This window comes from Acinetobacter sp. BY419, from assembly GCF_019038395.1.
Classification (GTDB): domain Bacteria; phylum Pseudomonadota; class Gammaproteobacteria; order Pseudomonadales; family Moraxellaceae; genus Acinetobacter.
On sequence record NZ_JAGFXZ010000012.1, the window covers coordinates 1 to 57671 of the forward strand.

The 57671-nt window shown below is 43.4% G+C and carries 53 protein-coding genes, 6 tRNA genes and 1 pseudogene (1 of these 60 running past the window's edge); 24 read left to right on the top strand and 36 right to left on the bottom strand.

The genetic code is table 11. The features are described 5' to 3' along the window. Positions 1-210 precede the first annotated feature (210 nt). The 4 genes from KUG37_RS06305 to KUG37_RS06320 all read left to right on the top strand — a co-directional run bounded on the left by KUG37_RS06305 (position 211) and on the right by KUG37_RS06320 (position 4266). A complete protein-coding gene (locus KUG37_RS06305; RefSeq protein ID WP_216936607.1) occupies positions 211-1014 on the top strand; it encodes a glycosyltransferase family 32 protein in 804 nt (267 codons plus the stop codon). Between the two features lie 370 nt (positions 1015-1384). Then, positions 1385-2593 (top strand): FAD-dependent monooxygenase, encoded by a 1209-nt coding sequence (locus tag KUG37_RS06310; RefSeq protein WP_216940316.1) that lies wholly within the window; start codon positions 1385-1387, stop codon positions 2591-2593. Next, positions 2590-3837 (top strand): FAD-dependent monooxygenase, encoded by a 1248-nt coding sequence (locus KUG37_RS06315; RefSeq protein WP_216936605.1) that lies wholly within the window; start codon positions 2590-2592, stop codon positions 3835-3837. The genes KUG37_RS06310 and KUG37_RS06315 overlap by 4 nt, the downstream gene beginning before the upstream one ends. 174 nt (positions 3838-4011) lie before the next feature. Then, positions 4012-4266 carry a hypothetical protein gene (locus KUG37_RS06320; protein WP_216936604.1) on the top strand — a complete coding sequence of 85 codons (255 nt, stop codon included), beginning with the start codon at positions 4012-4014 and terminating at the stop codon, positions 4264-4266. Positions 4267-4357: 91 nt separating this feature from the next. Here KUG37_RS06320 and rsmI read toward each other — a convergent pair whose 3' ends face one another. Then, on the bottom strand, positions 4358-5200 hold the full coding sequence (gene rsmI / locus KUG37_RS06325) for a 16S rRNA (cytidine(1402)-2'-O)-methyltransferase (protein WP_216936603.1): 843 nt from the start codon (positions 5198-5200) through the stop codon (positions 4358-4360). 10 nt (positions 5201-5210) lie between these two features. On the opposite strand from rsmI, the gene KUG37_RS06330 reads away from it, so the two are divergent. From KUG37_RS06330 to KUG37_RS06345, 4 genes are all read left to right on the top strand, one after another. Next, positions 5211-6170: a penicillin-binding protein activator gene (locus KUG37_RS06330; RefSeq protein ID WP_216936602.1), complete on the top strand. Its 960-nt coding sequence runs from the start codon at positions 5211-5213 to the stop codon at positions 6168-6170. A gap of 14 nt (positions 6171-6184) precedes the next feature. Next, the gene (locus KUG37_RS06335) at positions 6185-6598 is read left to right on the top strand and encodes a YraN family protein (protein WP_216936601.1); all 414 of its coding nucleotides are present in this window, start codon (positions 6185-6187) and stop codon (positions 6596-6598) included. Positions 6599-6731: 133 nt separating this feature from the next. Continuing rightward, complete coding sequence (locus tag KUG37_RS06340) at positions 6732-7418, top strand: BON domain-containing protein (RefSeq protein WP_216936600.1); 687 nt, start codon at positions 6732-6734, stop codon at positions 7416-7418. Then, complete coding sequence (locus tag KUG37_RS06345) at positions 7408-8295, top strand: alpha/beta hydrolase (RefSeq protein WP_216936599.1); 888 nt, start codon at positions 7408-7410, stop codon at positions 8293-8295. The genes KUG37_RS06340 and KUG37_RS06345 overlap by 11 nt, the downstream gene beginning before the upstream one ends. A 104-nt stretch (positions 8296-8399) precedes the next feature. Here KUG37_RS06345 and nudC read toward each other — a convergent pair whose 3' ends face one another. From nudC to dnaQ, 3 genes are all read right to left on the bottom strand, one after another. Further along, positions 8400-9176 carry an NAD(+) diphosphatase gene (gene nudC / locus KUG37_RS06350; protein WP_216936598.1) on the bottom strand — a complete coding sequence of 259 codons (777 nt, stop codon included), beginning with the start codon at positions 9174-9176 and terminating at the stop codon, positions 8400-8402. After that, on the bottom strand, positions 9176-10819 hold the full coding sequence (locus tag KUG37_RS06355; protein ID WP_216936597.1) for a chemotaxis protein: 1644 nt from the start codon (positions 10817-10819) through the stop codon (positions 9176-9178). The genes nudC and KUG37_RS06355 overlap by 1 nt, the downstream gene beginning before the upstream one ends. Positions 10820-10945: 126 nt before the next feature. Next, the gene (gene dnaQ, locus KUG37_RS06360; RefSeq protein ID WP_216940317.1) at positions 10946-12316 is read right to left on the bottom strand and encodes a DNA polymerase III subunit epsilon; all 1371 of its coding nucleotides are present in this window, start codon (positions 12314-12316) and stop codon (positions 10946-10948) included. A 207-nt stretch (positions 12317-12523) separates the two neighbouring features. Here dnaQ and KUG37_RS06365 point away from each other — a divergent pair, with 207 nt between their 5' ends. The 5 genes from KUG37_RS06365 (at position 12524) to KUG37_RS06385 (ending at position 21113) form a co-directional block, all read left to right on the top strand. Next, positions 12524-15820, top strand: coding sequence for a LysM peptidoglycan-binding domain-containing protein (locus tag KUG37_RS06365; RefSeq protein WP_216936595.1), 3297 nt, complete (start codon positions 12524-12526; stop codon positions 15818-15820). Between the two features lie 36 nt (positions 15821-15856). Continuing rightward, complete coding sequence (locus tag KUG37_RS06370) at positions 15857-17659, top strand: extracellular solute-binding protein (protein WP_216936594.1); 1803 nt, start codon at positions 15857-15859, stop codon at positions 17657-17659. Between the two features lie 24 nt (positions 17660-17683). Then, positions 17684-18730, top strand: a complete 1047-nt coding sequence (gene yejB, locus KUG37_RS06375) for a microcin C ABC transporter permease YejB (protein ID WP_216936593.1) — start codon at positions 17684-17686, stop codon at positions 18728-18730. After that, the gene (locus tag KUG37_RS06380) at positions 18730-19740 is read left to right on the top strand and encodes an ABC transporter permease (RefSeq protein WP_216936592.1); all 1011 of its coding nucleotides are present in this window, start codon (positions 18730-18732) and stop codon (positions 19738-19740) included. The genes yejB and KUG37_RS06380 overlap by 1 nt, the downstream gene beginning before the upstream one ends. A gap of 128 nt (positions 19741-19868) precedes the next feature. Beyond that, positions 19869-21113: an NADH:flavin oxidoreductase/NADH oxidase family protein gene (locus KUG37_RS06385; protein WP_216936591.1), complete on the top strand. Its 1245-nt coding sequence runs from the start codon at positions 19869-19871 to the stop codon at positions 21111-21113. 58 nt (positions 21114-21171) lie between these two features. On the opposite strand, the gene KUG37_RS06390 is transcribed toward KUG37_RS06385, so the two are convergent. From KUG37_RS06390 to pyrC, 12 genes are all read right to left on the bottom strand, one after another. Further along, positions 21172-22593 carry an iron-containing redox enzyme family protein gene (locus tag KUG37_RS06390; protein WP_216936590.1) on the bottom strand — a complete coding sequence of 474 codons (1422 nt, stop codon included), beginning with the start codon at positions 22591-22593 and terminating at the stop codon, positions 21172-21174. Positions 22594-22887: 294 nt separating this feature from the next. Continuing rightward, positions 22888-22963: transfer RNA gene (locus tag KUG37_RS06395), tRNA-Glu, on the bottom strand. A 46-nt stretch (positions 22964-23009) separates the two neighbouring features. After that, positions 23010-23085, bottom strand: a tRNA-Glu gene (locus KUG37_RS06400). 23 nt (positions 23086-23108) lie between these two features. Beyond that, positions 23109-23184 (bottom strand) — tRNA-Glu (locus KUG37_RS06405). Between the two features lie 131 nt (positions 23185-23315). Beyond that, the gene (locus KUG37_RS06410; RefSeq protein ID WP_216936589.1) at positions 23316-24221 is read right to left on the bottom strand and encodes an alpha/beta hydrolase; all 906 of its coding nucleotides are present in this window, start codon (positions 24219-24221) and stop codon (positions 23316-23318) included. Between the two features lie 81 nt (positions 24222-24302). Beyond that, positions 24303-25715 carry an amino acid permease gene (locus KUG37_RS06415; RefSeq protein WP_216936588.1) on the bottom strand — a complete coding sequence of 471 codons (1413 nt, stop codon included), beginning with the start codon at positions 25713-25715 and terminating at the stop codon, positions 24303-24305. 114 nt (positions 25716-25829) lie between these two features. After that, positions 25830-25905, bottom strand: a tRNA-Glu gene (locus KUG37_RS06420). Between the two features lie 211 nt (positions 25906-26116). Then, positions 26117-26266: a hypothetical protein gene (locus KUG37_RS06425; RefSeq protein ID WP_216936587.1), complete on the bottom strand. Its 150-nt coding sequence runs from the start codon at positions 26264-26266 to the stop codon at positions 26117-26119. 81 nt (positions 26267-26347) lie between these two features. After that, a complete protein-coding gene (locus KUG37_RS06430) occupies positions 26348-28867 on the bottom strand; it encodes a TonB-dependent siderophore receptor (RefSeq protein WP_216936586.1) in 2520 nt (839 codons plus the stop codon). A gap of 163 nt (positions 28868-29030) precedes the next feature. Beyond that, positions 29031-29106, bottom strand: a tRNA-Glu gene (locus KUG37_RS06435). Positions 29107-29126: 20 nt separating this feature from the next. Then, complete coding sequence (gene rnt / locus KUG37_RS06440) at positions 29127-29786, bottom strand: ribonuclease T (RefSeq protein WP_216936585.1); 660 nt, start codon at positions 29784-29786, stop codon at positions 29127-29129. After that, the gene (gene pyrC / locus KUG37_RS06445; RefSeq protein ID WP_216936584.1) at positions 29771-30805 is read right to left on the bottom strand and encodes a dihydroorotase; all 1035 of its coding nucleotides are present in this window, start codon (positions 30803-30805) and stop codon (positions 29771-29773) included. Before pyrC ends, rnt begins: the two co-directional genes overlap by 16 nt. A gap of 152 nt (positions 30806-30957) precedes the next feature. Here pyrC and KUG37_RS06450 point away from each other — a divergent pair, with 152 nt between their 5' ends. Further along, positions 30958-32229 (top strand): GGDEF domain-containing protein, encoded by a 1272-nt coding sequence (locus tag KUG37_RS06450; protein WP_216936583.1) that lies wholly within the window; start codon positions 30958-30960, stop codon positions 32227-32229. 70 nt (positions 32230-32299) lie between these two features. Here the strand turns inward: KUG37_RS06450 and argG are convergent, their stop codons facing one another. After that, positions 32300-33640, bottom strand: a complete 1341-nt coding sequence (gene argG, locus KUG37_RS06455) for an argininosuccinate synthase (RefSeq protein ID WP_216936582.1) — start codon at positions 33638-33640, stop codon at positions 32300-32302. A gap of 248 nt (positions 33641-33888) precedes the next feature. Between argG and KUG37_RS06460 the strand changes: the two genes are divergently transcribed. The 3 genes from KUG37_RS06460 to KUG37_RS06470 all read left to right on the top strand — a co-directional run bounded on the left by KUG37_RS06460 (position 33889) and on the right by KUG37_RS06470 (position 36597). Continuing rightward, complete coding sequence (locus KUG37_RS06460; RefSeq protein ID WP_216936581.1) at positions 33889-34242, top strand: hypothetical protein; 354 nt, start codon at positions 33889-33891, stop codon at positions 34240-34242. A gap of 140 nt (positions 34243-34382) precedes the next feature. Then, the gene (locus KUG37_RS06465) at positions 34383-36419 is read left to right on the top strand and encodes an NADPH-dependent 2,4-dienoyl-CoA reductase (protein ID WP_216936580.1); all 2037 of its coding nucleotides are present in this window, start codon (positions 34383-34385) and stop codon (positions 36417-36419) included. 87 nt (positions 36420-36506) lie between these two features. Further along, positions 36507-36597: transfer RNA gene (locus tag KUG37_RS06470), tRNA-Ser, on the top strand. Between the two features lie 128 nt (positions 36598-36725). Here the strand turns inward: KUG37_RS06470 and KUG37_RS06475 are convergent. The 3 genes from KUG37_RS06475 to KUG37_RS06485 form a co-directional block, all read right to left on the bottom strand. Then, on the bottom strand, positions 36726-37697 hold the full coding sequence (locus KUG37_RS06475; RefSeq protein WP_216936579.1) for a class I SAM-dependent methyltransferase: 972 nt from the start codon (positions 37695-37697) through the stop codon (positions 36726-36728). 330 nt (positions 37698-38027) lie between these two features. Then, positions 38028-38726 (bottom strand): pirin-like bicupin family protein, encoded by a 699-nt coding sequence (locus KUG37_RS06480; RefSeq protein WP_216936152.1) that lies wholly within the window; start codon positions 38724-38726, stop codon positions 38028-38030. Positions 38727-38906: 180 nt separating this feature from the next. Next, positions 38907-40121, bottom strand: coding sequence for a L,D-transpeptidase (locus KUG37_RS06485; protein ID WP_216936154.1), 1215 nt, complete (start codon positions 40119-40121; stop codon positions 38907-38909). Between the two features lie 204 nt (positions 40122-40325). On the opposite strand from KUG37_RS06485, the gene hemE reads away from it, so the two are divergent. From hemE to KUG37_RS06510, 5 genes are all read left to right on the top strand, one after another. Next, a complete protein-coding gene (gene hemE / locus KUG37_RS06490) occupies positions 40326-41396 on the top strand; it encodes a uroporphyrinogen decarboxylase (RefSeq protein WP_216936156.1) in 1071 nt (356 codons plus the stop codon). Between the two features lie 10 nt (positions 41397-41406). Then, positions 41407-42210, top strand: coding sequence for a DUF817 family protein (locus tag KUG37_RS06495; RefSeq protein ID WP_216936158.1), 804 nt, complete (start codon positions 41407-41409; stop codon positions 42208-42210). 143 nt (positions 42211-42353) lie between these two features. Further along, positions 42354-42824, top strand: coding sequence for a DUF3015 family protein (locus KUG37_RS06500; RefSeq protein ID WP_216936159.1), 471 nt, complete (start codon positions 42354-42356; stop codon positions 42822-42824). A gap of 77 nt (positions 42825-42901) precedes the next feature. Next, positions 42902-44788 carry a DUF4105 domain-containing protein gene (locus KUG37_RS06505; RefSeq protein WP_216936161.1) on the top strand — a complete coding sequence of 629 codons (1887 nt, stop codon included), beginning with the start codon at positions 42902-42904 and terminating at the stop codon, positions 44786-44788. 182 nt (positions 44789-44970) lie between these two features. Beyond that, a complete protein-coding gene (locus KUG37_RS06510; protein ID WP_216936163.1) occupies positions 44971-46368 on the top strand; it encodes a diguanylate cyclase in 1398 nt (465 codons plus the stop codon). 14 nt (positions 46369-46382) lie between these two features. Here the strand turns inward: KUG37_RS06510 and KUG37_RS06515 are convergent, their stop codons facing one another. The 4 genes from KUG37_RS06515 to KUG37_RS06530 form a co-directional block, all read right to left on the bottom strand. After that, complete coding sequence (locus tag KUG37_RS06515) at positions 46383-46940, bottom strand: DUF4385 domain-containing protein (RefSeq protein ID WP_216936166.1); 558 nt, start codon at positions 46938-46940, stop codon at positions 46383-46385. 116 nt (positions 46941-47056) lie between these two features. Beyond that, complete coding sequence (locus KUG37_RS06520) at positions 47057-47494, bottom strand: hypothetical protein (protein WP_216936168.1); 438 nt, start codon at positions 47492-47494, stop codon at positions 47057-47059. A 333-nt stretch (positions 47495-47827) separates the two neighbouring features. Then, positions 47828-48376 carry a GTP cyclohydrolase I FolE gene (gene folE, locus KUG37_RS06525; RefSeq protein ID WP_216936293.1) on the bottom strand — a complete coding sequence of 183 codons (549 nt, stop codon included), beginning with the start codon at positions 48374-48376 and terminating at the stop codon, positions 47828-47830. Between the two features lie 93 nt (positions 48377-48469). Then, positions 48470-49153 carry a Smr/MutS family protein gene (locus tag KUG37_RS06530; protein WP_216936170.1) on the bottom strand — a complete coding sequence of 228 codons (684 nt, stop codon included), beginning with the start codon at positions 49151-49153 and terminating at the stop codon, positions 48470-48472. Positions 49154-49406: 253 nt separating this feature from the next. On the opposite strand from KUG37_RS06530, the pseudogene KUG37_RS06535 reads away from it, so the two are divergent. Continuing rightward, positions 49407-49835: pseudogene (locus KUG37_RS06535) on the top strand (GFA family protein). Between the two features lie 269 nt (positions 49836-50104). On the opposite strand, the gene trpC reads toward KUG37_RS06535, so the two are convergent. The 11 genes from trpC to KUG37_RS06590 form a co-directional block, all read right to left on the bottom strand. Next, the gene (trpC, locus tag KUG37_RS06540; protein WP_216936173.1) at positions 50105-50911 is read right to left on the bottom strand and encodes an indole-3-glycerol phosphate synthase TrpC; all 807 of its coding nucleotides are present in this window, start codon (positions 50909-50911) and stop codon (positions 50105-50107) included. Between the two features lie 20 nt (positions 50912-50931). Beyond that, positions 50932-51978: an anthranilate phosphoribosyltransferase gene (gene trpD / locus KUG37_RS06545; RefSeq protein WP_216936175.1), complete on the bottom strand. Its 1047-nt coding sequence runs from the start codon at positions 51976-51978 to the stop codon at positions 50932-50934. Positions 51979-51987: 9 nt separating this feature from the next. Further along, positions 51988-52572 (bottom strand): aminodeoxychorismate/anthranilate synthase component II, encoded by a 585-nt coding sequence (locus KUG37_RS06550; protein ID WP_216936177.1) that lies wholly within the window; start codon positions 52570-52572, stop codon positions 51988-51990. 118 nt (positions 52573-52690) lie between these two features. After that, positions 52691-52960: a hypothetical protein gene (locus tag KUG37_RS06555; RefSeq protein ID WP_216936179.1), complete on the bottom strand. Its 270-nt coding sequence runs from the start codon at positions 52958-52960 to the stop codon at positions 52691-52693. Next, positions 52950-53462, bottom strand: coding sequence for a class I SAM-dependent methyltransferase (locus KUG37_RS06560; RefSeq protein ID WP_216936181.1), 513 nt, complete (start codon positions 53460-53462; stop codon positions 52950-52952). Before KUG37_RS06560 ends, KUG37_RS06555 begins: the two co-directional genes overlap by 11 nt. Beyond that, positions 53459-53746, bottom strand: a complete 288-nt coding sequence (locus KUG37_RS06565) for a hypothetical protein (RefSeq protein ID WP_216936183.1) — start codon at positions 53744-53746, stop codon at positions 53459-53461. Before KUG37_RS06565 ends, KUG37_RS06560 begins: the two co-directional genes overlap by 4 nt. Beyond that, positions 53746-53988: a hypothetical protein gene (locus KUG37_RS06570; protein ID WP_216936185.1), complete on the bottom strand. Its 243-nt coding sequence runs from the start codon at positions 53986-53988 to the stop codon at positions 53746-53748. Before KUG37_RS06570 ends, KUG37_RS06565 begins: the two co-directional genes overlap by 1 nt. Positions 53989-54118: 130 nt before the next feature. Then, a complete protein-coding gene (locus KUG37_RS06575; RefSeq protein WP_216936187.1) occupies positions 54119-55240 on the bottom strand; it encodes a hypothetical protein in 1122 nt (373 codons plus the stop codon). Further along, positions 55237-56358, bottom strand: a complete 1122-nt coding sequence (locus KUG37_RS06580) for an ATP-binding protein (RefSeq protein ID WP_216936189.1) — start codon at positions 56356-56358, stop codon at positions 55237-55239. The genes KUG37_RS06575 and KUG37_RS06580 overlap by 4 nt, the downstream gene beginning before the upstream one ends. A 1-nt stretch (position 56359) precedes the next feature. Continuing rightward, a complete protein-coding gene (locus KUG37_RS06585; RefSeq protein WP_216936191.1) occupies positions 56360-56896 on the bottom strand; it encodes a hypothetical protein in 537 nt (178 codons plus the stop codon). After that, positions 56893-57132 carry a hypothetical protein gene (locus KUG37_RS06590; protein ID WP_216936193.1) on the bottom strand — a complete coding sequence of 80 codons (240 nt, stop codon included), beginning with the start codon at positions 57130-57132 and terminating at the stop codon, positions 56893-56895. Before KUG37_RS06590 ends, KUG37_RS06585 begins: the two co-directional genes overlap by 4 nt. A gap of 201 nt (positions 57133-57333) precedes the next feature. On the opposite strand from KUG37_RS06590, the gene KUG37_RS06595 reads away from it, so the two are divergent. Next, positions 57334-57630 (top strand): hypothetical protein, encoded by a 297-nt coding sequence (locus KUG37_RS06595; protein ID WP_216936195.1) that lies wholly within the window; start codon positions 57334-57336, stop codon positions 57628-57630. Positions 57631-57653: 23 nt separating this feature from the next. Here KUG37_RS06595 and KUG37_RS06600 read toward each other — a convergent pair whose 3' ends face one another. Beyond that, positions 57654-57671, bottom strand: partial view of a hypothetical protein gene (locus tag KUG37_RS06600; RefSeq protein WP_180011278.1) — the final stretch only. 216 nt of this gene lie beyond the right edge of the window; the window shows 18 of its 234 coding nt (coding positions 217-234); its start codon lies beyond the right edge, outside the window; it ends in the stop codon at positions 57654-57656.

Below are 57671 nucleotides of genomic sequence, written 5' to 3' on the forward strand. Positions count from 1 at the left end.
TGAGGATCAGAAAGCTTGTTTGAATCGATGTATTTCATCCGCAGATTATGCACGAATGCTAAGAAATCTGGAGTGCAAATATTAACCAAAAGAAGATCGTTTTTTGATTTATGAAAGAGATCTATTAAACATATGGGTTAATTTTCGTATAGTCATTCAACTGATGGCTTTAATCCTCCTAAAATTTATAAAATTACAGGCTTTCCAAATATGAAAATACCAAAAATAATTCATCAAATTCATACAAAAGGAATACATTTCTTATCTGAAGAGGATAAAAAAGCAAGAGCCCTCCTTCAAAAAAATAATCCTGATTGGGAGTGCCGTTTTTATGATTATAATGACATGCTTAACTTTATTAAAAATCATTATTCTTCCAGATATTTAAATGCGTTTCTTAAAATAAATCCATTATATGGTGCTGCACAAACTGATTATTTTCGATATTTGTTGCTTTACAGATTAGGTGGGGCATATTTTGATTTAAAAAGTTTTACCATCTGTAGTTTAAATGACATTCTTTTAGAAGGTGATGAGCTGCTTGTCTTTGAATGGCAAGGAGGAGCAGTTGAATACGAGGAGTTCGGAAAGCATAAACAAATTAAAAGAGGTAAAGAATATCAACAATGGAATATTATTTCTTCGCCCAATAATCAATATTTGGCCAACGTGATTGAAAAAGTAACAGAAAATTTAGAAAACTATACTTTTATTAAATTCGGATATGGTTGGGATGGCGTACTCAACACCACCGGACCTATTCCCTATACGAATGCAATCGACGAAGTTACGGATAAGCATGGACTACGTTGTCTAGGGAGCAGTTGTCAAAATGGAATTATTTATAGGGATAATTCTGCACCAAGAAGATTAGATCGCACCCACTATTCAAGGCAAAATAAGCCAATTATTAATTCAGACAGCTTTTTTAAAAAAGTAGAAGTTGCATTATTATTAATCCTCTTTAAATGCCTTTCTTTTCTGAAAAGATATCTTAAGAAAATGATCTATTAAACATCAAAATTAAAACCATAAAATTATTCATGTGAAATGTTGGTTAATCTGTTGATTTAAAAGTATTTATATAAATTTAAAAATGATTCTAGTGTGTTTTTTATTCATTAAAAGTCACGGTTTCTAGCTGTAAGAAACAAATGCAAGAATAAAACTATGCGTAGATGAGAACCGGCCTGATTATTGTACTTCTAATCGTAGCGATGCTTGGTCTTTTACCGATTAGCCGAACAGTAGTGCATTGAGATCACAACAAGCCACAACAACAGCGCGCATCACAATGTCAAAATCCCGAGTCATGATGTAATATAAAATCCATCATGATTATAAGTATCTATCTACTTAGATACGACACTGAAAGGATTACAGCATGCAACAAGAAGTCATCATTGTCGGTGGTGGGATGGTGGGCTTAAGCCTCGCACTGATGTTGGTAAAAACCAATATTGCGGTCAAACTTTTAGAAGCCGTCAAATATCCAGATTATGATGATGAAAATCTTGCACCGTATCATTCCAGTTTTGATGCGCGTAACAGTGCCTTATCACGCCGTAGTGTGCAGATCTATCAGGAACTTGATCTTTGGGGTGCACTACAGGAACATGCCACGCCAATTCTGGAAGTCAATATTACCGAACAGGGCAGTTTTGGTAAGGCGCGTTTAGTTGCAGAACAGGAAAAAGTTGAAAGCTTTGGTCAGGTCATTGAAAATGCCTGGCTGGGTCGTGTGCTTTTAACCCAAGTTAAAAAAGAACCGCTGATTGAGCTGATTGATGGCGTACAGGTGACTTCACTGACTCAAGATGCAGATTTTGCTTATATCCAGGCGCAGCGCGGCGAATCTTTACTAAAATTACAGTCCAAACTGGTTATCGCAGCCGATGGGCGGGATTCTTTCTGTCGTAAAGCCTTGGGTATTGGTGCTTCAGAACATTATTATGATCAGGTCGCAATCGTGACCACCGTACAAACTTCGAAACCGCATCATCATGTCGGTTTTGAGCGTTTTAGTCATTTAGGGCCTTTGGCGCTACTGCCATTGCCGGGTGAATATCGCCGGTCAGTGGTCTGGCCAGTGAAAAAAGGCACAGAAAGTGAATGGTTAAGTGAAGAGAATGACCAGCATTTTCTGGATGCCTTGCAGGACACTTATGGTGACCGTGCCGGAAAGTTCCAGAAAACCGGTCGTCGTTTTAGCTTTCCACTCTCTCAAGTCTTGGCTGAAAAGCAGGCGGTGGGTCGTGTGGTACTTATGGGCAATGCTGCGCATACCATTCATCCGGTCGCCGGGCAGGGTTTTAACCTGTGTATGCGGGATGCGCATGTATTGGTACGTTACCTGAAAGAACAGCAGGCGCAAGCCGCAGACTTGGGGGATGCCGTGGTATTACAGGATTATGAAAAATCCCGTCTTAATGACCAGCAGCGTGTCATCAAGTTCTGTGATTCGGTAGTGCGTGGTTTCAGTAACCAGAATCCATTTTTAAAGCTGATGCGTAATACAGGTTTAGTCGCCTTTGATACTGTTCCTGGCATCAAGCCACTCGTTGCAAATTATGCCATGGGGTTGAAAGCATGAGCTTAAAGCAAAATAACGAAATACTAGATGTCGTCATTATTGGCGGTGGACTGGTCGGTGGACTCACGGCACTATTGCTGGCCCAAGGTGGCGTGCAGCCTACAGTTCTGGATGCAGCACCGATTCTGGATGCAGATAAAACCTTGAATGTGGCCAATCCACGTGTGCTGGCCTTAAGTCAGGCCACTATTCACCTGTTAAAAACGGTAGGTGTCTGGGACAAACTGGCACGTCAGCAGCCTTATACCGGCATGCAGGTCTGGAATAAAAATGGCTATGGTGAAATCAATTTCGGCCAGCCTTCAGAAAAAACACCATCAGTAGAACAGGCTTTAGGCTCAATGGTGGAGCCGAGTATTCTGAATCTCGCCATTCAGCAAAAGATGCTTGCAGATGTACAGGATTATCGTACCCAAGTCAAAGTCAGTCGCGTCGAACGTGGGGTAGGTGCGTGGATCATTCATCTGGCAGATGGCACTCAGCTCAAAACCAAACTGGTCATTGGTGCAGATGGTGCAAACTCCTTTGTCCGTGAGCAAGCCTTTATTGATATTGATGTGCTGGATTACAAACAGGCCGGGATCAGTTGTGCGATTAAAACGGCTCAGCCACATCAGCACATGGCGCGTCAGGTTTTTCTGGAAACCGGCCCCCTGGCTTTCTTGCCTATGGCAAGTCTTAAAGCAGAAGAGCAGGGACATTGGCAGTCGATTGTCTGGACTTTACCAGAGGATTATGCCGAAGAATATGCTGCGCTTTCAGGAGCCGAGTTTAGCCAACTGTTGACTCGTGAAAGTCATCATATGCTGGGTGAAGTCCTAGAGGCGACCCCACGTGCCACTTTCCCGCTAAAAGCCCGTGCGGCTCAACAATATGTTCAAGATGGCTTGGCCCTGATTGGGGATGCCGCACATGTAATTCATCCACTGGCAGGTCAAGGGGTGAATATTGGCTGTCTGGATGCAGCCATACTCTGTGATGTTTTGCTGCATGACCAAGCACGTGGCGTATGGGCACATGAGCAGACCTTGAAACGCTATGAACATCGCCGTAAAGGCCAGAACGATGCCATGATGCATAGCATGTCAGCGATTGGCTGGATGGAAACGACTGGATTCTTTCCGATCGTTTGGGCACGTAATTTCGGCCTGAAACAGGTGGAAAATCAGCCAATATTAAAAGAGGCATTTATGGCGCAGGCCAACGGTTTGAGTTTACTTAAAGACACACGTTACGCAGCTTAAGATAGAAATGTAAATTTTTTAAACAAACACCCATCAAGAGTAACGATTTTGTTTAAAAAAGATACGATTTTTTTATGTTTGGTACTAGGCGAAGCCCAAAGAGATTGCTAAATTTCACTTAATTCAACACCTGGCTTGGAATACCAAGCCAGCGCCATTTTTGGGGAGATGCAAATGACAGACATGAATGATTATGATGATGACGTTGAAGATTCAATTGTTGACGATGATGAAGCAAAAGCAGCTGAAAAAGGCGCGGTCGATAGCACAGAGGTCGTCAATGATACCGATCTTGTAGAAGCTGAAACCTTGACTGTCACTGCAAAGTTAAAGAAGCGTCAGGCACTTGAGGATGAAATTGCGGCTTTCCTTGCGAATGGTGGTCGTATTGTTGAAGTTCCAGCAGATGAATCAGTAGCTAAAGAGTAAGTCTTTGATTGATTTGGCTCTATAAAAAAACACCACATTAGTTGTGGTGTTTTTTTTTGCAAAGCAAAACCTAAAAGAAACATCTAGAACATTAATCGTTGGCCGAAGTTAGTTCTAAAGCACGCTGATAAGCGATTTTCTTTTTGATACCGGTTAGATCTGCTGCCAGTTGTGAAGCAGCTTTAACCGATAGATCCTGTAATAAGCGATTCAATAATTTATCCAGCTTTTCCTGATCCAGATCTTTTTCTACGGTGGCACCGCCAATCACCAAAACAATTTCACCTTTTTGCTGATTGTGATCATTGGCAATGAATTCAACCAACTCACCTAAGGTCATTTTCTTGATGGTTTCAAAGGTTTTGGTAATCTCACGCGCAAAACCGACAGGGCGATCTGCACCAAATACACTCACCATATCTTTAACGCACTCCAGAATTCGATGCGGTGCTTCATAGAAAATCAAGGTCTGGGTTTCATCTTTCAGTTTTTCCAGATTAAGCAGGCGCTGACTTTGTCTGGATGGCAGAAAACCTTCAAAACTGAAACGGTCACTCGGCAAGCCCACTGCACTTAAGGCCGCAATCGCAGCACAAGCACCGGGCACAGGAATAACACGGATATTATGTGCTTGAGCAGCCCGGACAAATTTAAAGCCAGGGTCGCTAATCAGGGGAGTACCCGCATCACTGATCAGGGCCATATCCTCGCCATTGAGCAGGCGCTGAATCAGCTGATCAATCTTGTTGCTTTCATTATGTTCATGACAGGCAGTCAAAGGTGTTTGAATATTAAAGTGTTTAAGCAACTGTGCTGAAGTTCGTGTATCCTCAGCAGCAATAAGACTCACCGACTTCAACACCTGAATTGCACGATAACTAATATCATCTAAGTGCCCGATTGGAGTCGCAACAACAAATAACTGAGCACTCATAGGTTTCTCCATGTGGAATAAATTGAATAATAAAAAATGGAAGATTAAAAATAAAATATTAGGCTTGTGTTTAGTCAGCTACATCAGCAGCGTACAAGCAGAAGTGTTGATTATTCTACCCGAATCCGGACCTTTGGCGCGAGCTGCATCGAGTATCAAACAGGGATTTCTCAGTGCCTATGCTACTCCAGGACAAAAAGTTCCACTGAAATGGGTCAATTCCAATCAGAAAAATATATCGCGGTTACTTAAGCAGCATGTCAATAAAAAGACCAAAATGGTGGTGGGTCCATTGGCACGTAGCGATGTGGAACAGTTGCTGAAAAGCAAACCGAAAGTACGCACACTCAGCCTGAATGATGTGGCCGAGTCATCGCCACAGGTCTGGCAATTCAGTTTATCCAAAAAAGAAGATGCCGCTGCCTTAAAAACCTTATTGCACAAAGACGGAATTCAACAGCTGCTGATTTTACGCCAGCCGGGCAGTGAAGCCGAGCATGAACTGTTGCTGATGTCTTTATTCAGTCAGAGTGATCTGAAATTTAAGATCCTCAACAAGGCGCCCATATTTTTAATGCCGAAGCAGGGGCTCCTATTTCTCGGCAATGCAGAGGGGCTGACTGCGATACCCGAATTAAACCACAAGCGGATGTATACCGTGGCCAATGCGATTAGCGAGCAGCATACGCCGCCGCAAGGGATCAAGTTCTGTGATGTTCCGGTGCTTTATCTGGCTGACTGGCCGGATGTTCTACAGGCCTATGCCAAAGAACCGGTCAATCTGTCCTATCAGCGACTGATTGCCTTCGGGGGCGATGCCTGGCAGATTACCCAGCAGTATTTGTCCCAGCCGCATTTGCAGAATATTGAATTTCAGGGCAGAACTGGCCGGATACAGATCACTGAGCACGGTATTCAGCGCATTCCACAATGTTTTCAGTATAGCGGCACCGGCGTCAAGCTGCTTTGAACGAGGGATGAGTGATGCGACAGCAATTAGGTAAATGGGCAGAGCAGCGAGCAGCTCAACTGATGCAACAACAGGGCTTTCAGTTGCTAACAGCCAATTATTACAGTCGTTATGGCGAGCTGGATCTGATTCTGGTGCGTGAACAGGAGCTGGTCTTTGTTGAGGTCAAAGCACGTGCACACACCCGATATGCACAAGCCATCGAGTCGGTTTCTACAGCAAAACAGGGCAAGATGCTCAAGACGGCCATGTGTTTTATCCAGAAAAATCCACAATTTGCACACTATTACTATCGTTTTGACGTGATTTGTTTTGATTTTAAACAGCAATTTGCAAAAACCCTACAGCATGACTTTTCGCAATACCCTTATGATCTGGAATGGATTGAAAATGCTTTTACTTTTGATCAGGAGTTTATTAATCTCTGAACAAAATAAGGTCTAAAGATGCTTATATTTACTTCAAGATCATTGTAAAGTTCAAGCAGAATTGACATGATCTGAGTGTGAAACAGATTATTAGATTGAAAAAAGACGTAATAAAATGAAGGAGTCTTGCTGAGTGGTTAAGCGTATTGCAATAACAATGCTGTGTGTCGCAAGTTTATCAGGTTGTGCCAGTTTTATTTCCAGTGGCACAGGTACGGCTCCTGTAGGAACTGAAAGTGGGGCGCGTACTTTGGGGCAGGTGTTTATTGATTCCTCGATTGTCCGTACCGCAAAAATAAATCTTTATAAACTGGATTCGCGCTTCAGGCAGGCTCGGGTCAATATTGAAAGTTTTCATGGTAATGTCTTGCTAACTGGTCAGGTACCGGATGCCCATCTGAAGCAACTGGCAGAAGACAATGTCAAATCCATGAGTGATGTTAAAGCAGTACATAATTTTATTACTGTCGGTAATCAGATCGGCTATAGCACCATCATGCAGGATACTGCGGTGACTGCAAATACCCGTGGCCTGATTATGAAAGCCACAATAGTTTCGGACAGTAAAGTACATGTGCATACGGAAGATGGTGTGCTGTATGTGATGGGACGCTTAAACAGTGCCGAGATTGCTGACCTGAATCAGGTATTACAACAAGTGGGTAATGTCACCAAAATTGTGACTCTGGTCGATAACGTTGAGCAATATTCAAGTCTGGCCAATCAGAACTTTGCTGCACCTGCGTATGCGCAGCCAGGGATTGAGCAGACGCCGGTTGCAATTGATCCCGATACAGTTGAACCGACCTATGAACCATAAGGTCGGTCAGTTTAAAACCCAACTTTCACATCGTATTCTTCAGTTTCAGCAACAGTATCAAGATTTCAGGTTATACGATTTTGGCAGTTATGCCCTAAATCGTTTAACTCCGAAACAGGGTTACACGCTCGAAACCCAATTGGCCTATGGTCTAAAATCCCGGCAACGTTTTGATCTGTTTCGTAGTCAGCAGCCTTTGCCGCATCGCCCCCTGATTGTTTTTGTGCATGGTGGCGCCTGGTTGCATGGCGATAAAAAGGACTACCAGTTTATTGGTGAGGCCTTTGCCAAAGAAGGCTACGATGTGGTGGTGATGAATTATCATCTGGCGCCACAACATATTTTCCCGGCCTATATTCATGATCTGCATTTGTTGCTGAATCATTTACAGCAGTCTGCCAACCAATTAGACATCCATACTGAAAATCTGGTCTTGATGGGACATTCTGCCGGGGCATTCAATGTCATGTCAGCCTTGTATCATCCACAATCTGCCAGTATTGATCACAGTCAAATTCGTGCGATGATTGGCCTGGCTGGCCCTTATCATTTTGATTATAAGAATGATCCAATTTGTGCCGGTGCTTTTGATCAGGCCGTGCCATATCAGCAGGTCATGCCATACTATTTTGTAGAAAATACCCCGATCCGGCATTATCTGTTTATTGCCGAGAAAGACAAGATCGTAGGGCATTTTAATAGCCAGGATTTGCACCGTGTGCTGAAAGAAAAGGGTAATCATAGCCATTTGATTCATATTCCGAAACTTGGCCATATTACGATTGTGGGTTCGCTCTCCAGTTTGTTTAGCCAGTTTTTCCAGACCAAGTCACAGGTGCTTTGGGCGCTTGAGGATGCATTTAAATCCCCAGACTGATGGCTGGATTAAACCCAGCCCAATACATAAAAAAGGATCCAGGGGGATTATCCACTGGATCCTTTTTTTGAGGCTTTTAGCTAAATGCACGTTCGAATACGAACTTATAGCCAGGTTTTGGTATCATCTGCGACTGCCGTACCTTGAGTCACATGCATGATCATGGCATGTGCAATACTGCCTTTAAACGGAATTTCCGGCAGCTGATCGAATTTAAAGAATTGCGCATCGCTGATTTCTTCTTGTTGTAACTCGATTTCACCCGCGGCATATTCAGCTTTGAAGGCAATCATCAGATTACTTGGAAATGGCCAGGGCTGGCTGGCCAGATACTGAATATTCTTAAGCTGCAGACCGACTTCTTCTAGCGTTTCACGACGTACTGCATCTTCCAGGGTTTCACCAACTTCGACAAAACCGGCAATCAGGCCATACATCTGGCTTTTGGTATTGCGCGCATTTTTGGCCAGCAGAATCTCGTCTTTGCCTTTGGTAATGACGGTAATGACACAAGGCTGTACCCGTGGATATTGACGATAGTTGCAGGATGGGCAGACCATTGCATATTCAACAGTATGCGCTTCAGTGGCTGTGCCACAATGACTGCAAAATTTGTGATTACGGCGCCATTCTAACAACTGTACTGCACGGCTGGCCTGTTCGAATTGCTCGGTATTCCAGAACTGTAACAGCTGACGGATTGGAATCAGCTGCAAGCCTGCAGGAATGGGCTCATCGGGAAGGAGGTCACGGGCGATCACCTGATCACCCGTGTGGAGTAGCAAATCACTTGCTAAGGCTTCAACCTGTGGAAGTTGAAAGTGTTGATCGACCAGCAGTTGCTGTTGTTGAAAAATATAAGCAAGTGATAATTTGGACATTAGGCAACTATTTTGAGCTTCTCACTACTGTCCAATGCTACCTGAAACATCGCCTGTAATACAGGCTGTTTGTTCTTTAAGTTATCAATCATCATGTCGGCACTGGCCAGCGTGTCTAAAGCACGATGAATCTCTTCCGGGGTTAATGCAATTGACAGATCAACACGGTTTTTGATGAATGCAGCTGTGGTGGTGAATGCCGTACGAACATGTTCTGCATTCAGGAACAGCATCGCCCCGCCAATTTCACAGAACTGTACCGACACTGGTTCGAGTGCAGTCAAGTCATGATCTTGCAGGTAATTGTTCAGAACCTGGCTGGAAAGCTCAATCAGGGCCTTGGTTTCAGTGAGTAAAGCAGCATGTGCTTCATCCAGGCGGTCCAGAGAAATATTCATGTTGTTGACGCGCAGCTGCAAACGGCTCGAGGTGTGATGACGTTCCAGTACCCCAATCGAGTTCATGGCAGACAGAATGACATTCATTAATTGCTGGGCAAAGTTGGCATCTTGCATCATCTCGGACTGGCTCAGCGTAGCGGCCTGACGGGTCAGATCATGATAGGCTTCATTCAGGTTCAATACCTTGAAAATATTCGCCAGATTATTCAGTTGTGCCTGCAATTCCTGGGTTTTTTCAGGCGTCATGTTCTGATAGTTGAACTCGATGTCATTACGAATTTGTGCCATTTCTGTGGTCAACAATTCGCTAATGGTATGCATCGTTTCAAAGTCTGGCCCGTACAGATGGCGACTGAAGACCTGTAACTGCATATCGGTCAGCAGGTCATCACCAATATTGAGCTGGCTACGGATATATTGCGCAGTGTCATCTTCCTGACTGATGCACAGACTCAGAACATTGGCTAAATCAGCCAGCGAAGCCTTGAAACCGTCTGCTGAACTAAAATATTGTGCCATGTTGCGTTCAATGCTCACCAGTGTGCGTAGACGTGGCTCATTAATCAGCAGATGATCAATATTGTTGAAGGCGACATAGACCAGATTCCAGTACTGTTTGCTGGCATGTTGTTCTGACAGTCCGGCCAGATAGGCACCCACCAGTTTGATGGTTTGCAGGTCCAGTTCACTTTCTTCCTGATGGATCAGCTTGTTCAGTGACAGTTTATACAGGCGGTGTACATATTCGGATTTTTCCAGACTTGGTGCTTGTGGTAGTGCAAAATCAGGGGTGATGCAATCTAGCAGCGATTCTATGTGCTGACCTTCAGTCGTCAGTGGTTTACCCAAAGCCAGTTCCAGACGGTTCAGGGTGTCTAGTAAAAACTGTGGAATCTTCACTTCACGCAGGCAGATAAATTCAATATAGCGTTTCAGCATGGTGGTGCCTTCACTCAAGGCGATGACATCCTGAGTATTGACTCGCGCCGGATTCCCCATAATCTTGCGCATCAGTTCGGCTGAATATTGAGCAACTTTTGCCAGGCTGGACATGTCAATGAGTGCCAGAACCTGGGCGCATTGTTCAAACTGATTTAATGCATCATCAATGCCAAAAGGTAAAATCTGGTCTTCTACCAAGGTGCTTACTGCTGATTCGACTAACTTGATCGAGTTATCAACCTCATTTTTTATTATCAGTAAGGCTGTTGGATCAAAATGTATAGAGGTTTGGTAAGACATGATCTGCACCTTTCCTGGAGTGTTATCTGTATATGAGCCCCGCTTTAAAATGCGGGGCCTCTTTGTATTTAACTATAACTGAAGAACGATAGTTTTAAACCTAAACTATCTCCGGAAATGTAGATTTTATTTCGCGAAAAGGCAAGCAGTTCCATGTTTTTCTTCAAATTGTTTGACCCATTTCTCATGTTCCTGCAATTCTTGTTCTGACGGAAGAATCACAGGCAGTTCAATTTCAACTCTGGCCATCCCTGAGCGGCTGTTCTGGTCTTCAGAATGCGACAGGGCATCGATATCAAACGATACCTGGCCACCGGTCATCGCCAAATAGACATCGGACAAGATTTCTGCATCGAGTAAGGCGCCGTGGAAAGTACGGTCGCGTTTTGGAATCTCGTAACGGCGTACCAGGGCATCTAGCGAGTTTTTCTGCCCAGGATACTTGGATTTGGCCAGCGCCAAGGTATCTGTGACTTCACAGACTTCTGATAGGGCTTTAAAACCAGCACGTTTGAATTCCATATCTAGGAAGTTCATATCGAAGCTGGCATTATGAGCGATGATTTCTGCACCTTTTAAATAATCAAACAACACTTGAGAAATTTCTTCAAAGAGTGGTTTGTCTTGCAGGAACTCATCGGTAATCCCGTGGACATTGACCGAGTCGCCCACGGGCGTTTTTGGATTGGTATAGATATGAATCGAGCTTCCAGTCAGTTTGCGGTTGATCATCTCTAGCGCACCGACTTCGATGATGCGGTCACCATCCTGATAATAAAAACCGGTGGTTTCAGTATCCAGAATCAGTTGACGTGGGCCGTGCGCATGTAAGGTTGCCGGTGTAATCACAATCTGGGGATGTAGCTCGCTACGGGCACTGGCTCCCTCTACAGCTTGCAGTTCGGAATCGCTTTGCTCAGTGCCGGTAACTTCTTCCACGTCATTGATTTCTTCTGGCAGATCTTCCGGATCTCCTTCGCTTTCGGCCAGGTCCAGACCAAAAGGATCGTCTAATAACCAGTCAGGTTCAGATTTTTTTTTATCTTCAGAAATTGAAGAAGCTTTTTTGGATTTTTTCAGGGTTTCATCGGCGCCCTGGTTGGCCAGCTGATCGGCCATTTCATTGCCCGGATGTCCAGAATGACCTTTGACCCAGTGCCATTCGATCTCGCGTCCTTGGCAGACTGCATCCAGTTTTTGCCACAGGTCCGGGTTTTTGACATCTTTCCAGTTTTTCTTTTTCCAGCCGTGAATCCATTCAGTAATGCCTTGTTTGACATAATTTGAATCGGTATAGATCACCAGTTTGTCTTGTTTGTCACAGAACAGAATGCCTTCAATCGCAGCGGTCAGTTCCATACGGTTGTTGGTGGTATGGTCTTCACCACCACAGAGTTTGTGTTCTTGCTGTTCATTAACAATGTACGCACCCCAACCGCCTAAACCCGGGTTGCCGCGACAAGCGCCATCAACATAAAGTGTGATAGTGTGTGACATAGATTAAATCCGATCAAAATAGAACAAACTGGAAGGGTTATTGTATAGCGCAAATGCAGTCGATCAATCTATATGTTCCGGATTTTTTAATTTCTTGTAACATTTAACGTGAATTCGCGGTAAATTATTGCCTTGTGTCTTCAATATGCTTCACTACAATGGCATATCTAAAAAATAAATTTATATACGAGTTGTTTGGATTTCTTTATGTATAAACCAACCGCAATCTTGTGGCAGCCGACATTACCTACATTTCTAAAATTTTCTGTACTGGGAACTGCACTTGCTTCCCTGGGACTGACGGGCTGTTCATCTACACAAAATGCGTCCCAAACAGCGAAAAGCAAGCAGATTGGATCACAATATCTGGATGGAAGCAGTCTGGACGGACTGGAAGATTTACTCTCTGCAACGGATATGCGCGCAGTCGAAGGCGATCGTTTACAGATTCTGAAACATGGTGATGTGTGGAAACGTATGACCGTAGGTTTCAAGATGGATTTAGGTGTCTGGAATCCGCGGATTGATGCGCAGCGCGGCTGGTTTATTTCGCGGCAGCCTTATCTGGACCGTTTAAGTGCGCGTGCATCACGTTATTTATATTATACGGTAAAAGAAGCAGAACGCCGTGGCATGCCAACCGAGCTGGCGCTATTACCGATTATTGAAAGTTCTTATGACCCGGCAGCGACCAGTAGTGCGGCAGCGGCAGGTTTATGGCAGTTTATTCCAAGCACAGGCCGTATTTATGGTTTAAAGCAGACGCCCTTATACGATGGTCGTCGTGATGTAGTGGAATCGACCCGTGCAGCCTATGAATTTCTAGGCAGTCTGTATAACCAGTTTGGTTCTTGGGAATTGGCGCTCGCTTCTTATAATGCTGGCCCAGGACGGATTCAGCAGGCGATTAACCGCAACAAGGCCGCAGGTTTACCTACCGATTATTGGTCATTGAAACTGCCACAAGAAACCATGAGCTATGTGCCACGTTTCCTGGCGGTTGCACAAATTATTAAAACTCCAGGTAGTTATGGCGTGAGCCTGCCACCGATTGCCAACCGTCCGCATTTCCGTGAAGTCCCTGTGGGCGTTGCCAGTTTAAATGAAATTGCAGCTATCACCGGATTGAGCCGTGCAGAACTGTATCAATTAAACCCGGGGCATCGTGGCGATCATATTGATCCTGCAAGTCCGCGCCGTATTCTGATTCCTGCTGACTTAAGTCCTTCAGTCGATGAAAAGCTGAAAAAATTATCCGGTTCAGGTGGGTTGTGGGCAGGTAGCGTGAACAGCTTGCCGAAAAACACGACGACAGTGGTACCGAGCAAAGCTGCGCCTCCAGAATTAAATGTGAAAACGATTACGCCTTCAAAACAGACCCCACCAGTTGTTGCAGGTACTCGGCCTGTAACGACAGTTGCCAAAACAACGGCTCCAGCAAAAACAGCCACTACTGCACCTGTGGTGACCGCAGCTGTGAGTACGGCGACGACGGCAAATACTGTTACACAGACTACGAAAAAGCTTTCGACGCCTCTAGGCTCATCTGCCTTAGCCAGTTTTGCTGCACAAAGTGATCTGCCGATTCCAAGTGCGCCACGTATTCCAGTAGCAGTGACGCCTGCAACGCCTGTGAAACAGATTCAGGTCGAACCACCGATTTCTGCCGCTGAGCGTCAGCAAATTCAGCAGGTGGCCACCGCACAGGATATTCAGAAAACTGTGGATGAAATCCTGCAGCCTGTTGCAACACCAGCGGAACAGGCTCAGGTGGTTGAAGAGCTGAAAGCATTGGCGCCAGCAGGCACAGAAATTGTTGATCCTTATGATGGCAAAATCAAACTGACGGCTATTCAAACCAGCCTGTCTGTGGCTGAGCAGCAAGGCAAGGAGCTCACCAAAGGCTTCTCTTATCCGAAAGAAGTTGCCGACAATACCACTGCGACTTCGGTTGAAGCCCGGTTGAATCAGGGTAAAAATTACGTCAAGACCGATTCTGAAGTGGTGGTAGTCGCACCTAAGGGCAAACGCAGTACCTATAAAGTCTTACCGGGTGATAATCTGGCCCTAATTGCGGCGAAAAATGGGGTGAACTGGCGTGATGTAGCGAAATGGAACCAGATCGATCCAAACTCTACGCTTTATGTGGGAACCACGATTTATCTGTATGATGCCAAACCTGTACAGGAATCCAGCAAAGCCAAAGAAAAGCCGGAAACTTATGTGGTTCAGGCCAATGATTCTCTGACCAGTGTAGCGGCCCAGTTTGGTTTTAGCGTGAAACAATTGGCTGACTTTAATGGCCTGAATACAAATAGCGGCCTGTTCGTTGGTCAGAAGCTGTCACTCAAAGAACCGGCTGCATCCAAAGTTAGAGTAGAAGACACTAAAAAAGCTGAAACTACCAAAGTTCAGACCAAATCCTATACGGTGAAACGCGGTGAGTATCTGAAACTGATTGCCGATCGTTATGGGCTTTCAAATGCCGAGCTGGCATCCTTAACATCGGGGCTGACTGCGGGTAGCAGTTTGATGGTGGGGCAGAAAATCAATGTGCCACTTCAGGAAGTTGAAGAACTGACGGCATTGACCCAGAAGACTGAACAGAAGTTTGAAAATGTTAAAGTCGATCAGACTGCAACTGAAAACTATCAGGTCAAAAGTGGTGAAACCCTGTATAGCATTGCCAATCAAAGCAAGCTCAGTGTATCTGAACTGGCAGCTTTAAATGGTTTTGCGGCCAATAGCGGTTTACGTATGGGCCAGACGGTCAAGATTCCAGCCGGCAGTCAGGTGCCTGAAACTTACACGGTACAATCGGGTGATACGCTGACCGGCATTGCAGCAAAATACAATCTTTCGATGGACCAAGTGGCGAGCCTGAATAGCATGTCACGTAATGCCGGCTTACGCGTGGGGCAACGCCTGAAACTGAGTGGTGAAGTTGCTGAACCAGTAGTACGTGAAGTGGTCGCTGAAACTGCAGCGAAGAATGTAAAATCAGATTCGCATGTGGTGAAATCAGGTGACACTTTAAGCTCTATTGCGCGTCAGTATCATCTTCAGGTTAAATATCTAGCCGATTTAAATGGTCTGAATGCCAATAGCAACGTACGTATTGGTCAGCGTCTAAAAATTGAGGGTGATGTTCCGGCGGATAAAAAGGCTGAAGAGACTAAGGTTGTGGTCAAGAGCACTAGCACAAAAGCAACTGAATCCTATACCGTCAAGTCAGGTGAATCCCTGAATGCAATTGCCAGCCGCTTAGGCATGAGCGTGACTGAGCTGGCTGAGTTAAATGATCTGAGCCCGCGTGCCGGATTACGTGTCGGTCAAACGCTGCAAATTCCAAAATTGGTGAGTGAATATAAGGTCAAACGGGGCGATACCTTGATCGGTTTGGCCTCACGTTATGGTCTGAACAGCAATCAGTTGGCGGAAATGAATGAGCTAAAACCGAGTGCACAATTACGTATTGGTGATGTGATTAAAGTACCAAATTAATTCATCGTGAGATTTTTTAGTTTATTTGTTTTAAGCATGGTTGTCCCGCTGGTCATGACTACCAGTTGGGCAGCCGTGATCACCACGCCTTATATTGCGCTACATAGCCATCCGAAATATGCTCAGGCCAAATCTCTGCCTTATGCCAACCCGCAAGCCTCGAAGGGTGGTGTGCTTATTCTGGCTGCTGATGGTAGTTTTGATAATTTAAACAGCATGAATGGCAAGGGGAATGTCACTGAAGGCATCAACTATATTTTTGACAGCTTGCTGTCTAAATCACTGGATGAGCCTGGGGTGTATTATCCCTTGCTGGCGGAAAAAGTCAGTTTTGATCCCCAAAAAACCGCGTTTATTATTTTCCATTTAAATCCGAAAGCACGTTTTAGTAATGGGCGGCCCCTAACTGCAGCAGATGTCAAATACAGTTTTGACTTGTTTCAGACCCAGTCCAATTTTGGCCTGCAAATGTATCTGGCCGACATCAAAAAAACAGAGGTTCTATCCCCTTTACAAGTCAAAATGCATTTTAAATCCGGACATAATCCGGAAATGGCCATGATTGTCGCGCAGATGCCAATTTATTCTAAACGGGAATGGCAAGGGCGTAATTTTAAAGACCTGACTCTGAAACCGATCCTGGGTTCAGGGCCCTATGTGATTGAACGTATAGATGCCGGACGTAGTATTGTCTACAAGCGTAATCCCCGCTATTGGGCGAAAGACTTGATGGTCAATCGCGGGCGTTATAATTTTGACCGGATTCAGTATCGTTATTATCGTAGCCCGGAAATTAAATTCGAAGCCTTTAAGTCGGGCCAATTTACCTTGCATGAGGAAAAACAGGTCAATCGCTGGGTAAGAGATTATCAATTTCCTGCAGTTCAGCAAGGCCAAGTAAAACGTTACCGCTTCCGGCATCAAAACCCGATTCCGACCCAGAGTCTGGTCTTTAATACCCGACGTCAACCCTTTGACGATATCCGTTTCCGGCAGGCCTTAAGTTTCGCCTATGATTTTGAATGGCTGAATAAAGCCATGTTTTATGGTGAATATCAGCGCCTGAACAGCTTTTTTTCCAACAGTGACCTGGCTTCGCGTGGACGGTCAAGTGCCCAAGAGCTGCACATTTTAAAGCCACATTTAAAACATCTTGATCCGGTTCAACGTCAGGCGGTACTTCAGGACGGGCAATATCCTCGGTCGGATGCCTCCGGTTTTAACCGGAACAATCTGTTAAAAGCCCGGCAATTGCTGTTAAAGGCCGGTTATCGTTATCAACAGGGTCGGTTGGTCGACGTTTCGGGTCAACCGGTACAGATTGAGTTCCTGCTGCATCAGGTGGAACAGCAGCGTTATCTGATGCCTTATCTGCGTCATCTAAAACGTTTGGGCATTCAGGCACAGGTCCGAATGGTAGAAACTGCGCAATATTATGAACGTCTGCGAAATTATCAGTTTGATATGATTGTCGATACCATGCCTCAATCGCTGACACCGGGGCAGGAGCAAAAACAGTTCTGGGGCAGCCAGGCTGCAACGCAGGCGGGAAATTACAATTATGCCGGGATTCGAAATCCTGCTATTGATGCCGTGATTCAACAGGCGATTCAGGCACAAAACCGTGAACAGCTGGTAAATAGCACGCGAGCCTTGGATCGTTTGCTGAGGGCAGGTTATTATCATGTTCTGACCTATGGTACTGGCGAATACTGGTATGCTTACTGGAACATGTATCAGCAGCCCCAGCTGAAACCTAAACTTTCTGCCGGCATTGATTACTGGTGGGTCGATGCAGCAAAGGCCAGACAGGTGGCCGATTATTTCAAACAGCATTAAGCTCCAAGCCTATCAGGGAGTGCCATGAGCACTTATATTCTCAAGCGTCTGTTGCTGATGATTCCAACCTTGCTGATCATTTTACTGATCAATTTCATGGTGATCCAGCTGGCACCAGGGGGGCCAGTGGAGCAAGCGATTTATCAGGCACAACAGGTCAATGGTTTAGCACATACCGGATTGCAGTATCAGGGACAGCAAGGCCTTAGGCCTGAGATGATTGAGCAGATCAACATTCAGTATGGCTTTGATCAACCGCTGCATCTCCGCTTTTGGGAAATGTTGAAGCGCTACGCACAATTCGATTTAGGTACCAGTTTTTTTAAAGACAAGGCCGTGACTGAACTGATCTGGGAGAAATTACCGGTATCGCTCTCTTTGGGTTTGTGGAGTACCTTGTTGATCTATCTGGTCTCCATTCCTCTGGGCATCATAAAAGCCCGAAAGCATGGCAGCCTGTTTGATCAGACGACCTCTTTAATTCTGGCTGTGGGCTATGCCATCCCAGCCTTTATTTTTGCCATTTTACTGATTGTGTTTTTTGCTGGCGGGTCTTATTTGCAATGGTTTCCTTTGCAGGGACTCAGCTCTGAAAATTTTGCTGAACTATCCTTCTTCGAAAAAATTCAGGATTATTTCTGGCATATGGCCTTGCCACTGTTGGCCATGGTGCTTGGCGGGTTTGCCAGTTTGACCTATCTGGTGAAATTTTCCTTTGTTGAAGAGCTGAGCAAGCAATATGTCCTGGCTGCGCGAGCCAAAGGTTTAAATGAAAATGCAGTCCTGTATCGGCATGTATTCCGTAACGCCATTTTAGTGCTCGTTGCAGGGTTGCCAGAAGTATTGATCGGGGTGTTTTTTGTTGGAAACCTGTTTATTGAGATTATCTTTAATCTGGATGGGTTGGGTGTTTTGGGTTTTGAGGCCATTATCCAGCGAGACTATCCGGTGATTTTCGGCACTTTGTTTGTTTTCACCTTACTTGGTCTGATACTGCGTTTACTCAGCGATTTGCTCTATCAACTGATTGATCCGCGGATTCATTTTAGTTCGCATCGAGGATTACAATAATGTCGTCCTTGATGCAATTGCGCTGGCAACGATTTAAGCAGCACAAACTGGGATTTGGCTGTTTTATTGTTTTTAGTATTATTTTTATTATTTCTCTGGGTGCAGAATTCATTGCCAATGATAAGCCCTTGCTGGTGAAATACGATCATGCTTTATATCTGCCTGTCTTAAAGTCTTATCCGGAAACGACTTTTGGCGGATTATTTGAAACGGAAGCGGAGTATAAAGATCCCGTCGTACAGCAACTGATTGCGGAAAAAGGCTGGGCCATCTGGCCCATCATTCCATTCTCTTATCAAACGCCAAATCTAGAATTGGCCGTACCGGTTCCATCGCCACCGAGTACCCAGAACTGGCTGGGGACAGATGATCAGGGCCGCGATGTTCTGGCGCGGATTCTATATGGCTTGCGGATTTCACTTTTATTTGGTTTTGCGCTGACCTTATTGTCTGCAGCGATCGGAATTTTGGTGGGGGCTGTGCAGGGCTATTATGGCGGCTGGATTGACCTGATCGGGCAACGCCTGCTCGAAGTCTGGAGCAGTTTACCCATGCTGTTTATGGTCATGGTGCTGGTCAGCCTGTTTACTCCCAATATTTACTGGTTATTTCTGATCATGCTGTTATTTGGCTGGACCACTCTGGTCGGCATGGTACGTGCTGAATTTCTACGCGCACGAAATCTGGAATATGTCTGGGCCGCCAGAAGTATTGGGGCCGGTGAGGGGCGAATCATGTTCAGGCATATATTACCGAATGTCATCGGTTCAAGTCTGTCGCAACTTCCCTTTATGCTGACTGCCAATATTACCGCACTGACAGCGCTGGATTTTTTAGGTTATGGTTTGCCACCCGATTCGGCATCCTTGGGAGAGCTTTTGCTTCAGGCCAAAAACAACTTAAATGCACCGTGGCTGGCTTTGTCCGGATTTTTTAGTTTAGCGATTGTGCTGAGTTTGCTGATGTATATGGGAGAAGCAATACGAGATGCTTTTGATCCAAGACACTAAATCGGGCCAACACTCTATCCGACAAAAATAAGCAGATGAAAATTGTGTAAATTTGACAAGACTGATTGTCAATTGTTCTGGCTTACGTTATAAACAAGTACAAAATAAAAGTAATATCAGGACAGAGCATGACCCAATTGGCCGATTCCATTCAAATTCGTAATAGCACTTTCAAAAACCGTATTATTAAAGGCGCCATGAGTGAAGCACTTGCCAATGATGCAGGTCAGCCCAATCAGGGGCATTTCAAGCTGTATGAATCTTGGGCCGAAGGTGGTTTGGGGTGTGCCATTACCGGAAATGTTATGGTGGACTTTCGTGCCAAGAATGAGCCGGGCGTTGTGGTGGTAGAAACCGAACGCGATCTGGATCAGCTTAAAATATGGGCGGAAGTGGGCAAGCAGCATGGCATGATACAACTGGTCCAGTTGTCACATCCGGGTCGTCAATGTCCCAAAGGCTTAAATAAAGAAACGGTCGCGCCGTCTGCAGTACCGTTTAGTCCGGCACTGGCGATGAGCTTCGGGACACCACGTGCCCTGACTGAAGAGGAAATTCTGGATATTATCCAGCGTTTTGCCACTTCAGCTCGCATATGTGAAAAAGCCGGTTTTGAAGGTATACAGTTACATGGCGCACATGGCTATCTGATTAGCCAGTTTTTATCTCCGCTAACCAACAAACGTCAGGACGAATGGGGTGGTAGTATCGAAAACCGCACCCGCTTTCTGTTGGAAACTTATCAAGCTGTCCGTGCTGCAACCTCGGAAAATTTTATTATTTCAGTCAAACTGAATTCAGCCGACTTCCAGCGCGGTGGTATCTCGGAAGAAGATGTCATCTATGTCTTTAAGGCGATGGATGCTGCGGGCATCGATATCATTGAGGTGTCAGGTGGTAGTTATGAAGCACCTGCCATGGCTGGCGTCAAAGCAGAAAAGCGTAAGGCCTCGACGGTTGCCCGTGAAGCCTATTTCCTCGATTTTGCCGAAAAAATCCGTCAGGAAGTCAATTGCCATATCATGGTTACTGGCGGGTTCAGAACAGTTGAAGGCATGAATGCTGCACTCGACAGTGGCGCCTGTGATTTTATTGGTATTGCACGTCCCTTTGCAGTAGAACCGGATCTGGGCGATCGTCTGATTGCAGGTCAGGATGTACGTTATGCGGTTGAAAAAATTAAAACCGGTATTCCTGTGGTCGATAAAATGGCCATTATGGAAATTATCTGGTATGCCGCGCAGTTTAAGGAAATTGCCAAAGGCAGGCAGCCTGATCCGAAACTGTCACCGTTAAAAGTCTTTTTGCAGTATCTCAAAGGCAATGTCAAAGCAGTGATTAAAGGACAGTTAAATTCGCGTAAATCAGCTTAAATTAAAATAAAAAAAAGGGCACCTTGAGGTGCCTTTTTTTATTTATTCAATAAATTATTTAGGAGTAATGCATTGCCTCGGTCTGGAAAGGGAGTAGTAACTGACTCAGTTGACGGGTCGCCCATAAGCCGATTTCAGTATGATGCATATGTGGTGAAGTATAGGGAATCAGCAAATCAATTTTCTGTTCCGCACCTTCGCAACGCATAAAACGACTTTTCAATTGATTTAAGCGTTGCTGATCTATACGGTTCATTGCAGACTCTACTTTCACCTGTAATGGCGCTGTGCTACGTGAAGACAGGCGAGTTGCTAAAGTCGCACCCTGAATCCAGTCTTTAATGATCTGTTTTTCGGTCGCATTGAATACTCCAAACATTTTACCGTTGGGGTGATCAATCATTTTCCAGAAACGGCTTTGTTCCACTGGTGCATCTTTTACAATCCAGCCTTTTTCAGTCATTACATTCAAAAATTCGGCAATCTGGACAGGATCGGATAACCAGTCATTGATGGTCTTGCCACTAAACTGACATTTCTGATTATGAATATATTGGCCGATTAGCGCTTTGTTCTGGAACACTTTTAAAGCCATATGCTCAATATCCAGTTCCTTAATGATCTGAGAGGAGCTTTTACCGATGTCATTCAGTACATAGCCTTTTTTAATCAGATCAAGATAATGATCTGGGCTTTCGGCAAGCGCATAATGCTGTACAAAGGCTTGCAGGGATTTCTGCGCATGGCCATTATGGGCATTATCAATGGTAATGTGTACATTGAAGTAATGTGGATCAATGCCCAGTTCAGCCAGTTCATAATTGGTAATTAACAGATGTAGCGGTAACTGTTCATAGCCGAGATTAAAGCCAATGACCAAAGGTAAGTATCTGGCTGGGGCATAAGCCAGTGCCAATTGCACGGCAGCCTGCTCATAGTAACTGGCATCCAGCTGCTCCGCATAACTGTTCAGCTCATAGTGACTTAGCAAGTCCTGATACATGGTGACATGATTGGCACGCGGATGTCCTAAACCGAGCTCTTCCAGATAGATGTAAATCAAATCTTTCAGCTCAGGCTGATTATAGTTTTGTACGGTCGAATATAACCAGGCACCATCCACCCGTTTAACCGGTGCAACTTTCGCCAGAAATTCGAAAGCATGTGAAACCGTTGGAAAATATTCCCGAGCTTGTTGCTGTTTACGACGGTTTACATAGGCTTGAAAGGTGGTACAAATTTGATGATGCTGTGCTAAAAGATGCTGCTCAACCTGTGCCGGTTGATCTAGCCATCCTAATGTATCTATATTTAGATTTTTAATCAGATCGCTTAAATAAGATTCGGCTTGTTCAGTTTTAGTATGCGTCGAAATTTCAGTATCTTGAAAAAAGTCGACCCAATCCTTAAAGCTTTTAAATTGATAATTATGATTTTTATTTGGCGATAAAGGTAAACTTAGCTCTGTGCTGACGAACATAATCTGATCCTTGCAGATTTCTCTTGATTTACCTTAACGTGCCCTCTAAAACCAGGGTGTTGAATTTTTGTTCTAATTTATTGGTGTATTGCTTTAAATGAAAATGAACGGATATTTATATGCGTAGAAATGTTAAAAAAAATACAAGTTATAAAATGAAGAACAAGATAGCGTTCCAAAGAGTGAAAGTATAATTGGAAAGAAAGGTAAAACCTGGTTTAAATATTTGAGAAATAAAAAAAGCCCGAGTCACAATGCTCGGGCTTTTTTGTTGAGATGTTGCCATCTCGAATATGGCGTCCCTACGGGGATTCGAACCCCGGTTACCGCCGTGAAAGGGCGATGTCCTAGGCCTCTAGACGATAGGGACAGTACAGAAGATAAATTTTAAAACCCTTACTTTTAGCTTGAAGTAATGGCGTCCCTACGGGGATTCGAACCCCGGTTACCGCCGTGAAAGGGCGATGTCCTAGGCCTCTAGACGATAGGGACTTAATAAAATGTACTTCTGAAAATGGCGTCCCTACGGGGATTCGAACCCCGGTTACCGCCGTGAAAGGGCGATGTCCTAGGCCTCTAGACGATAGGGACGTTTCAGAGGTGGGCGTATAATAGGGTGAAAATAGGGGGGTGTCAAACGCATTTCCATAAAAAAAATGATTTTACGGGTTGAGTGTGTAAATTTAAAACAATCCTGTGGAAATGCGGGAAAATTGCATGAATTAAGCTGGATCTTTAAGCAATTCCAGCATGGCAGTCAATACTTCGGGATGCTGTAAATAGCCTTCAACATCGTGTGGGCGTTCCACAAAAGTGCGAATTTCCTGATTGATAATGGCAGGTTGAAAGTTAAAAGGGTTTTTTGAGAGTGGAAATGCGGTGAGAAAATCCTCATGTGAATAAAAATTTATCCAATCGCCTGAAATTGAAGCAGGTCGTATGATCGGTTGCTGGAGATGAGCTTGGATGACCCGAAATGCCAGCGGTGATCCGAGGGTAATAAAACGTTTAATATCCAGTTCCGGGTGCTCAATCAAATAATTATAGGCAATCACGGTTCCAAGCGAATGCGCCACCAGAATCTGTGGCTTGCTGCTATAAAGTTGATGATGAATGCGAAGGTGAACTTCCTGCATAAACTCTGGATTGGCCAAATAAAGATAAGTTTCCTGTAAGAATTTTTGCAACAAACTAGCATGTAAGCGGGGGAAATAATTGATGAGTACCGCAAAATCGCGTAAGGCAATATCTTTGCTTAATGCTGTGATGAACTTCAGTTTCTGGTTAAAATTGAGTGCATCATCAAGGTTTAATTGTGGGACGTCACAAATTTGATCGGTACGCTGATCTACAGGTGGTGCGGGTTGCCGCTGAACTGGATGCAGGAAGGGAAAATGCGGCCACTGCTGTGGCATTAAAATATTTGCACTGAGCAGATTATGCAAATGATGCTGAGAGAGTAAATCTCCATAAAAAGGGATGCGGATATGCCGTTTTAAATAAGTAAAACGAGCTTGCTGTTGCGGGTTTTTGCGTAGGCCTCTTTTGAGAAGGTGCAGCCAGTGTTGACGTAATGAAGTCGCCGTATACTGTTGCTTGTTCATGCCATGAATAAAAACAATTTTCATCGACGCCCCATGGAGGCTGATTAATATATAACCAGTATAGACAAAAAAGAGCGACTGGAGTCGCTCTTTTAAATCTGGTACTTAAGCTTTTTTGTGGTAAAACGCATAGTAACTGGCATAACACGCTGCAATAAACAGCAGACAGCCGAAGAAGCTAATGCGCATAGATGGGTCAAAGACCATACTGACACACGTAATAAAACAGAAAGTAAAGCCCAGGATTGGTACAATCGGGAATAAAGGTGCAGCAAAGCCTAGTTCTTTGACAGTACGGCCTTGTTTATACCACTGACGACGGAAGTTGAACTGGCTTAAGCAAATACTCATCCAGACCACCACCATGGTAAACGCCGCAACGCCCAACAGGTTGGTAAAGATAGTTTCTGGCGCAAACTGTTCAGACAGCAGGCCTGGCAATGCACCCAGCATAGTGACCATGACTGCAATATACGGTACACCGCGAGCATTGAGTCTTGAGAATATGGCAGGTAACTGTTTACTGTAGGACAATGACCACATCATGCGTGAAGCAGCAAACAAGCCAGAGTTGGCAGCAGACAACAGCGCAGTGATAATCACAAAACGAATGATGTCTTCAGCATATGGGATACCAATGTGTTGGAATACTGTCACGAATGGACTGCTACTCACACCTTCAGCGGCTAAGCCTGCTTCCTGATGCGGAAGTAAAGCCGTCACCACGACAATCGTACCCACAAAGAAAATTAATAAGCGGAAAATCGCAGTATTAATCGCTTTAGGGACATTTTTTGCAGGATCTTCAGTTTCGCCAGCAGCGACACCAATCAGTTCTGTGCCAGAAAAGGCAAAGTTCACGATCAGCATGGTAGCAAAAATCGGGAACAGACCTTCAGGGAACCAGCCCTGTGCAGTCAAATTGGTAAATAGAGGTGCAGCTTCATGGCCCTGATAGCCCAGAACGCCAAAGATGGCCAGTAAGCCCAAAAGAATAAAGGCAACGACAGTGACTACTTTCACCAGTGCTAGCCAGAATTCGGACTCGGCAAACCAGCGGGTAGAAATCATATTTAGACTAAATACGAATACACCAAAGATAATGGTCCATAACCACATGGAAATATCCGGGAACCATTCCTGCATCAGCAATGCGGCTGCAGTAAATTCAGTTCCAAGAGTGACTGACCACGTCAGCCAGTATAACCAGGTGATGGTATAGCCCGTGCCTGGTCCAATATAACGTTTGGCATAAGCACCAAATGAACCAGATTCCGGCATATGAACGGCAAGTTCGCCCAAACACAGCATAACCATGTATGCGATAATACCGCCCAGGAGATAAGCGAGAATGGCACCTACAGGCCCCGTTTGTGCAATGACTTCACCCGACCCTAAAAATAGGCCTGTCCCGATTGCGCCACCCAGCGAAATCATGACCAGATGTCGAGTACTCATAGCGCGTTTTAAAGGCGCAGAATTGCCCTGATGCGTAGCATCATTCGGAGATGAGTGCATAGGAAATAAGAAATACTTCAGAGGAATGAAGCGAGCTATTGTAGTGAAAAACTACAAATCTGCAATCGAATAATAGTAATTTCGAATAAGGTATGATCGTATGAGATCAATAGATGGCGTCCCTACGGGGATTCGAACCCCGGTTACCGCCGTGAAAGGGCGATGTCCTAGGCCTCTAGACGATAGGGACGTTGCGAGGTGATGCGTATATTAAGGATTAACCTGGGTTTTGTCAAAAGGGTTTTAGACAAAAATACGCTAAAAGTTCAAACATTAAACAAGAACAAAGCAATAGTTTTATTTTTGGATTAAATCAAGGGTGTAAATCAGTTTGCACGATCAAAAATCCACATCAAGGCATTAAACTTCTTCTACTTTACAGGACTTTAAGCAGCATTTATTTAATGGTCAGGTGTTTGGTATTCAGCCGGTTTGCTGGGTGGAACTGTCTTTTCCGCTGGAGCTTCTGTTTTATCTTCACGGTTAACGATATATAAATACAGCGCCGAAGGTGCCAAAATAAGTAAAACAAGCAGGATTTTCTTGAGCATGGGAATATATCAGTTCCTAAAATTAGTCTGATTATAGCCTAAGCAAATCTAAAAGAGCACCGGAATGCTCTAATCAAAGGTTTAGAATTTAAAAGTAACATCTGCGATAAATTGACGGCCGATTTCGGTCATAACTCGTGGTGTAGAGGATGATGTTGATGCGCCTGTAACATAAGTATTGACACGGTTGGTCACATTGTTAATTGTTAGACCGAAGATCGCATTCAGTTCCTTAGATACTTTCCAATCATATGTGGTACGCGTATCCCAAGTAAATTTGGGTCTGATTTCAGAGGCTTGGTAAACATCAATTTTTTGGTCATTGTACTCGGTTTTGCCATTTAGAATCATGTCATTGTAGCTATCTTTATAGCTAAAGAAATTTGATATCTTTAGAGGCGTTGAAGCAAAGCCGATGTCCCAGTTTATTCGGGCAGTCCAAGGCTGATTAAAGTTTGGGGCAGGGCGATCAGCCCAATGAATAATTTTACCACCATAGGAAACTAAGCGATCCTGATTGGCAGGATTATACTCATCACTATAATCTGTGTAGCTACGGAAAATGTCGCTATAATCGAAACCCAGTGCGATAAAATGATGACTATTTCCCAATTGTAATGGTTGGTGATTTTTCATCGTGAAAGTATAAATATCTGCTTCACCTTTACCAGCATTACTATATTCATAAGAATATTTAAAACCATCTCTCGGGATATCTGTGCGTGTACGAGAAATTTCGTCACGATACTTACGGTTAACCCATTTTAGCCCCAAATCCCAATTTTGAATTTGACCGTTAACTCCTAGAACGGTTTCATCGCTAAACGGTGTATCAAGTTCAGAACGGCGGGTACTGGAGGAGTTGAGACTTGGGGTTTCGATCCATGGCGCTTGAGGGTGTTGGCGGGTCATTTTATACATCAACTCGCCAATCCCATCATTCAGCTCTGTACCTAAGGTTTGTTGGCCATAATATCGATTCCACCCTGCTAAGAGTTGCAACTTTTCATTACTAAATGGTCGATAAGAGATCGAGCTTCTTGGTGCAATATTTAGGTTGCTACTTAAAGAATCATAATCAGCACGTAAACCTAAGCGTGCAGTCATGTTATTCCATTGTATTTTGTCTTCAGCAAAGAGATGGAAATTGTCCTGCTGAGCAGAAAAAGTGCCGCCTTTATATATTGAGGCATTTGCAAAATATTGACCTGTCCATCCTTGTAGAGTGGTTTTTTCATCACAGAAAGGGTCATCTACAAGACAGCTGGCACTACCCAAATTTTTTAAATTGGAGGCTGTAGAATTTGAGATATAAACATTTGAAGAACGGTTCCAGTCCACTTTAGCGTGATTGTAGCCAGTTCCTACAGTCACTTGATGCTGCGTAGTCCCAATATTAAAATGATCGAATATAGCAGTGAGACCATAAGTAACAGCAGCTTGATTTTGTTCTAAGTTACCCAGTGTGGTGCCTTCGCTGACTGTACTTGAATTAGTCCAATCTTTGCTGCCTTCAGCATGGTGCCAGATCAAGCCATAGTTTTTACTGCTTTCACGTGAGCTGTCTGAATTTTGGTAAGCTAACTTATGGATCAAAGTTGTAGAACCCACTCGGTGTTCAAGTTCTGAAAAAAGCGTTTTCGTTTTGGTTTGAATTATACTGTCAGAATGTTGGCGACCTTCTGTATAGCTAAGACTATCAAGTAATCCATAGTCAAAACCAAATTTTGCTTGAATAGTATCAGTTGGATTATAAAAGAAAGTAGATCCCAAATTTGTGTTATTACGCTCTTGGTCAATTTTCCTCGGACTTTCGAAACCACTTAAGACAGGAATAATAGAACTGCGTTGTGATGCGTAGCTATTAAATCCCCATTTTTCAGAGAGTTTTCCGTATATATTTGTGCTTAAGCCTTGCTTGGTATATTCCTTTTGATGAGCCTCACTAGGTTCCTCAAATAATTCTTCTTCTTTAGGGCTAATTGCATTATAACGAGCCCAATTGTTTTCAGTGTAGTCATAATTAATAGAGCCATGTAGTTTACCAATTTCAGTGTTTGGGGCACATGTTTTGGCATTAATGACTCCACCAGTAAATTGACCGTATGAAGCAGACACATTGCTATCTAAAACTTCAAGTTCACAAAGCAGGTCAGTATTGAGTGCCATAGCTTGTGAGCCTGTACCAAATCCTTGATACGTATTTGAATCTGAATCGGCAGGATTGATTAATAAATTATTGGATATTCCATTAATAATGAAATTATTTTGAAAAGTCTGTGCGCCATTAATTGAAATTTCTGCTGGTTTTATTTCTCCTTGTTTAGCTGCTGCAAACTGTGCCTGACTGAATTGCACATTCGGATTTATCTTTAAAAAGTCAGTTATATTTTTTGAGCTATTCGGCGTCTTTTGCAAGTCTTCTTTGTTGTAAACGGTTTTTCCAACTTCATTTTCTGCTTTAGCTTCAACCACAATGGTAGATAATTTGATTGAAGCTTCCGATTTAACTTGTTCTGGTTTATCAGGGTTTTCAGCAAAAACGGCTGAATTCAATGCAGTCAAAACCGCAATAGAAAGTGTTGAATAAGCAAAACGCATGAGAAGAGTTGAATCTGTAAAAGATAATGAAAGCGATTATCATTAACTTGAGTGTATCAATCAATAGTAATGAGAATTATTTCCATCAATTAATTTACAGGTGTACAAGAATTAAGCGGCTTAAACGATGAGAGAGAAAATATGAAGAAGAGGAGAAAAAAGATGGCGTCCCTACGGGGATTCGAACCCCGGTTACCGCCGTGAAAGGGCTATGTCCTAGGCCTCTAGACGATAGGGACGTTTAGAAGATGGCGGTATCTTATTGATCCGCCACCAGAGTGTCAAGCAGGTAAGGTGCGAGTTTGTTTAAAATATAGCAAAACAGTTCAGCTGTCTTCTGCGTATCATATAATGCAGAGTGGGCTTCTTTGCCATCAAACTCAATCCCAGCCTGGATACATGATTTTGCCAGTACTGTTTGACCAAACATCACCGCACTCAAAGTCACTGTATCGAAGACAGAAAAACTATGGAACGGGTTCTGGTTTTTGGTGCCAGTACGTGCAATCGCTGCCTGTAAAAAACCTAAATCGAAATGTGCATTGTGACCCACTAAAACCGCATGAGTACAGTTTTGCTGACGACGCACTTCATTGACCGATTTAAAAATACGCTTTAATGCCGTTTTTTCATCTTCAGCCATGGCGATCCGCATTGGATTCGAAGGATCAATTCCAATGAATTCCAGTGAGCGGCGATCGAGATTGGCACCTTCAAAAGGATTGATATGTGCATGGTAAGCTTGACCCGGCACAAACTGGCCATCTTCATTGTAAACAATCGGAATAGCCGCAATTTCCAGCAATGCATCAGTCTGCGCATTAAAACCTGCAGTCTCGACATCGACAACTACAGGTAAGAATCCACGAAAACGTTGACCAATGATTGGGAGCGTTTCATTTGTCACACTTTTCTCCATTGGATGGTTTTACCCGCATATAGCGGAATAATCTGTTCACCATCCAGATAGTCTAAACTTTCAGGAATTACTTGATCTTCTTTAACCAGGGTAATGGTACTGGTATTACGTGGCAGGCCATAGAAGTCTGCACCAAAGTGGCTGGCAAAACCTTCCAGGCGTTCAATTTTACTCACTTGATCAAATGCCTGAGCATACAGCTCAATGGCAGTCGGCGCACTATAACATCCTGCACAGCCACACGCATTTTCTTTTGCATTTTTTGAATGCGGTGCGCTGTCTGTCCCCAGGAAAAATTTAGGGTTGCCACTGGTCGCCACTTCTAGCAAGGTTTGCTGATGGGTTTGACGTTTTAAAATCGGCAAGCAGTAGAAATGTGGCTTGATGCCACCCACCAGCATGTCATTGCGGTTGAACAATAAATGTTGCGGAGTAATGGTGGCAGCGACATTACGGTCCTGCTCAAGCACAAAGTTTGCCGCTTCGCTGGTAGTAATGTGTTCTAGCACCAGCTTCAGCTTTGGAAACTGTCTGAGTAACGGTGCCAGTACTTCATCCAGAAAGCGCTTTTCACGGTCAAAAATATCGACATGATTATGCGTTACTTCACCATGTAGCAATAAAGGTACCTGATGTTCTTCCAGCTGTTCAATTACGCCATAAACTTTGCTCATGTCGCTCACACCACTGTCAGAGTTAGTGGTCGCACCCGCAGGATAGAGCTTGATGGCATTGACATGCGCAGATTCTTTGATTTTTTTGACTTCACTTGCCGGTGTGTTGTCTGTGAAATACAGTACCATACGCGGGTCGAAATTTATCCCTTCAGGCACATGCGCCATGATGCGTTCACGATAGGCATTGGCCTCTTCAACGGTTTTAACGGGTGGCACCAGATTCGGCATGCAAATTGCGCGAGAAAACTGTCTGGCTAAATCAGGAACGGTACGTTGAAGTGCTAAACCATCACGCAGGTGAACGTGCCAATCATCTGGCTGGAGAATCGTAATCGTATTCAAGGCAAATTCAGTCGAACAAATAAAACAAATGATAATCCATCTATGCCAAAAATGGTAACGAGAAAGGGCTACAAAATAAGGGATATCTATAAATTAATTTCAAAAAGTATGTTATTTTAAAATTACTAAAAAAATTACATAAATACTTGGCAATGGAATACAAGTACAGTCTAGCGAAATTGCAAGATAATAAAGAAGACATAGAAAAACTGATTACACGGCAAAGTCAACGTGTAGGCCCGGTCTTCCCTCAAAATCTGGAACAAGAATTCTGGACAAAAAATCTGGAACGTGCCCGCAAACATGTTGAAAAATATGTTTGGGGTGGCGTATTAACTTATTTCATTTTTTTAGTGGTGATGATTCCTACAGATTACTGGATTATCAGTAAAGAATATTTTGTACACGATTTTGTGCTGTCTATGCTGGGGCTGATTAATGGCTGCGTGTCATTAACCATCTTTTATATGTTTTCCTGTGTACCCAAAATCAAACGGTTTTTCCCACAGGTATCAACACTGCTGGTTTTTTGGATGCTGGTTTCGATTTCATGTCTTACCATGTCGATTCAAACTCCAGCTTTACAGCATCAGTCGATGGCGATTGTCACCATTATTTATATTCTGGGTTATATTCTGACCGGCATCAAGCCTGTACAGATGCTGGTAACTGGAATGGTCGCTGCTGCAACCACCATTATTATATTGTCAATCATGTCGATAGAATTTAGCCCGCTAGTTTTTGGAAGAATCCTGATCGGGAGTTGCTTACTGGGTTATGTGATTAGTCATATGATTTTCGCGCGTGAACGTGTGATTTTTCTGTACAGCATACGCGCTAGAATCAGTGAGCAAATCCAGCGTATTCATACCACTGAATTATTACATTTAAGTCAGTATGATGAACTGACCAAGATTTCGAATCGAAGAACCTTTGATGAAACGCTGCAAGTCCATTTTGAACGTGCACGTCGTGAGGAAACGGCATTGTCCATTCTGTTTATCGATGTGGATTTCTTTAAAAATTACAATGATTTTTATGGACATCAGAAAGGTGATGATGTTATTTCAACCATTGCCGAAACCATCAAGAATGCCATCCGTCATATGGACTTTGTTGCGCGCTATGGCGGGGAAGAGTTTGTGGTGTTGCTGCCTGAAACAGATGCCCATGGTGCTTATGCCGTGGCTTCAAATATCTTTAAGGCGATTGAGCGTCTGGAAATTCCCCATGAAAAATCTTCAGTTGCGAAACACATCACCATCAGTTTAGGCATTACTGTCTATCGCGGTGAAACAGATATTGATAAGGATGCATTATTGGGAATTGCAGATCAGGCGCTCTATCGTGCCAAGCAGCTTGGACGCAATCAGATTTATTATCAAGCCCTTCGCTCAGTCAATTCAGATATTACAAATGGTTAAATGCCCCAAGCATCAATAAGAACTAAAAAAAACCGCTCATCAAGAGCGGTTTTTTGACTTAAAACAAAACTTAGTTTTTGTCTTTAAGTTGTGGCACGGCAGATGCTGTACCGACTGCAAGTAAACCGGTTTCTGTATAGATGCCGAGTTTCGCGCGAGTATCCGTGATGTCCAAGTTACGCATGGTCAACTGACCGATACGATCCATCGGAGAGAACATAGAATCACCTTTCTCCATGGTCAAACGCTCAGCTTCATACGTGAGGTTAGGAGATTCAGTGTTCATGATCGTATAATCATTACCACGACGAAGTTCTAAAGTTACAGTACCGGTGACTGCTTTAGCAACCCAGCGCTGTGCTGTTTCACGAAGCATAAGCGCTTGAGAATCGAACCAGCGACCTTGGTAAAGCAGACGACCTAAACGTAAACCGTTGATACGATATTGTTCGATGGTGTCTTCGTTATGAATACCCGTCACAAGACGTTCGTAAGCAATATGAAGAAGAGCCATACCCGGAGCTTCGTAAATACCACGAGATTTTGCTTCGATGATGCGGTTTTCAATTTGATCCGACATACCTAGACCATGACGGCCACCGATACGGTTTGCTTCAAGAATGAATTCAACTGGATCTTCGATACGTTGACCGTTGATGGCAACAGGGAAACCTTCTTCAAAAGTAATCGATACTTCTTCAGCTTTAACTTCTACGTCATCTTTCCAGAAAGCCACGCCCATGATTGGGTCAACGATTTTGATGCCTGCATTCAGGTATTCAAGATCCTTGGCTTCGTGAGTCGCACCTAACATGTTTGAATCTGTTGAGTAGGCTTTCTCTTTTGACATTTTATAGTCAAAACCGTTGTCGATCAGGAACTGTGACATTTCTGCACGGCCACCAAGCTCATCGATAAAGGTTTGGTCTAACCAAGGCTTATAGATTTTAAGCGCGGGATTGGTCAACAAGCCATAACGGTAGAAACGTTCAATATCGTTCCCTTTATAGGTCGAGCCGTCACCCCAGATATTCACGTCATCTTCTTTCATGGCAGTGACAAGCATCGTACCTGTTACTGCACGACCAAGAGGAGTCGTATTGAAGTAAGGAACACCGCCAGTTGAAATGTGGAACGCGCCACATTGAATTGCAGCAATACCTTCTAATGCAAGCTGTAAACGGCAGTCGATTAAACGTGCTTTTACTGCGCCATAAGCTTCAGCTTTTTTTGGAATTGCATCGTAATCGTCTTCGTCTGGCTGACCCAAGTTCGCTGTGTAAGCATAAGGTTCAGCGCCTTTTTGTTTCATCCACAAAAGAGCAGCAGAAGTATCTAGACCACCAGAGAAGGCAATACCAACTTTTTTACCTACTGGGACATTCTGCAAGATAGTTGCATTATCAGACATTGTTCATCCTAATGATATGAAATAGGCACGCCAGAATTGGTGGCCTGAAAAAATACATATTGTATCAATTGTATCATTAATTTATTTAGGTTTGCTTTAGAAAAGAAAAACTCGTTTTAAAATCTGTATTCAATAGGCTTAAATAATCATAAATCGCACGATTTTGATCAGAATTCTGCTAAAAAAGTAAAAATTCTCTATATTCAGCCGAATAAAGTTAAAAAATCAGATAAAACAGGAATAAACCTATGGAAACGCATATCCCACCAATACCTAATTTAAATCCTAAAACCAAGAATGAAACGCTGGCACTGTTGCATGGGATTTATGCCGGCCTGATTGGTTTTAGTACAGTACTATTTTTATATCTTGAATATCAGCAATCCAGTGTTTCTATGCTGAGTTTAGGTGGGGTACTGCTGCTTTTAGGCCTACTGATGTTTTTTAATATACAGGCCAGTATCAAGGTCAAGCAGGGTAATGGTTCAGGAAGGACTTTATCCAGAATTATGGCAATCCTGATGCTACTGAGTTTTCCAATTGGTACAGTATTGGGCATGATTGCATTATGGAAATCCAGTGCCCGGCAATGGCAGAACTAATCCGTCACACATAAAGCGAACCGATTTTGAAGATTGATGTTTGTGCCTGAAAATGCTGAACTCCGGGTCATAAAAAGCCTCTGAAAATCAGTTAAAGTAAGGGAATGACTTGTTCAGCCAAATATAATCAGGGATTCGTTATGACTACGACGCGCTATGCCAACATTTTAAAGCCACTGCATTTGGGGTTTACCACCATTAAAAACCGGGTGGTGATGGGGTCGATGCATACTGGCCTGGAAGACCGGTTCTATAATTATCCCAAACTGGCTGCGTATTTTGGTGAACGTGCAAAGGGTGGTGTAGGTCTGCTGATTACCGGTGGAATATCGCCAAACCGTCAAGGCTGGTTGTTACCGGCGGGCGGTACCATGAATACATTGGGGGACATTGCGCCGCATCGATTAGTTACCCATGCAGTTCATAAACATGGTGCTAAAATTCTTTTACAAATTCTGCATGCCGGACGTTATGGCTATCAGCCTTTTGTAGTCTCGGCCAGTCCGATCAAATCGCCGATTTCTCCTTTTAAACCCCGTGAAATGTCAGATAAGCAGATTCTGAATACGATTCAGGATTATGTGAAAACTGCCAGCATTGCTAAAAAGGCCGGCTATGATGGCGTAGAAATCATGGGTTCTGAAGGCTATTTGCTAAATCAGTTTTTAAGCCGTCATGTCAATCAGCGTACCGACCGTTGGGGTGGCCCAATCGAAAACCGGATGCGTTTTGCCGTAGAAATTGTCAAAGCCATTCGCGAAGAAATTGGCGAAAAATTTATCATCTGTTTCCGTTTGTCGCTTCTCGATTTGGTACATGATGGTAATACCATGCAGGAAGTGATTACCGTGGCTAAAGCTTTGGAAAAGGCCGGGATCACTTTACTTAATACCGGTATTGGCTGGCATGAAGCGCGTATTCCTACCATTGTGACTTCTGTACCGCGTGCAGCTTTTGTCGATTATACCGCTGAAGTCAAAAAACATGTTTCGGTGCCGGTGATTGCGTCCAACCGGATCAATATGCCAGACACCGCTGAAGAAATTCTGGCTTCCGGTCAGGCAGATATGGTGCAAATGGCACGTCCATTCTTGGCAGATGCTTTCTGGGTCAATAAAACTGCGACCAATCGTGTGGATGAAATCAATACCTGTATCGCCTGTAATCAGGCTTGCCTGGATCATACCTTTAAAAACCAGCGGGCAACTTGTCTGGTCAATCCGCGTGCCGGTTATGAAACCGAACTGGTCTATGTCAAAACCAAAAAACCAAAAAGTATTGCAGTAGTCGGTGGTGGCGTTGCAGGTCTGTCTGCTGCCACAGTCGCAGCCAGTCGCGGGCACGATGTAACGCTATTTGAGGCCAGTCATGAAGTGGGTGGACAGTTCAATCTGGCTAGGGTCATTCCAGGGAAAGAGGAATTTCACGAAACTATTCGTTATTTTAAGGTTCAGCTGGAAAAAACCGGAGTTGATCTGCGTCTAAATACCCGAGTCAATCATGAGCAGTTGGAGCGTGAAGGTTTTGATGAGGTGATTGTGGCCACAGGGGTTGTGCCACGTGCCCTGAATATCGAGGGCAGTCAGGCACCACAAGTCTTGTCTTATGCTGAAGTACTACGCGGTGCGCCAGTAGGTAATCGTGTTGCGGTCATTGGCGCAGGTGGTATTGGTTTCGATGTGTCCGAGTTTTTGTTAAAGCCGCCACATCAGGTACAGCCGCTACCTGTGGATGAGTGGAAGCGTGAATGGGGTGTGGATTCTCAACCGGATTATGTGACTGAAGGTGGGCTACAAGTCGCACAAATCGATCCGCCTGTACGTGAAATTTATTTATTACAACGTAAAACGACAGCAGTGGGGGCAGGCTTAGGCAAGACTTCAGGCTGGGTACATCGCGCGCAGTTGAAAAAACATGCAGTGCGTATGTTGCGCGGTGTGCAATATAAGTCTGTCACGGATGAAGGCTTATGGATTGAAGTAGATGGTCATGCTCAATTATTGCGTGTGGATACCATTGTGGTGTGCGCAGGCCAGGAGTCGGTAAAAGATTTGATGCCACTTGCCGGGGAAAATACCTTGGCGCAATATCATATTATTGGCGGTGCAAAACTGGCTGCTGAACTGGATGCCAAACGCGCTATTCGTGAAGGAGCTGAATTGGCAGCCAGATTGTAGAGATTTGATGAAACTATATGCAGTTGGTTGCATTCACTGTAATTTTCACTTGTCAGTTGGATAAAAGCTCCGTATTATTGCGCACATGGAAGCGTGGCAGAGCGGTTTAATGCACCGGTCTTGAAAACCGACGAGGGCTTATACCCCTCCGTGAGTTCGAATCTCACCGCTTCCGCCAAATTTTAAAAACCCCAGTTGAAAGATTGGGGTTTTTTATTGCTTATGATTTTAATAGAACAATTTAAAATAACGGGTGACGAAGAATGTCGACATTCAAAAAGTCGATAATTTATAGATAGATATTCTTCAATCGCATACTTCAATCTTGATCAGAGCCAAAGCAATTCTTTCCACGTGTTGGTAAGCAGGCTGTTCCAGTTCTTCACCAAAAATATCCGGGTCAATTTCCTCATAGGACCAGATTAGATTTGGATGCTGTTTCATCAAATTTCTAAGCTGCTGTAAAAACAGATTGCCATGCTCAGTCACGGTCACACCTGTATACAGAAATAAACGTCCACCAGAATTTAGCCGCTGTACACCTTCTTTGATAATCCTGAATGATAATTCACTACCATCCAGTTCATTGCCGCCATGCCGGTATTGACGTTGTTCGGGATCAATCAAATACGGCGGATTGGCAAAAATGAGGTCAAATTGGCCTTCAAGACTGGAAAATAAATTACTCTGAATTGGATGAAGATGGTTTAAGCCGGCAAAACTGATATTGATCTGGCTATAGAGCAAAGCTTTAGGATTCAGATCAGCAACCATGATTTCATTATTATCTGGAAACTGTCTGGCAATGCTGATGGCTGCTGCTGAAGTACCACAGCATATTTCCACCGCCCGTTTGAAAGGGCGAGGCTGAGCGGCTAGATATTGCTTGAGATGATAGACAAAACGATAAGTATCGGGGCCAAAAAATACTGCATCCTGCTGGGTGGTCGGAAAAGCAGAATGAATAAAGAGTTCACCATCGAGTGAAGAAACCCGGACTTGACTCCAGTATTGATCTTTCTGAATTCTTAGAAGTTGATGTTCTTGCAACAATGCAAAAAGAACAGGGTCAAGATCAGTTTTTTTGAAGCTTAAATTCCACCCAAATATATCCTGAAGAGTTTTTTCTTTATGAGCTTCGTTACTTTTTCGATCCAGAATTCGCTGGTGAGAAAGAGGGGTAATCGTTGTAAATTGATAATCTTGTCGTTTTAAAAAGGCTAATAAATAAAGCAAAGCTTGCTGCTGACTGCTTTGAATCTCTAAAATTTGGTTCATACAGATATACTCTTCTATTTATTTAACCGACATGACAAGGTCAATTCATCCTTGTATTTGCAAAAGATAACTCTCAGATAAGCCATGATTGATAAAAGTCTTACGGCGCTTGATTCTGTGGAAACATATCAACTTATATTCACCTAAAAAATGATGCAATTAAGTAAATATATGATGAGAATTGGTTAGATTTATATAGATGAAATGCATCATTTGATAATAATTAAAGTCTTATTTTTATTTAAAAAATATTTATTTCTATTAATTATATATAAAAATGGCTATTGGTCGAAGTGATCAATAGCCATCAGAGCTGAGAACTTTAAAAGCTTAGCTTGGTACTTCAGGTAAATCAAACCAGATTACTTGCGCATCTTCGCTTGCTTTAATTTCGGAATCATCCAGAAAAGCAATTGCACCACCCGCCTCAACTCTATGCTCTGCGATCTGGACAGTGCCAGAAACAACATGTACATAATTAATATGCTGGGTTGCTTTCACTTCCAGACTTTGACCTTGCTGAATCACCGCCGTTTTGACTTCGGCATTCTGACGAATATGCATCGGAGCATTATCATTCGGACCACAAATCAAATGCCACTGATTCGGCTGCTCATGGGGATCAAGATGAATTTGCTGATAGTTCGGCTTGGCATCGTGTTCATTAGGAATAATCCAGATTTGCAGTAAGTGAACCTGTTCATTGCTCTGGTTCATTTCACTGTGGCGAACCCCTGTTCCGGCGCTCATCAGCTGCCATTCACCCGCAGAGATTCCGCCATGATTGCCCATGCTGTCCTGATGGGTAATGGTTCCTTTCAGCACACAGGTCAGAATTTCCATATTGTCATGTGGGTGTGCTCCAAAACCCTGATGTCCATCGATTAAATCATCATTAATCACGCGTAAGGCACTGACACCCATGTACTTCGGGTTATACCAGTTACCAAATGAGAAGCTGTGTTTAGAGTCCAGCCAGCCCATTTTTACATGACCACGATTTTCGCTCGGATGTAGAAAAGCTTTCATGATTTAATCTCGATATTATTTTGAACTTGAGATCATCATACTGTCGTTTTAAAACTGAAAAAATCTCAAATAGGCGACAGATCATTGCATTTTTGCAACGACACAGCTTAAAGCAAAAAGTCAGGAATAAAAAAGCCCGCTCAAAAGCAGGCTATTTTATTTAAATCGGTAGACCGGTCATCATTCCAGGAAACGGACAGTTACACCAGATTTCACTTTACGGCCTAAATCATTGGCATCCCAGTTGGTTAGACGGATACAGCCATGCGATGCAGTTTTAGAAATTGCAGACGGGTTTGGCGTACCGTGAATACCAAAGGATTTTTTACTTAAACCAATCCAGATATTACCGACCGGACCATTTGGACCGGGTGGTAAAGATAACGGTTTCTTGTTATTGCCCTGAACAAAGTTGCTTGGGGAGTAGCTATACCATGGGTTTGGGGCTACTCCAGTCACTTTATAAGTACCAGTAGGAGATGGAGTATCCGAACTACCAATAGTGGCAGGGAAAGAGCCGATCATCTGGTTACGGTTATTAAATAAATACAACTGCTTGGCACCTTTATGCGCCACAATTAAATGGATGTCTTCAGGAACTTCGTTGCGGATATTGGCAACAATCAGTTTTTCCCCGACTTTTTTAAAAGTCGCTTTCGGATTTAACTTTTTCAAAAAGTCTTCATCCATATGGAACTTTTCGCCCAACATTTCAGATACACGGGTGTAATACAGGCCTTTCATCTTAGCCTGTAAGGCGTAATCACGCGGAATAGACTGGGCATACGGACCTTTAAGGTCATCCTCAGTAATGGTGTACTCAATAAAGGCAGGCTTGGAACCTTGTTTTGCTACTAAGGCATCCCAAGTTTCTTTAGTCAGTGTTCCAGTAGGCTTGATGCCATTCATTTGCTGGAAAGACGCAATCGCTTTAAGGGTATTTTTACCGCTCGTACCATCAATTGCACCTGGAGAAGCATGGGCATTATTCAGCATGACATGCGCACGTGCATATACAGGAAATTGACCTTTACCGATATTTTCATACCAGTCCGCATTATTGAGACCCTCTAAGGTCCAGGAAGCTTTGGCTGCAGCAGAGCTGGTTGGAGTCTTGCTCGTTGGAGCCGCGCCAATATCAGCTGTCTGGTCTTCAGTATTTTGTAGTACATTCAGAGCATCAGAAGCTTTATTCAGGTCTTGTTGTTCTTGGGCAGTAATTCTGGTTTCAGCCTGAGCTGCCGAAGCTTCAGTCGCTAAAGGATCAATCGGATCCTGTACTGAAACATCAGTCGCTACTTGGGGGTTTAATGGTTGTTCAGCAGTAGACGCAGCGAAAACAGTACCTGCGAAAATGCAACCTAGACTCACAGCGAGCATTGTGCGAACGAACATGTAACTCAACCTTAAAATATTTCTTAACTATGTGAAAAAACACTATAAGTATTACAGAAAAAATGTGGAGATGCAGTAGTTGTTTTGTGTAATTGATCACATTCGACCACTTCACATAATCGATTTTTAAAGTCGCCAGAAGTTATTAAAACTGTAGCCTTTTTGCTATGATGTCGACAATGTCAAAGAAAGATGGGAATGTGAATGACGACCTTAAAAAATGATCGTTTTCTGCGCGCATTGTTGCGTGAGCCTGTAGATGCTACACCAGTATGGATGATGCGTCAGGCTGGCCGTTATTTGCCTGAGTACCGTGAAACGCGTGCCAAGGCAGGAGATTTCCTTTCACTTTGCAAGAATACTGAACTGGCCTGTGAAGTGACCTTACAGCCTTTGCGCCGTTATGATCTGGATGCCGCGATTTTATTCTCAGATATCTTGACGGTTCCCGATGCTCTGGGATTGGGACTGTATTTTGAAGCCGGTGAAGGTCCGAAATTTCACAAGACCATCCGTACCGAGCAGGATGTCGCGAATCTGCCTGCATTTAATGCCAAATCAGATCTGGATTATGTGATGAATGCAGTTTCGACCATTCGTTCAGCCTTGGGCGGCCAGGTTCCTCTAATTGGCTTCTCGGGCAGTCCATGGACGTTGGCAACGTATATGGTCGAAGGCGGTTCAAGCAAAGATTTCCGTTTTACCAAACAGATGATGTATGCGCAGCCTGAAGTTTTGCATGCTTTACTGGATCGTCTGGCTGATGCAGTCACTGAATATTTGAATGCGCAGATTGATGCAGGTGCGCAAGCGGTACAGATCTTTGATAGTTGGGGTGGGGCATTAGCACATCGTGAATATATCGAGTTCTCGCTGAACTATATGAAGAAGATTATCGCTGGTCTGCAACGTGAGAAAGATGGTCGCAAGATTCCGGTGATTCTGTTTACCAAAGGCGGTGGTCAGTGGTTGGAACCGATGATTACAACTGGTGCGGATGCCTTTGGTCTGGATTGGACCACGTCATTACAGGTTGCGCGTCAAACGGTAGCAGGTCGTGCAGCACTACAGGGTAACCTGGACCCTGCAACTTTATATGGTTCATCAGAAACCATCATTAAAGCGACCAAAGCCATGCTGGATGATGCCTATGCCAATGGTGAAAAAACCGGTTATGTGGCCAATCTGGGACATGGTATTACCCAGTGGGTCGATCCGGCCAATCCAAAGGCATTCATTGATACCGTACATGAGTATAGTGCCAAATATCTTTAGGATGTAAACCTTGATCGATCTATTCAAATCAGGGTTTGAATTTACTTATAAGGCAGCTTCGGCTGCCTTATTTGGGATTTTACTCCTGCTCGCTTTTGCACTGACAGCTTCCATGGGCAGCGATCGTTTTTTTGGTTTTTACCGCTATGACTATCTGTTGTTTTTTGCCTTGTTGATTCAGGTGGTACTGCTCTATACCAAACTGGAATCCTGGGCAGAAGCCAAAGTCATTGCGCTGTTTCATGTTATGGCCATGGTGATGGAAATCTTCCTGACCCATCCGGCAATTGCTTCCTGGTATTACCCACAACCCGCAGTATTTAAAATTATGACCGTGCCTTTATTTGCCGGTTTTATGTATTCTGCGGTCGGCAGTTTTTTTGCGCGTTCCTTGCGTTTATTTCAGGTGTCATTTGAAAAATTGCCACGTTTTAGCCATATGCTGGCCCTGGCAGTCTTGTCTTATATCAACTTCATGAGCAAGTTTTTTATGCCCGACTATCGCCTGATTCTATTTATCTGGAGCGTAGTGATGTTCTGGAAAACCAAAATTCGCTTTCAGCTCAATCGACATACTTTTCAGTTGCCGATGTTGCCAGTATTGTTGGTTTTGGCATTTATTATCTGGATTGCCGAGAACATCAGTACCTTTTACCAGATCTGGCTCTACCCAAGCCAGATTGAACAGTGGCATATGGTGGGATGGGGCAAACTCGGGTCTTGGTATCTGTTGTTATTGCTGAGTCTGGTCTTGGTGTTAAAAATCTTGGGACAGCGTAATTCACAAGGCAATTGGACGCTCAAACAACAGTAAAATTATTCAGGTTATGTTTATGTAAAGCATGTATTTTTTCGATTGCACCAAACTTGACTTATCGCTACTCTGCTGAGTATGTAATTTAAATTACATAATAAGCGTAATAACAAAGATTGCATGAGAATAATTGGAGAATAAATATGTTAAAAAAAATTATGCTGGCGGCAGTTTTGGCGACTGGTTCAGGTATGGCAATGGCTGACCAAGATGTCGGCTGTGGTGTCGGGAGTCAGGTATGGGCAGGTCAGTCTGGTATTATTCCTAAACTTTTAGCAGGGACCACCAACGTTCTTTTCACGAATCAGTGGCTCGGGATCACTTTTGGTACTTTGGGTTGTAACCAGGGCGGTACTGTAACTGCTCAAGTGGTGACCTTTACCAATGAAAATGCTGAAGCACTGGCGCGTGATATGGCAGTCGGTGAGGGTGAAAGCCTGAATGTACTGGCTGAACTTTTGAATATTAAATCTGAAGATAAAGCTCGTTTCTTTAGCGTTTCCAAGCAGAATTTCTCTGAAATCTATTCTGAGCACAACCAGAATACGCTTCAAGTTCTAAGCTCATTACAAACGGTTATGGCCAAAGATGACGTCTTAAAATCTTACGTCTGATCCGCACTCTGAAAACCCTGCTGTCCTGGCAGGGTTTTCTTATGAATAAAAGAAATTAATGAGAATAAGTTAACTGAATGAAATATGCGTTCTTTCTGCTGGGTCTCGCATTCAGCCCTTTAAGTCTTGCCAGCGAAATTAATCCAGACATCCAGCATTATCTAGATCAGGCCGAAACTAAGCGTTTGCATCAGAGCACCACCTGGCAACGGCTTATGTATGCCACTGCAGAGGGACACAGTGAGGTAACCTACTCAGGTTATTTTCTGGCAGAACAGGGAAACACGAATTTAAAAAAAGAAATACAGCATAATATTCAGGCCTTATTCTCGACTGCAGAAGCAAATCAGTCCGTCCGCTGTAAGTTCCCGGCACGAAGCAGCTGGTTAATGCAGCAATTGAATATCTCGGAGCAACAATTGCCTGCGGTCAGTTGTCCAGATTTGGATAAATGGATAGGCGAGGTTAAGCCCTATCAGGCGACCCTGATTTATGCCACGGATTTTATGGGCAATCCCAGCTCGATGTTCGGACATACCTTATTACGGCTGGATCCTAAAGATCAGCAACAACTCAATCTGATTTCTTATGCAGTCAACTATGCAGCAACCGTCGATGGCAATGACAACTGGTCATTTGCCTGGAAAGGACTGACCGGGCAATATCCGGGTGAATACTCACTGATGCCGTATTACCGCAAAGTAAAAGAATATGGTGACTTTGAAAGCCGCGATTTATGGGAATACGAATTAAATTTAAGTCCGCAAGAGACTAGATTTCTGGTACAGCATCTTTGGGAAATGCAACAGGTCAGTTTTCCTTACTATTTTATCAATGATAATTGTGCATATCGTTTACTTGGGTTATTTGATCTGGTACGCCCTGAGTTGAATTTACAGCAACAGTTTAAGTCAGCCGCGATTCCGATTGAAACGCTGAAAGTGGTAGAACAGCAGGGTTTGATCAAACAGAAAGTTTATCGTCCGGCTCTCGAAACTCAATTGCTGGCCCAGTCCAGACAGCATGGCAAAGTCCTGGCAAAGACTGCACATCAGCTGGCTTATGCAGAGACAGATACCATGTCTTCAATTTTGCAAGCTTATCCTGCAGAGGATCAGGCTAAAATTCTGGAAATGGCCTATGATCATTTATATCTGGATTTTCTCAGACAAAAAGTAGATGAATCATTTTCCCAGCCACGTTTCCGCACGTTATTGGGCTTAAGAAGTCAGCTGAATATCGAGAAACAGCGTAAAGCACCGGAACGTCCAAAAATAGATCCGGTACAAAGCCATCATGCACGCAATATCAGTATTCAGGCCGGACAGGTTCAAGGTGAATCCTTTGTCCAGCTTGGGCATCGGCAAGCCTATCATGACTTGATTGATCCGCAAGGCGGTTTTCGTACTGGCACACAGCTGCTGTTTCTGGATGGTGGCTTGCAATATCGTGACAGTGAACTCAAACTGGAACATTTGGATCTATTTACCGTCAATTCCTATAACCCGGTGAATCCGTTTAATACCCCATTATCCTGGGGCTTTAATCTGGGCTGGAAACAGGAAGCACTAGATGCGCATGGTCAGTTTAGTGAAAATAAACAACATGGCGTCGCCAGTCTAAAAACCCAAGTGGGTTATAGTGTGGCAAATGCGAGCCGTGAACATCTGTGTTATGCACAAATGCAAAGTCAGGTTCAGGTAGCTAAAGCACTCGATCAGGGGTGGCGTGTGGGTCTCGGTCCTACTATAGGTTGCCAGAATATCTGGAATGATCAGATCAATAGCCTGGTACAAGTAGAGCTTCCTTATTGGGAAGATTCGCATAGCTGGCATCTGAAGCTGAATACCCAATTTCAATATGCTTTTACTCCACAAAATGCGATTCGCTTGTCGTGGGAGTATCAGCAGCAACACGCTAAAGACTGGGATCAATGGAGTCTGGGGCTGATCCGTTATTTCTAAATAGGGTTCAGGACTAAAATAAATATCAGTATTTCAATGACCTGTTCATGAAGCTTTACGTCTGGGTAATCGATAAGCAGCATTAAAATAATCTTATCGATATTTAAGTTAAATCCCCTTAATTTTGCTATATTTATCACATAATATTAGTGCAAATTACAGTGTATTGGGGAATGGGTTGTATGAATAATGAATGCATGGCAATGCTGGCCGAGCAGTGGAAGCATATCTGTCAGAATTATTCATCAGATAACCTATTACATGCTTTCCAGTTTATTCAAGATCATTCGCTGGTGCTGGTCGAAGAGTTTTATAAAAATATGCTGCTCGAAGCAGAAGCATCACAGTATTTTACTGATGATCTGATCCAGCAGCGCTTACGCGATACTTTAAACCAGTGGCTGTTAGAAAGTTTTAGTGTAGCAATCAATAAACGCTATATCGAAGCGGTACAAAAACAAAATATCGTTGGACATGTGCATGCGCGCGTGGGAATTCCATCGTGGCTGATCATGCGGGGTATTCGCGAAATCGAACGTAAAATGTTTGAATTGCTGAGTCTAAACCCCCAGCCAAACATGCTTACCACCTGTAGTTATATTATACAAATCATGGGGTTTGCTACAGAAATTATGTGTCGCTCTTATGAGGCCAAAACAGCCATGAATCAGGAAATCAAACACAGCTATCGTGTTTTTTCAGCGATGCAGGATGTGGCAGTTCAAAAAGATAAACAGCGCAGCTCATTGCTGGACTGGGAAAATGAGCTGATGTTCAAGGTCTTTTCCGAGCATGAAAAACTGAATCATCCGATGCTGTCCAAGTCCGAATTCGGTTTATGGTTTATCCATAAAGCATCTTATGCTTTTACCGGTTCAGATCAGGTCGATTTAATTATTGAGCGGATTTATCAGGTCGATGAACTTAATCAGGCCATGATGGACTGCACTGATAAAAATAATGTTCTGGGACTGATTCAACAAATCCGTGACTTAAATCGTGAGATCCAATTGCTGGTCGACCAGTTATTCCAGGTCGCAGAATATATTGAATCTGGTAATGATTCATTGACCCAGCTATTAAATCGCCGTTATTTAAATACGGTGATTTCACGTGAAATTACCTTTTCCCGCAAGAACCATACTCCCTTGTCTTTACTTGCGATTGATGCCGATTTCTTTAAAAGCATAAATGACAAATTTGGGCATGCGACAGGTGATCTGGCGCTAAAATTTATTTCTGAAGCGCTGCAAAAATACAGTCAGGGTAGTGACTATGCTTTTCGGGTCGGTGGTGAAGAATTCTTATTATTGCTGGTCGATACGGATGAGCAACGTGCCCTGAATATTGCTGAAAGTATTCGTAAATATGTTGAAAATGGCATGATTAGCACGGCGCAAGGACAGCAGTTTAAAATTACAATCAGTATTGGATGCGCGCTCTATGATGGACATCCGGATTATCAGCGATTTTTGGATGCGGCAGATGCGGCACTGTATATGGCGAAAAATACTGGCCGTAACCGGGTGTATGTGGCACAGCAGCCTTTAAATCCTGCCGGACAGCAACTATCAGTCTAGCTCGAAAATAGTTATCATCCGGCAATGTGTTGCTGGATAAACTCCTGAAAATTTTCCTTTTGCTGTATATAGTCGGGATGATTTTTAGCTTCATCCCATTTCTGTTTAAAAATTTTGGCAGCCGCAGCCTTGACCGGATCTTCGTGACTACGGGGTAGTTCTGAACGGCCATGCGCACCGCTTAAGCCTTTTTTGTCGTCTGGAACCGGCCCATCGTATTTTTTGCCACCTTTATGGTTGGCATAACGTCGGGCACGGGTATAGCCCATCTGTAAAAACTTGCGTGCCATGTCCGCACCGACAAAATCCTCTTGTTTTAAATATTCCAAGAAAAGCTGATAAATCTTGTCACTGCTGGCTTGAGCTTTTTCTTCATCGGCAAAACGCCAGTGTGGCAGAATTTCTGATTTATAAGGCTCAACCAGCAACACGCCTTGTTCGCCACGCCCAATCCGATACAACTCTGGCCGTTTGCGAAAATTAATCTTTTCAAAGTCCAGAGAATAATCAAAACTATTTGATACCACACGTGACTGACGCTTTGGTGGCGGCTTTTTGGCGGATAAGCTCATAGTGAGGCCTTTCTCTTATATTGAATGTCACTCAATAAATAATTCAATGAAAACATAAAAATATTTAAAAATTAAATATCAAGATTCTGAAAAGCCCCGGTCACGGGGCTTTAATTTTACTTAGACTTTTTAGAACTGGTTTTTGAAGCTTTAGCCTTGGTCGACTTGCTCTTAGAGGATGTACTAGACTGCTTCTTGGCAGGTGCTGATTTTTTCGAAGAAGACTTTTTCACTTTTGTGTCGTCATCTTTGCTCTTGTTACTACTTTTTGCTTTGGCCGGTTTTTTCGCGGAAGACGTTTTTTGGTCTTTCGCTTTATCGCTGGCTTTTGAACTTGCGCTTTTCTTCGCTTTCACTTTTTCATCTTTGCTGGCATTCTCTTTTTTAGAAGATGCCGCTTTAGATTTACTGCTTTCAGCCTTTTTGCTGACTTTGCGATCACTGTCTTTGTCACTGCTCTTGGTGGATTTTTTCAGCTTTTCATCCTGAGTCTTTTTTATGGTTTTTGCTGATTTTTTGCTGTCTTTCGCCTGGTTGTTTTTGCTATTCGCCATGGTTACTTTCCTTATCATCATTAAAAATCAATTAGAAAGATATAAAGCGTGTTGCTGTATATCAACTTCAATTCACTCTAAAGGGAGAGTGACAGGATTGAAATTTTATCGTGTATCTAAATGTAGGCTTGTTGCAAAGACAAGCAGACCTTGTTTAGCTTCGAGTATAAGTAATGCAAATTTACCCAGTTATCTATTCAGTCCATCTATTTCTCGGTCAGGTTTAGGCCATATAAATTTAATATATTCAAATATTTTAAGCTTTATAAACATAAGAACCGGAAATTAAAAAACCCCGAATGATCGGGGTTTTATGTATTGATTTTTTAAGGCTTAGTAGCTTTCTGGAACTGCACTTAAAAATTCACGACGTGTTTCTTTATCGGTTTTAAAATCCCCAATAAAAGACACCGTCCGTGTGGTTGATTCCTGTTTACCGACACCACGCATCATCATGCACATATGTGCAGAGTCAATGACCACGGCGACACCACGTGCTTTGGTGATTTCGGCAACGGCTTCTGCAATTTGCTGGGTCAGATTTTCCTGAATTTGCAAGCGGCGCGCAAACATCTCAGTAATGCGGGCAAATTTGGACAAGCCTAAAACATGACCTTCCGGCAAATAGGCAACATGTACACGACCATAAAATGGCAATAAATGATGTTCGCAGAGCGAATAAAATTCGATGTTTTTGACCAGTACCATTTCACGGTTGTCAGAAGGGAAGACCGCTTTGTTGGTTACTTCTTCAAGTGTCTGGCTATAACCCGAGGTTAAATATGAAAATGCTTTCGCAGCGCGCACAGGCGTATCTTGGAGACCAGGGCGACTTAGATCTTCGCCAACGGCAGTAAGAATGTTTGCGTAGGATTGCTGCATAGTCATATGACGTATTCACTTAAACTGAGAATGAACAAGGACGGCATTGTAGCAGAAAACTTTTACAATGCCTTGTTTTGAGGCTAAAACCGTCTACTGTTTGAACTTTGGATTCTTTTCTGCACGTTTAAGCAGAACCAATACCGCACCGGTACCACCCTGTTTTTCAGGTGCGCTGACAAATGCCAAAACATCACGATGTTGACGCAGCCAGCCGTTGACATAGGTTTTTAAAACTGCTTCCGGGCCTTTACCATGCACGATCTTAATCACGTTCTGGTTTTCGTCTTTGGCGATTTGAATAATCTGCAGCACCGCTTGACGCGCTTCTTCCACGGTACAGCCATGCAGATCGACAGCTTCAAACCAGCGCAAGTTACCGGCTTTTAAGTCTTCAAATACTTTATGCTGCAAGGTGGCAATGCGATAGCTCAAGTTGGCCTGACTCCCGACAGGATTAAGCATGGCCTGAGTATCCGATAATGCCATTGTATCGGTTTCCATCGGACCGGTGGCCGCTGCACGCTTTGCCAGAACGTGTGCATCCGGCTTTTTCTTGCGTGGCTTGTCCAGTTGAACCGTATTTCCTGATTCAATTTTTTGCACGCTCTGCATTTGTTTGCGGAATAATTCGAGTTCTTCTAAAGCCTCTTGCTCGACAGTCTTTTCAACAGGTGCAGCAACGACCGCAGAGGTATGCGGCTGTGTAATTTGCTTCTTAAAAGATTTCAGCAGGTTGTACTGATCTTTAGATAATGAAGAATCGTGTTTACTCATAATGTAAAAACAAGGGAGGTGCGGAATTTAAAAGAATTATAGTCTGAAAATAGATAAAGGAGAAATGAAATGCATTCATGGACATCCATCGTAAAATTCCAGCTTTCAATCCCGGACTCATGTATCACCATTGAGCCAATTATCTATCAATGATAGAAAGCTATTCATTGATTTTTTAATTTTATAGGTTAAACGATTGCCTCTACAGAGAATATCTTCTTAAATATAACAACATGATACCTAGAAATAAAAGATGAATTATTCCGGCAGTTGTTGGTGTGACGAAGTAAAGTTTAGGGTGAATACAGAGATTCATAGCACGTATCACTGTCACTGCAGTTTATGTCGAAAACAGAGCGGGACAGCCGCCAATGCAGCGACTTTAGTGAATATTCAGAATTTTGAATGGACTGCTGGATCGTCCTTTATTTTATATTATCGGAAAGATACTGGATTTAGCTCTCATTTTTGCTAGTGCTGAGGCTCCCCCGTACCCAATCAAGTAGGCACCACTGCATTTATATGGATTCCTTTAGGGTTATTAGATGCGAGACCTAGGATTCTAAAGAAATTGAATTTTTGCCTGAGCTCTAAAATAGAGTGGGCGGATGAAATCAAGGTAGATAAAAGCTATACCGGGGTGCCAGAGTTTGAAAAATTAAAATACTGTTTTGATCAGTAGACTTAGCTTTCAGGTATAGAAAATGTATAGGTCATATGGATATATGAAAGTACAAGATTATATTTTAGAGCACAGGCTCAAAGTGCAGGGGCTCGTTTCGAGGCAGTACTTTGTCAATCTTCGCCTGTTTTATTTCCACTCTCTTTAGTTCTGCTTAAAACAATTGCAATGTAATTTGAGTTTATCTGCTTGTGAAACTTTGCTGAATAAAATTAAAAAGCCCAATTCTGAGATTGGGCTTTTTTAATGCTTAGGTGAGAATTTACATTTTAAACCGCTTCAGGCTCACCAAACAGGTCACGGAAAGCATGATCAGGACGTGGCTGTTTCATAAAGCTTTCACCGACCAGGAAGGCATGAATGTCATGTTCCTGCATCATGGCAACATCGGCAGGCGTTGCGATTCCGCTTTCAGTGACCAGTAAGCGTGAAGGATCAAGTAATTTTTTCAAACGTAGTGAGGTGTTTAAATCGACATCAAAGGTTTTTAAATTACGGTTATTCACACCCAGCAGGCAGCGATCTGAGAGTTTCAGCGCACGTTCAAGTTCAGCTTCATCATGTACTTCAACCAGAACGTCTAAATTGTGCTCGAAGGCAGTTTTCGACATTTCTTCCAGCTGCTGATCAGACAGGCATGCCACAATCAATAAAATACAATCTGCATCTAAAGCACGCGCTTCGATAACCCCATAAGGGTCGATCAGAAAGTCTTTGCGCAGCGCAGGCAGGTCACAATGTGAACGGGCAATCTGAATGTTTTCATCTGCACCTTGGAAAAAGTTCACATCGGTTAGGACGGATAAACAGGCTGCGCCTGCATCCTGATACTGTGCCGCAATTTCCGCAGGGTTAAAATTCGCGCGAATAATCCCTTTAGATGGTGAAGCTTTCTTGATTTCAGCAATAACACCGGGACGTTTCGAGATCAAAGACTGGGCGAAACCACGCACGGGTGATGCACCTTGTGCGAGTTCTTCCAGATCTTTATAACTTTTCTGCTTTAAACGTCGGGCAAATTCTTCTGTTTTACGGTCAACAATTTTGCCTAAAATTGTATTTGCGATATCTACCATGATCAAAATCCCTGACTGAATTAAGCTTCGTACTGTTTGATGGTTTTGGTAAATTCAGACAGTACACTCATTTTCTCAAGTGCCTGACCGCCATAAATAATATCATGTGCAAGCGCGACACCATGTTTGTAGCTGCTGGTTAAACCCGACACATAAATACCGGCACCGGCATTCAGGGCAATCATATTGGCGGCTTTGTCACCGATCTCTGATTTTTTCTTGCCCAGTGCATCCTTGATTAATGCCAAGCTCTGTGCCGAATCTTGCACAATTAAACCGGTCAAGGTTTGCGACTGGATGTCTACCGATTCAGGCGTAATTTCCCATTCAGTCACTTCGCCATTTTTCAGTTCAGCCACATAGGTAGATGAAGCAATGCTGATTTCATCCAAACCATCACGTGAATGCACTACCATCACATGTTCGGCACCGAGCTGTTTCATGACTTCTGCAATCGGACGGCACAGTTCATTGGAAAATACGCCAATGACTAAACGATTTACTCCGGCCGGATTCGTAAGCGGGCCAAGTAAATTGAAAATGCTGCGAATCCCTAACTCTTTACGTGGGCCGATTGCATATTTCATGGCTTTATGATGATTCGGTGCGAACAGGAAACCGACACCGACATCACGGATACAACGCTCAGTTTGCTGCATATTCAGATCAAGATTAATCCCGGCCTGTTCCAGTAAATCTGACGAACCTGATTTGGTTGAAACACCACGGTTGCCATGTTTAGCAATGGTAGCGCCTGCTGCCGCAATCACAAATGCAGAAGCTGTAGAGACATTAAACAGGTTTTGACCATCACCGCCTGTACCCACGATGTCCACTAAATACGGAATATCGCTGACATCAATTTTAGTGGCAAGTTCACGCATGACCCGTGCGGCTGCGGTAATTTCATCAATGCTTTCGCCTTTAAGGCGTAAACCCATCAATAGGGCACCAATCTGGGCATCGGTTGCTTCACCTGACATGATGGCACGCATCACGTCTTGCATTTGATCCTGAGTCAGGTGAATGTTTTTAGTAATATTGTTTAAAGCTTGTTGAATATTCATAAGGTGTTCTTAGGCATAAATTTCGAGAAAGTTTTTAAAGATTTGATGACCATGCTGGCTCAGAATCGATTCAGGATGGAACTGCACGCCTTCGACCGGCAATGTCTTATGTTTCACACCCATAATCTCTTCCATAGAGCCGTCAGCTTCATTGGTCCAGCAGGTCACTTCCAGGCATTCAGGCAAGGTAGCTTGATCAATCACCAGGGAATGATAGCGCGTTGCAGGAAATGGAGACGGAAGGTTGCTGAAAATCCCGGTATTGCTATGGTACATATCGGACAATCGGCCATGCATTACACGTTTGGCACGTATGATGTTACCGCCAAATGCCTGACCAATACTCTGATGACCGAGACAAACGCCTAGTAACGGAATTTTACCAGCAAAATGCTGAATCGCAGGAATCGAAATTCCTGCTTCACTTGGCGAGCACGGGCCAGGACCAATCACGAGATACTTGGGTTGCCATCGCTCGATATCTTCCAATGTTACGGCATCATTACGGACTACTTTTACTTCTTGATTCAGTTCGCCAAAATATTGGACGATGTTGTAAGTAAAGGAGTCATAGTTGTCGATCATGAGAAGCATATCGCACGTAACCTCTTGAAAATTATGAAAATGAGTATCTTTGTTTCTAATCGTTACTCACTATGTTACTCACTTTATAGAAAGTGACTGATTTTACAGGCATTAAAAAGCCGCTCAATCAAGCGGCTACTTTACCAGTTTTTGAATGCCTTGTGACAACTTCGTTCACATAACTATTGAGGTAGTAACTTCGAGGGCCATCTTTGCTAGGTTGCTCAATTTCTCCTTTTTTGATCCGGTCATATAGAGTCGGCTCACTCATGTTCATCCGCTTCGCAAATTCCTTAATACTCACTCGGCGCTCATCTTGATTTGCCATTGCTCTTTTAAGCTCCTGCATCTCATCAAAAATAGCCTGGAGTAGATTGTGCTCAGATTCAGCTATCACGTTCCACCTCCAATCTTTTACCTGCTTCTATTTCTGGCATCTTCATAAAAGTAATCCAGTGCGTATTTGCCCGTTTTCCGCTAATGTGCCCAAAGACAGGCTTGTGATTTGTCAGTTCCAAAATTTCACTAACTTTAATCTGGGCTTCATTCCTTTTAAAAATTAAAACTCCATCGGTGGCCAACACGCGAAAACATTCCTCAAAACCTTTTCGAATATCTTCACGCCAGTCATCGTTCAGCTTTCCATACTTAAGAGCCAACCAGCTCTGCTTTCCTGCACGAACCAAGTGCGGCGGATCAAACACGACTAAATTAAACTGTTCATCATCAAACGGCATGTCGCGGAAATCCATTTCAATATCTGGCGCTACTTCAAGACTGCGACCATCACACAAGATATGGCTTGCAGTGCGGATATCACAGTAAACTACATTCGGGTTCTGACGATCAAAGTGCATCATGCGTGATCCGCAGCATGGATCTAGAATTTTTGCATTCACGACACTTCTCCCAGACTCTGCATCACCCCAAATCGGTCATGCTTTGCTATATAGCTGGAAAGCATGTGGTAAATAGCGTCAGCATTTCCATCATCAACTTGAACGCCTGTTATGCCGGATTTATGAGAAATGGATAGTCCTAAATCACCCTGATATCCCTCTACTGCTAAAAAGAAAACATCAGCTTGTTGCTGTTCTAGCACCAAATTAAAAGGCTTGTCCTTGTGCAGCTCATCAATGATGTAGTTGGCGACTTGGACGTTGGTTAGTTGAATTTCAGTCATCACGCCACCTTCACATCTAGATAATCAGGGTTATCAAGATGCTCTTCATATTCACCAAATAGCGCCTGACATGCTGCATTACCTGTTAAATCACTTTTTAAAAGCACATAGCTCAACGTCTTACGTGTGCCTTTACCAGTAAATGTTGAACTGCCATCGGCAAGGTCTTTCTTTGTATAACCTAGCTTTTCCAGCCAAAGCTTGAATCCGGCCTCATGCTTCTGTTTGATTCTGAAGATCATCTGTACCCCCAGGTATCCGAAAAATTTCGTAGGCAATCATCAATACCGAACAGGTTAATATTGCGGTAAGTTCTAACCCGACCCTTGTACTGCACGAGCAGCACGCGGGTCATTGAAGAGTAGGAATAACTCATGAAGTCTCCCCAGTTTCAGCAGCCAAAGCATCTTTGCGCTGTGCATAAATGCTAAGCAACTCTTGGTGATCAGCTGGAAGTAATTTAGCTGCAGGTATCGCTGGTGCTAGTCGCTCTAAAGTTTCAACTGAATCCATGTCATAGATGCGGTTGATCAGAACCTGCTTCTTCTTTTTGTAGAACAGATCGATAGGGGCACTACCATGTTCAACACTTTCTACTGATGCTTGTTTGCGTGCGGCATTTTCAATTTGATCAATGAAACTTGGTTGCGCAACTTCAGTGACTTCATCTGGAGATAGTTCGGGTTCAGCCTTAGGTGCGTACTGTTCAGGATCCAGCTCAAGAAGCTTGTCTTCAGTCAATTTGCATAGGTGCTGTTGATCTTTTTGATCTAAGTACCCATTGGCCAAAAATACGTGACGGAATGAAAGCACATCTTGGGTCGTGGTAAATTGATCAATCTGGGCAGTGAACTTCTCAACAAGCTTTACCGGATCAGTTTCAACTGAATCTTCTTCGGTTTTTTCTAGTGAAACTTCAGTAGGTGCAGACGATGCTTCTGGTACAACTTTAACAGGCGGAACCACCTCTGGCTCAGGCTGTTTTTCAATACCTGGTACAGCATCACCTAGACCAGCTGGAATGCCGGGCTGCTCAGTATCTTCCTTGGCTTTTCGACTACGACGTTTCTTTTCAGGCTTGTAATGACTTTCTAACGTCAAAGGGTAAGCAATAGTTCGTCCAAGAAGTTTACCAATTGCTTGTAGCTGTAATTCAGCATTCTCCTGATCCATCTGGGCAAAACCATTTTTTACACATTCAACATACTTTCCAGAAAGTGAAGTGAATTGAGTGTGTACCACACAATGAGGGAAAACTAGGAAAATCTCCTGATCCTCCACAACATCATTAAGAGTTAAAGGCTTGGTGAAGGTAATACCAGCCAGCTCCATTGTTTCAACCTTGATGCAGAACTCATAGCCTGGCATAGCGAAAATCGTAGCAGGGAATTGAGACAGGTCATCAAAATCCATTAACTTACCAGCAGCGCGGCACATGATATTTCGGCCAGCCATCATTGCTTCAAAAGCTTCTTTGCTATTTAAAATTTTCATGCGTTCACCATTTCTTTTGCTATTAGTTCGATTTCTTGTTTAACCGCTACCAGTTTGCTGGCTTCAATTTGATTCAGTGCATCAATACCAAGGTGTTCACATATGGTTTTCGCATCCAGACCGCGCTCATCGATAAAGGCTTGAAGCTCGGCCAATTGCTGGTCATCGATACCAAAGAACTCCTCCGGATCTACCCAGGCATTACGTTGTTTGTCGAACTTGCATTTAAGTTCCATTGCTTTACGAACCAGTTCAACACGCATATTTTTGTAATACTGGTGCTTATCATCAATAGATTCGGTGAGCTGATTTAAATCGCTGGCATACTGAGCTTCGGCACAGCTTTGAATCCAGTTCTCTAAATCTTCCTGAGCTTTCATTGTTGCCAATTGTTCAGGTGTCATGGTGTTGATGTGATCCTTAGCCTGCTTAATCAGATCAGCCAGGAAAGACGGATTGGCTTTTAAATCAGGTACCCATACCTCACCAGTTTCACCACCTAGGCCACCTGCATTTTTGGCATGGTGAGTAGGGCATGGTCTAAAGCTGATAACCCGCTCATGTTTACCTTCGCCTGTTTGTACAGTAGTCAGGTAACCCATTACATCTGCAATGCGATATAGCTCATTACGGTTCTTACCCCCCAGATCTGGTCGGTAAATTACCTGGTCACCATTCTGATCTTCTGAAGCATGAGCAATGAAAACCACGTCTTTGCCTGAAGCAATCAGCGTATTTACATATTGCTTAAAAATGTTGTTGGCCAAGCCCTGTGCTTTCAATTTCAAAGAGCCATCTTTCTGTTTATTGGTCGCATTCAGCATTAAATGAGTTTTGATGCTTTCAAGCATTGCACCAACGGTATCAATCACAATCGTCTTGAATGGTTCCAGATCCTGCATGGTCAGATTAGCGACATCGGCCCATTGATTGACCTGAACTACAGCACCGCGACGCAATTCACCAGTACGATGAGAACCCTTGTCAAAGTCGAAAGAAATAGCTTTTTCGCCGGTGAAACCAATCGATGTTTTACCCAAGCCTGGATCTGCATACAGATACACGATGATGGCTTGGACAAGTAGCGGCTGATCCGCTGGAATAATATTAATCGCCATCTCAACGTACTCCTGGCTGACGGTTATTACGCTTAAAGTTCTTATAGTCTTCGGATGCAAAGAAGCCGGTACTTTCCAAAACTTGATGACGCTTGTTTTTACGCATAGCAACACGTGCATTTTCTAGCCCATCTAAAATCCATTTTGGAGTAACTGCTTTATCCATCTTCCTCAATGAGCCATTAGGCTGGATGGAGTAGATGATTGTGTTGCAGAAATAGTCAGCAATAGTCCCAGAGCTTTTGACACGTAGGGCAAAATAACTTGCCCGGGTTTTACCCACTCGATAGATTTCAAGCCCTTCAAAGGTCTTGATGTATTCAGAGAAATAGCGATGAGTTGAGCCAAACTCTACCAGCATTGGAATAACAGGTAGCTCATCTGCTTTGAATTGCAGGAAGCCGGTGTAGAGGTCAACAAAGCTAATTTGAGCTCGATCATTAAGCGGAGACCAGTCATCAGAGCCACATTCACACCAGTAGACTAATTGGCCATTCAAAAGGGCATCAAAAATTTGATCAGCAGAATTTAAAATCATTTCGCACCCCCAACAGCCTTAGCAATCGCTTCCGCCTGATAAGCAGCTTCCTGATCGGCTGCATAGGTAAACATCGCAGCAAGACCAATGAAGATAGATATAAGGAGCAACAAGGCAGAGAAGTTACTCAACCAATGTGGTTTAGGAGTAGGCACTGGATGCTGATACAGCTTTTCAGAAGTCATGCTTGATGGCTTGAATTCCGGCAAGTTGCTTTGAATTGGGTTTTTGTTCATAATGATTTCACTCACAGGTAGTATGTGGGTCACGCTCCAGGTTGTTACAGCAACGCTGGGGCTTTTCTTTATTTGTGAAATAATATTAGCATACTAATATTATCAGTCAATAAGTTTGCTAATATTTTCTTATTTTATTTTTATTTCATGTTTTAATAGACAAAAGAAAACCCACACAGGGTGGGTTATTTGGAGTTTGTTATGGACAAGTCAAATCACTTAAAAATAGAAAGTCTGCTTCATGATCCACGTTCTCATATGGTTAATCGCTTAATCTTTAACGGTGTCACAGATGCAGAAGTGCTGATTAGTGCTACTGATAAGCTATTAAATTTCATCGGAGAAAGCGGATTGTTTGATAAAGCCACACCGGATGAAAGGGCTTTATCAAACTGGCGCAAAGATATGGTTGATCGTTTAATGCATCAAGGTCTTACAGATGCTGAAGTTATAATAAATACCGCAAATCAACTTTATGTTTTTTTGGTTAAGCAATGAATTAAGTGTGATTGATATTTAACTTATTTAAGGTAGGTGAA

Coding starts and splice junctions, on each gene's coding strand:
- KUG37_RS06520 (WP_216936168.1), bottom strand. CDS start 47,494: ATGGCGAATAGCAAAAACAACCAGGCGAAAGACAGCAAAAAATCAGCA.
- KUG37_RS06530 (WP_216936170.1), bottom strand. CDS start 49,153: ATGAGTAAACACGATTCTTCATTATCTAAAGATCAGTACAACCTGCTG.
- KUG37_RS06335 (WP_216936601.1), top strand. CDS start 6,185: ATGCGACAGCAATTAGGTAAATGGGCAGAGCAGCGAGCAGCTCAACTG.
- KUG37_RS06370 (WP_216936594.1), top strand. CDS start 15,857: ATGGTTGTCCCGCTGGTCATGACTACCAGTTGGGCAGCCGTGATCACC.
- KUG37_RS06575 (WP_216936187.1), bottom strand. CDS start 55,240: ATGAAAATTTTAAATAGCAAAGAAGCTTTTGAAGCAATGATGGCTGGC.
- folE (WP_216936293.1), bottom strand. CDS start 48,376: ATGCAGCAATCCTACGCAAACATTCTTACTGCCGTTGGCGAAGATCTA.
- KUG37_RS06585 (WP_216936191.1), bottom strand. CDS start 56,896: ATGATTTTAAATTCTGCTGATCAAATTTTTGATGCCCTTTTGAATGGC.
- KUG37_RS06590 (WP_216936193.1), bottom strand. CDS start 57,132: ATGAACAAAAACCCAATTCAAAGCAACTTGCCGGAATTCAAGCCATCA.
- KUG37_RS06430 (WP_216936586.1), bottom strand. CDS start 28,867: ATGCGTTTTGCTTATTCAACACTTTCTATTGCGGTTTTGACTGCATTG.
- KUG37_RS06410 (WP_216936589.1), bottom strand. CDS start 24,221: ATGAAAATTGTTTTTATTCATGGCATGAACAAGCAACAGTATACGGCG.
- KUG37_RS06390 (WP_216936590.1), bottom strand. CDS start 22,593: ATGTTCGTCAGCACAGAGCTAAGTTTACCTTTATCGCCAAATAAAAAT.
- KUG37_RS06425 (WP_216936587.1), bottom strand. CDS start 26,266: ATGCTCAAGAAAATCCTGCTTGTTTTACTTATTTTGGCACCTTCGGCG.
- hemE (WP_216936156.1), top strand. CDS start 40,326: ATGACGACCTTAAAAAATGATCGTTTTCTGCGCGCATTGTTGCGTGAG.
- KUG37_RS06305 (WP_216936607.1), top strand. CDS start 211: ATGAAAATACCAAAAATAATTCATCAAATTCATACAAAAGGAATACAT.
- KUG37_RS06320 (WP_216936604.1), top strand. CDS start 4,012: ATGACAGACATGAATGATTATGATGATGACGTTGAAGATTCAATTGTT.
- KUG37_RS06355 (WP_216936597.1), bottom strand. CDS start 10,819: ATGTCTTACCAAACCTCTATACATTTTGATCCAACAGCCTTACTGATA.
- KUG37_RS06330 (WP_216936602.1), top strand. CDS start 5,211: ATGTGGAATAAATTGAATAATAAAAAATGGAAGATTAAAAATAAAATA.
- KUG37_RS06460 (WP_216936581.1), top strand. CDS start 33,889: ATGGAAACGCATATCCCACCAATACCTAATTTAAATCCTAAAACCAAG.
- KUG37_RS06510 (WP_216936163.1), top strand. CDS start 44,971: ATGAATAATGAATGCATGGCAATGCTGGCCGAGCAGTGGAAGCATATC.
- KUG37_RS06485 (WP_216936154.1), bottom strand. CDS start 40,121: ATGTTCGTTCGCACAATGCTCGCTGTGAGTCTAGGTTGCATTTTCGCA.
- rsmI (WP_216936603.1), bottom strand. CDS start 5,200: ATGAGTGCTCAGTTATTTGTTGTTGCGACTCCAATCGGGCACTTAGAT.
- trpC (WP_216936173.1), bottom strand. CDS start 50,911: ATGGTAGATATCGCAAATACAATTTTAGGCAAAATTGTTGACCGTAAA.
- KUG37_RS06465 (WP_216936580.1), top strand. CDS start 34,383: ATGACTACGACGCGCTATGCCAACATTTTAAAGCCACTGCATTTGGGG.
- KUG37_RS06365 (WP_216936595.1), top strand. CDS start 12,524: ATGTATAAACCAACCGCAATCTTGTGGCAGCCGACATTACCTACATTT.
- KUG37_RS06565 (WP_216936183.1), bottom strand. CDS start 53,746: ATGACTGAAATTCAACTAACCAACGTCCAAGTCGCCAACTACATCATT.
- KUG37_RS06415 (WP_216936588.1), bottom strand. CDS start 25,715: ATGCACTCATCTCCGAATGATGCTACGCATCAGGGCAATTCTGCGCCT.
- KUG37_RS06505 (WP_216936161.1), top strand. CDS start 42,902: ATGAAATATGCGTTCTTTCTGCTGGGTCTCGCATTCAGCCCTTTAAGT.
- KUG37_RS06380 (WP_216936592.1), top strand. CDS start 18,730: ATGTCGTCCTTGATGCAATTGCGCTGGCAACGATTTAAGCAGCACAAA.
- KUG37_RS06570 (WP_216936185.1), bottom strand. CDS start 53,988: ATGATCTTCAGAATCAAACAGAAGCATGAGGCCGGATTCAAGCTTTGG.
- KUG37_RS06500 (WP_216936159.1), top strand. CDS start 42,354: ATGTTAAAAAAAATTATGCTGGCGGCAGTTTTGGCGACTGGTTCAGGT.
- KUG37_RS06580 (WP_216936189.1), bottom strand. CDS start 56,358: ATGGCGATTAATATTATTCCAGCGGATCAGCCGCTACTTGTCCAAGCC.
- KUG37_RS06515 (WP_216936166.1), bottom strand. CDS start 46,940: ATGAGCTTATCCGCCAAAAAGCCGCCACCAAAGCGTCAGTCACGTGTG.
- KUG37_RS06595 (WP_216936195.1), top strand. CDS start 57,334: ATGGACAAGTCAAATCACTTAAAAATAGAAAGTCTGCTTCATGATCCA.
- KUG37_RS06315 (WP_216936605.1), top strand. CDS start 2,590: ATGAGCTTAAAGCAAAATAACGAAATACTAGATGTCGTCATTATTGGC.
- KUG37_RS06475 (WP_216936579.1), bottom strand. CDS start 37,697: ATGAACCAAATTTTAGAGATTCAAAGCAGTCAGCAGCAAGCTTTGCTT.
- trpD (WP_216936175.1), bottom strand. CDS start 51,978: ATGAATATTCAACAAGCTTTAAACAATATTACTAAAAACATTCACCTG.
- KUG37_RS06550 (WP_216936177.1), bottom strand. CDS start 52,572: ATGCTTCTCATGATCGACAACTATGACTCCTTTACTTACAACATCGTC.
- KUG37_RS06450 (WP_216936583.1), top strand. CDS start 30,958: ATGGAATACAAGTACAGTCTAGCGAAATTGCAAGATAATAAAGAAGAC.
- yejB (WP_216936593.1), top strand. CDS start 17,684: ATGAGCACTTATATTCTCAAGCGTCTGTTGCTGATGATTCCAACCTTG.
- KUG37_RS06385 (WP_216936591.1), top strand. CDS start 19,869: ATGACCCAATTGGCCGATTCCATTCAAATTCGTAATAGCACTTTCAAA.
- argG (WP_216936582.1), bottom strand. CDS start 33,640: ATGTCTGATAATGCAACTATCTTGCAGAATGTCCCAGTAGGTAAAAAA.
- KUG37_RS06345 (WP_216936599.1), top strand. CDS start 7,408: ATGAACCATAAGGTCGGTCAGTTTAAAACCCAACTTTCACATCGTATT.
- rnt (WP_216936585.1), bottom strand. CDS start 29,786: ATGGAGAAAAGTGTGACAAATGAAACGCTCCCAATCATTGGTCAACGT.
- KUG37_RS06480 (WP_216936152.1), bottom strand. CDS start 38,726: ATGAAAGCTTTTCTACATCCGAGCGAAAATCGTGGTCATGTAAAAATG.
- KUG37_RS06310 (WP_216940316.1), top strand. CDS start 1,385: ATGCAACAAGAAGTCATCATTGTCGGTGGTGGGATGGTGGGCTTAAGC.
- dnaQ (WP_216940317.1), bottom strand. CDS start 12,316: ATGTCACACACTATCACACTTTATGTTGATGGCGCTTGTCGCGGCAAC.
- nudC (WP_216936598.1), bottom strand. CDS start 9,176: ATGTCCAAATTATCACTTGCTTATATTTTTCAACAACAGCAACTGCTG.